Raw genomic sequence first — 57671 nt, forward strand, 5'->3', positions numbered from 1 at the left:
GAACCTGCTGCAGGTTCGAATCATCCAGATCGCAGATAGCAAAAAAGCGCCTTTAGGGCGCTTTTTTACATTGGTGGGTCGTGCAGGATTCGAACCTGCGACCAATTGATTAAAAGTCAACTGCTCTACCAACTGAGCTAACGACCCGAGTGGTGGGTGATGACGGGCTCGAACCGCCGACCCCCTCCGTGTAAAGGAGATGCTCTACCAACTGAGCTAATCACCCACTCTGTACTGCCGGAACTGCGTTAAGTGGTGGGTCGTGCAGGATGACTCGGCTTCGCCTCGCCCTACGGGCCGTTGCTGACGCAACGTTATCCTTCACGTTTTACTACTAATTCCACCTGACTTAGTGGTGGGTCGTGCAGGATTCGAACCTGCGACCAATTGATTAAAAGTCAACTGCTCTACCAACTGAGCTAACGACCCACTTTTATGCTGCTTTCACGTTGTTTGATATCCCGTGGCAACGGCGGCATATATTACTGATTTAAGAATTCTGTTGGTGGGTCGTGCAGGATTCGAACCTGCGACCAATTGATTAAAAGTCAACTGCTCTACCAACTGAGCTAACGACCCACTTTTATGCTGCTTTCACGTTGTTTGATATCCCGTGGCAACGGCGGCATATATTACTGATTTAAGAATTCTGCGCAACAAAAATTTCGATGAAGATCACTTAACTGCTTAGTAATCATGCTGCACGACCAGAAATAACGCGATTTCTGGTCATGCGATAATCATCCCATCGAATTCAGGCGTTTTTGCGCCTGCTTAGCACCTTCGGTGCCGGGGAATTTTGCGACCACCTGCTGATACACCGCTTTGGCTTTCGCCGTGTCGCCTTTGTCCTGCATGATCACGCCAACCTTAAACATCGCATCTGGCGCTTTCGGCGATTTCGGGTAATTTTTTACCACGGAGGCAAAATAAAACGCCGCATCGTCCTTTTTACCCTTGTTGTAATTCAACTGACCGAGCCAGTAATTCGCATTTGGCTGATAGGTTGAGTCAGGGTATTTCTTGATAAAGTTCTGAAACGCAGCGAGCGCGTCATCCTGACGAGATTTATCCTGCACCAGGGCAATGGCCGCATTGTAATCCGTATTCGCGTCACCGCTCTGTACAGGCGCTCCTGTTGAGGCTGAAGCATCAGCAGACGGCGCAGGCGCTGAGGTTGCCGCGCCGCTTTGATCGCCCGCTGCGGGTTGTGCTGCTGCACCGCCGCTGCTCAGGCTATCTATCTGCAATAAAATTTGCTTCTGACGTTCCACAACCTGGTTAAGCTGATACTGACTTTCCTGAATCTGACCACGGAGAGAGTCAATATCGTTTTGGTTATCGGAAAGTTGCTGCTGGAGTTGGGTTAAAAGCTGGCTGTGAGCGTTAGAAATACGCTCGAGCTGAGTGACCCGGTCTTCTACCGAGCCTGAGCCGACACTACTGATTGGTGCCTGAGCAAAAGCGGCCCAGGGGGCCGCTATTCCAACCAGTAACGACAGACTCAACAGATGATGTCTGAAGTTACTGCTCATGCAATTCTCTTAGTAAACCAGTACGGCACGACGGTTTTTGGAGTAAGCCGCTTCGTCGTGACCCAGTACTGCAGGTTTTTCTTTACCGTAAGAAACGATGGAGATCTGGTCAGCAGAAACGCCTTTACCCTGCAGGTACATCTTAACGGCGTTAGCACGACGTTCACCCAAGGAGATGTTGTACTCTGGAGTACCACGTTCGTCCGCGTGACCTTCTACGGTGACTTTGTAAGATGGGTTGCTACGCAGGAAGTTAGCGTGAGCATCCAGCATCGCAGCGAAGTCAGAACGGATGTCGTATTTATCCAGATCGAAGTAAACGATGTTGTTCTGCTGCAGCTGCTGCATCTGAAGACGCGCTTGCTCTTCAGAAGACATGTTGCCATTGCCGTTCGCGTCCATACCGGTACCGGCACCCATCATGCCTTCGCCGCTCTGGTCATTGCTGGCGTTCTTGTTAGAAGAACACGCTGCGATTGCCATTACAGGCAGAGCGATCATCAGCCCCTTCAGCACTTTGTTCAGTTGCATTTCTATGATTCCTTTAGTAATCAATTAATTATTATTTACAGATACGGCGACCAGGCAGGTGATTTTACCTGTCCATCAGTGGCCGGAATACGCGCTTTGAAACGCCCATCTGTAGAAACCAGATTCAGCACAGATCCCATCCCCTGAGAAGAGCTGTAGATTACCATAGTGCCGTTAGGTGCCAGACTTGGCGTTTCATCCAGGAACGTTGACGACAGAACTTGAACGCCACCCGCTACCAGATCTTGTTTGGCAATGTGCTGCTGCCCACCGTTGGAGCTGACCATTACCATGAATTTACCATCGCTGCTCACGTCTGCGTTCTGGTTCTGAGAGCCTTCCCAGGTGATACGCTGCGGAGCACCGCCGTTAATGTTCACTTTATAGATTTGTGGACGGCCAGCCTGGTCAGAGGTAAACGCCAGGTTTTGGCTGTCCGGGAACCATGATGGTTCAGTATTGTTGCTGCGACCGTCGGTCACCTGACGGATCTGGCCAGAGCCAATGTCCATCACGTACAGGTTCAGGCTACCGGTTTTAGACAGCGCAAACGCCAGTTTAGACCCATCTGGAGAGAAGGAAGGCGCACCGTTGTGACGTGGGAACGACGCTACCTGACGCACCGCACCGTTAGCCAGCGTCTGGATAACCAGCGCAGAACGACCACTTTCGAAGGTCACATACGCCAGTTTAGACCCGTCCGGAGACCAGGCTGGAGACATTAGCGGCTGTGAAGAGCGTTTCACCAGGAACTGGTTGTAACCGTCGTAGTCAGATACGCGCAGCTCGTACGGGAACTGACCGCCGTTGGTCTGTACCACATATGCGATACGGGTACGGAACGCACCTTTAATACCGGTCAGCTTTTCGAATACCGCGTCGCTGGCCGCGTGTGCCGCGTAGCGCAGGTACTGTTTAGTGACCTTGTAAGAGTTCTGTGCCAGAACGGTACCCGGTGCACCGCCGGTATCCACCAGCTGCCAGGCCACGTTGTAAGAACCGTCCGGGTTAGGCGTAACCTGCCCCACCACCACGGCATCAATACCCAGCGCAGACCATGCAGCAGGCTGGACTTCCTGCGCACTGCCCGGCTGCTGCGGCAGACGAGAACGATCTAACGGGTTGAATTTACCGCTGTTACGCAGGTCAGCCGCCACGATGCCACCGGCATCTTCAGGTGCAGCGCCAGGACCGGCCCACTGGAACGGAACAACACCGATTGGGCGTGCCGAGTCCACCCCCTGGGTGATCTCGATACGTACTTCTGCGTGCAGGACTGCTGCCCACAGCATTAAAAAACTAAATGCTACACGTAATGCCTGCTTCATCATATCTCCCTTATCCGGGTAACCTTACCCACGATAATTTAGCAGAATGTTAACAAACTCAAATAGACAAAACTACCCGAACCCTGTGACTAAACCTGGTCTATTTTTCCCCGTTTGCACGGGGAAAATGTAACTTAAGGTTTGAAGTACAGCGGCGCATTTTTGAAGACTTCGTAGACTGCCTGAGAAGGCGGTTTAGGCATCTTCGCCTGACGCGCTGCAGCCAGAGCCGCAGTACATAAAGCCGGGTCGCCACCTTCAGACTTAATATCAAGCAGCATGCCGTCCGGAGCCAGTTTTATACGCAGCGTACACGTTTTACCGGCATAGGAAGACGCATCGTAGAACCGGCTTTCAATCGCCGATTTAATCTGCGCGGCATAGCCGTTGATTTCAGCCCCTGTCGCACCGTTACTCTTAGTGTTACCACTTCCGGTCGGCGCTGCGTTGTTTCCTTTCGCGCCACCGCCCGTTTTCGGTGCATTCTTACCGGAGCTTAAATCCCCCAGCAGATCGTCAACCCCTGCAGCGGCCGCGGCTTTCTCAGCGGCAGCAGCCTTTTTAGCAGCCGCTTTTTCAGCAGCTGCTTTCTTATCGGCAGCGGCCTTCTCAGCTGCAGCTTTTTTATCAGCAGCGGCTTTTTCAGCGGCGGCAGCTTTTTCGGCAGCAGCCTTCTCAGCCGCAGCGGCTTTCTTCGCAGCCTCGGCAGCCGCTTTCTTCTCTGCGTCCTGAGCGGCTTTCTTCGCGGCTTCCGCTTCAGCTTTCTTCTGTGCGTCAGCAGCGGCTTTCTTCGCGGCTTCCGCTTCGGCTTTCTTCTGGGCATCCGCAGCGGCTTTCTTCGCGGCTTCGGCCTCAGCTTTCTTCTGGGCATCGGCAGCCGCTTTCTTCGCCGCTTCTGCTGCTAATTTTGCCTGGGCATCAGCCTGCGCTTTGGCATCCGCTGCGGCTTTTGCTGCCGCCTCTTCCGCCTGCTTTTGCTGTTCCTGCGCTTTCTTCGCGGCCTCTTCGGCTTGCTTCTGCTGTTCCGCCTGCGCTTTCGCGGCTTCCTGCGCCTGCAAACGTTCTTTCTCAAGCTGCTTCAAACGCTCCTGCTCGGCGGCCTGCTTTTCACGCAGCTCTTCCGCCTGCTGTTGCGCCTGTTTTTCACGCTGCTCTTCAGCCCGTTTGGCACTCGCCTTCTGCTGTTGTTCGCGATTATAGTTTTGCACTACCGCACCGGGATCCACCATTACGGCGTCAATGGAAGACCCTCCACCGCCGCCTGCTGATGCATCAATATGCTCGTCGAACGAACTCCAGATCAGCGCTGCAAAAAGAATAACGTGCAGCACTGCGGAGACGATTATCGCTCGCTTAAGCTTGTCGTTCTGTTCGGTTGCCTTTGACACTATCGGTTCCCAAAAACTACGCGGATGATCAAATAGGTTGAGTCATTAAGCCAACTGACTTAACACCCGCACTATGTAGCAAGTTCAGCGCTTTAATAATTTCATCGTAGGGTACGTCTTTCGCGCCACCGATTAAGAAGACCGTTTTCGGATTTGACTCCAGGCGACGCTGCGCTTCGGCAATAACCTGCTCAGGTGGCAGCTGATCCATACGATCTTTCTCTACCACCACGCTGTACTGCCCTACGCCGGAAACTTCAATGATGACCGGAGGATCGTCATTGGTGCTCACCGCCTGTGATTCTGTCGCATCCGGCAGATCGACTTCCACACTCTGGGTAATGATGGGCGCTGTTGCCATGAAGATCAGTAGCAGTACCAGCAGAACGTCCAGCAGTGGCACGATATTGATTTCGGACTTGAGCTCGCGACGACCTCGTCCACGCGATCTGGCCATGGTTTACCCCTTGTTGCTCTCGGTGCTGGTAAACGCCTGACGGTGCAGAATCGCAGTGAACTCTTCCATAAAGTTGTCGTAGTTCAGTTCCAGTTTGTTCACGCGCTGGTTCAGACGGTTGTAAGCCATTACCGCCGGAATTGCCGCAAACAGACCGATAGCGGTCGCAATCAGTGCTTCAGCGATACCCGGTGCAACCATCTGCAACGTCGCCTGCTTCACCGCGCCCAGCGCGATAAAGGCGTGCATGATCCCCCACACGGTACCAAACAGACCGATATACGGGCTGATAGAACCCACGGTGCCGAGGAAAGGAATGTGCGTTTCAAGATTTTCCAGCTCGCGGTTCATGGAGATACGCATCGCACGCGATGCCCCTTCCACGACGGCTTCCGGCGCATGATTGTTTGCCCGATGCAGACGAGCGAACTCTTTGAATCCGCTATAGAAAATTTGTTCGGAGCCGGTCAGGTTTTCACGGCGTCCCTGGCTCTCCTGATACAGGCGAGAAAGTTCAATACCCGACCAGAACTTATCTTCAAATGCTTCCGCTTCACGGCCAGCTGCATTGAGGATACGCGTTCTCTGGATAATGATGGCCCAGGATGCGATTGAAAAACCAATCAAAATCAACATGATAAGTTTAACCAGAAGGCTTGCCTTCAGGAACAAATCAAGGATATTCATGTCAGTCACTGCTTAAACTCCGCGACAATAGACTTAGGAAGCGCACGAGGCTTCATTATGGTTGGATCAACACAAACAATCAGTACTTCAGCTGAGTTCAGTACGGTGTTCTCTGCGTTGACTATCCGCTGCGTGAAAACCAGTGAGGTTCCGCGCATTGATGTAATTTCAGTTTGGACTTCGAGCATATCGTCGAGTCTGGCAGGCGCAAAATACTCAAGCGTCATCTTGCGTACCACGAAGGCAACTCGCTCAGCCAACAGCACCTGTTGACTAAAGTGATGATGGCGCAGCATCTCTGTGCGTGCCCGTTCATAAAAAGCAACGTAGCTGGCGTGGTAAACCACACCACCGGCATCGGTATCTTCGTAATAGACACGAACCGGCCATCGAAACAGCGTTGTATTCACTTTACATCCCAGTAATGCAACAAAAGTTAGAGCTTTTAAACTTCGCTACTATACGCGCGGGGAAGATGGTTTGGAATGGGGGAAAGTAAACGGAGAGTAAATTTTTATGGGCTCGGGTAAGCCCATAACGTTAACGGACATTTCTTATTCAGAAGAAAAAGAAAATCAAACCGGCGAGAAGCACCAGATCGGCAATCAGCGGGCAAAAAATTCCCTGCCAGTGAACGGCTTTCGGACGAAAACCCACGCCGTGGATCACCCCAGCGCACACCGCCCACATGATGAGGAAGCCGTGCCAGATCTCAAGCTCGCTGGTCTTTGCCGCAAAGCGCGACGGGTCCCAGAAGATACAGCCTGCCAGCAGTAATGCCATCACTAAAGAAAGCGCCCTTAACGGGCGCTTATCCATTACCGCGTAAAGCTTCGCGATAATATTCATCAGTGTTTTTCTTCACCCGCTTTGGTCGCTTCGACGTGCTCAAGCGCCAGGGCAGTGATGACACCAAAAGCACAGGCAAGAAGCGTCCCTAAAATCCATGCGAAATACCACATATTCAGCTCCTTACTTAGTACATAGAGTGGGTGTTGCTTTCGATATGTTCTTTGGTGATACGACCGAACATTTTCCAGTAACACCAGATGGTGTAGGCCAGAACAATCGGAACGAACACGCAAGCAACGTAAGTCATTAAGTTCAGCGTCATATGGCTGGAGGTTGCATCCCACATGGTCAGGCTAGCATTCAGCATGGTGCTGGATGGCATGACGAATGGGAACATGGCAATACCCGCCGTCAGGATGATGCACGCCAGCGTCAGTGAAGAGAACACGAACGCCAGAGCACCTTTCTCCAGACGAGACGTCATCACGGTCAGCAGCGGCAGCAGCACGCCCAGAGCCGGGATCGCCCACAGCGCAGGGGTATTGTTGAAGTTCACCAGCCATGCACCAGCCTGACGCGCCACTTCTTTGGTCAGCGGGTTAGACGGTGCCGAGTGGTTAATCGCAGACGTCACCACGTAGCCATCAATACCGTACACCACCCACACGCCTGCCAGAGCGAAGCAAACCAGCGTCACCAGTGCCGCCACCTGAGCAGTAGCACGGGAACGCAGGTGCAGTTCACCCACAGTACGCATCTGCAGGTAAGTTGCGCCCTGAGTGATGATCATCGCCACGCTCACCACACCGGCCAACAGGCCAAACGGATTCAGCAGCTGGAAGAAGTTACCGGTGTAGTAAAGACGCATGTATTCATCGAGGTGGAACGGTACGCCCTGCAGCAGGTTACCGAATGCCACACCAATCACCAGCGGTGGAACGAAGCTACCAATGAAGATGCCCCAGTCCCACATGTTGCGCCAGCGGGTATCTTCAATCTTGGAACGGTAGTCGAAACCGACCGGACGGAAGAATAAAGAGGCCAGCACCAGAATCATCGCCACATAGAAGCCGGAGAACGCAGCCGCGTAGACCATCGGCCAGGCAGCGAACAGCGCGCCGCCTGCGGTGATCAGCCACACCTGGTTACCGTCCCAGTGAGGGGCGATGGAGTTAATCATGATTCGACGCTCGGTGTCATTACGACCGAGGAAACGGGTGAGCATCCCCACCCCCATGTCGAAACCATCCGTGACGGCGAAACCGATCAGCAGAACGCCAACCAGCAGCCACCAGATAAAACGCAATACTTCATAATCGATCATTTGATGACTCCTGTCTTAGCGTGCCGGCTGAGTAGTCACAGTGGACTGCTCGTAGTGATAGCGACCGGTTTTCAGGCTGCTTGGGCCAAGGCGCGCGAACTTGAACATCAGGAACAGTTCAGCCACCAGGAACAGGGTGTACAGACCACAGATCAGCAGCATGGAGAAGATCAGGTCGCCTGCCGTCAGGGAAGAGTTCGCTACCGCCGTTGGCAGTACCTCACCAATCGCCCATGGCTGACGGCCATACTCCGCTACAAACCAGCCGGATTCAATCGCGATCCACGGCAGTGGAATACCGTACAGCGCGGTGCGCAGCAGCCATTTTTTCTCGCCGATGCGGTTACGAATCACGGACCAGAAGGACGCCGCAATGATCAGCAGCATGATGATGCCGCAGCCCACCATGATACGGAATGCGAAGTACAGTGGCGCAACGCGTGGAATCGAGTCTTTGGTCGCCATCTGAATCTGTGCTTCCGTCGCATCAGAAACGTTCGGGGTATAACGTTTCAGCAACAAACCGTAGCCCAGGTCTTTCTTCACGTCGTTAAATTGATCGCGAACGGCCTGATCGGTAGAGCCGGCACGCAGCTGTTCCAGCAGCGAGTAAGCCTTCATACCGTTACGGATACGCTCTTCGTGCTGAACCATCAGCTCCTTCAGACCCGTTACCTGCTTATCAACAGAACGGGTTGCAATGATACCCAGCGCGTAAGGAATTTGGATGGCGAAGCGGTTTTCCTGCGCGTCCTGATCGGGAATACCGAACAGCGTAAAGGCAGCAGGCGCCGGTTGGGTTTCCCATTCGGCTTCGATAGCGGCCAGTTTGGTTTTCTGCACGTCACCCATTTCGTAACCGGATTCATCACCCAGAACGATAACGGAGAGGATTGCAGCCATACCGAAGCTTGCAGCGATAGCAAAGGAGCGCTTGGCAAACGCGAAGTCACGACCGCGCAGCATATAGTAGGAGCTAATACCCAACACGAACATCGCGCCGCACACGTAGCCAGATGCCACGGTGTGAACAAATTTAACCTGAGCAACCGGGTTCAGGACCAGCTCGGCAAAGCTGACCATCTCCATACGCATGGTTTCGAAGTTGAAGTCAGACGCGATCGGGTTTTGCATCCAGCCGTTCGCCACCAGGATCCACAGCGCGGACAGGTTCGAACCTAATGCCACCAGCCAGGTTACGGCCATGTGCTGGACTTTACCCAGACGGTCCCAACCGAAGAAGAACAGACCTACAAAGGTGGATTCGAGGAAGAAGGCCATCAGGCCTTCAATGGCCAGCGGCGCACCGAAGATATCCCCTACATAGTGGGAATAGTAAGACCAGTTAGTCCCGAACTGGAACTCCATGGTCAAACCGGTTGCCACGCCCAGCGCGAAGTTGATACCGAACAACTTGCCCCAGAACTTGGTCATATCTTTATAAATCTGTTTGCCGGAGAGGACGTAAACCGTTTCCATAATTGCCAGCAGGAACGCCATACCGAGCGTCAGCGGCACAAACAGGAAGTGGTACATCGCGGTCAAGGCAAACTGTAAGCGCGACAGTTCGACTACGTCTAACATTATGACTCCTTGCTCATCGCATGAAGACTCCGAGAGTGAACCCCGTCAGAAAGAGATTCACACGCATGCCCCAATACAAATTATTCGCATCCTGGTCGTCGTTATTACCCTGGAGAAGGATAAAAACGATGACGACAGGTTACAAATAGGTTAATAAAAAACTCAAATTGATCCCGCAAATATAATACGCTGCAAAACCCTTACAATAAACAGGTTTTTATTGAATCACATTTACGTTTTTCGACGGCGATCAATTTATAGCAAAATTACCACTTTTCGGCCATTTTGATCGGGGACAATTTAGCGCTTTTCGGCATCTTTTTCCAAGGATTAAACTTTGATTTAAATCAAAAACTGGTCTTGATGTTAATCATGTTTAGCTGCGGTGAGAATGGTAAAAACCATGTTAATGATATGTGCATGCAAAGATGCGATTGGTTATCGAAGACCAAAAAAAATATAAACAGAAGTGATTTTAATTAACGCGAGAGAAAAATGCCCTGTCGAAGCGGGACAAACAATAAGCGTAGCTGGGCCAGTTTATTTTTCCATTCTGTTTTTGCAACTCTTAGAAATTACATTTAATTTACTTTTATTATCCCGGAAGTTAACACCGAAACGTGACTATTTAATGAAAAAGGCCGCAAACTCTGCGGCCTTTTGATCGTGTCAGCGGTTTTCAGGCAAGAAGAATGCTGAAGGTTCGTGACTGTCCCGGTCTGAACGCCCCGACGATGCCCTCTTCTTCACGATTGTCTATTATCCGTTCATTCATGTCCGTTTCGCAGTACCGTTTCACGGTCGGATCCACGGATAACGTCGCGTCACATGCGCTGGACTCGGAAGGGTTGAACAGACGAAGAATGAGTTCGTCTCGATCTTCAGCCTTTTTGAGCGTACTGAGCACGCATCCCGTGGGCGAAAGCGCCAGCAGGCTGTAACTTTCCGGCGTGGTAAACGACGAGCGATTGAGCTTCATCGCGTCCCAGGGAATTTTGTTATAGCACTGCACCGGCGTTAACCACGATTTAGCCTGCTGCGCGACGCCCGCGTTTTCCGGCGTACCACTGAAGCTGAAAAGGCTAAAGCGACAGCTTAACGAACCGCGCACCTGGGAGTCAGGAACAGGCATTTTGATTCCTGAAGGCCTACCGGGGCGCAACAGCAAATCTTCTTTCCCGAGTAACCCCACGCCGCGCAGCAGGGTCAGGGCAAAGGCTTTTTTATCCTCGCCTACTACTTCAAACTCGCGTAGTCCTTCGGTGAACAGCGCAAGCCCGTTTCGTTTTTCCTGCAGGACGGCATAGTTGAGTAAATTCCAGACAGGAACCGGCGCTTCTTTCCACCCCTCCTCCTGCCAGTTTTCCATCGCCGCGTCCTGCACCGGACGAGTGAGGGTGCCAAACTGCGTATCCGCTAACACGCCCTGGGTTGTAAACGGCGTTGGGATCAGCACGCGAACGCGGTGGTCGTCAGCCTGATTATCCAGACGCACCGTTACATCAATACGTCTGCTGTGGTGGCTAAGCGTGATTTCAACCTCAGCGCCGAGAGACCCGTTTCGCTGACCCGCCGCGCGTTCGGCCAGATTAGCCGGTACCGCGATCTGATGGCGAATCACCGCCCTGCTCTGCCAGCCTTCGTGTATAACCTCGACCTGATGCTCGCCCTGCGCTGAAGTGAGTCTCCACTCTTCCCGCGAAGGCGAGTAGTCGTACTCATCGCCATCATCCGAACTCTCTTCGATTTCCAGCACCCGGTCATAAATCAGCCCGGTTTCTTTGTCGCGCAGGCGCAGCGTACCGTCGTTATTTAAATCAATCTGCCAGAAGGCGTTTTCGAGCAAGGATTCGGTGTTTATCACCGGAGAGACCACCTTCCCGGCCACGTTTGGCTCGATAAACAGCGTACGGTAGCCCATCGACGGCAGTATCTGGCTGAGCTGAATATCAAACTCCATAAACGGCTCATAATTACCGTAATGGACAATCTGCCGGTCAATGAGACCTGGGTCCAGCTCGCGCGCGCTGCGAATGAAATACGGGATCTCGTTTCCTTTATCATCCAACAGACGGAACTGGCTGGCGCGCAGTCGAATCGTGGTGTTCATCACCTCTTCACGCGGCCAGGGCATCAGGTTGAACATCACCAGTTTGTCGGCGTCGCTTTGCGGCATGTTGTCGACAATCTTGCGCATATAGAAACGCACCAGGTTATCTGCCATGTCTTCAGCCAGTTCAAAACGAGAGACAATCTCACGATGCACCTTGTCGCTGCAGCAGCAGCCGATGCTGTCGTGAGCGTGGTTTTTAAGGATCTCTTTCCACATCTTCTCCAGCAGGCCGTGGTGATAATCGAAGCCCAGCGTCCATGCAAGCGTCGCCAACGGTTCGAGGATGTTGACAATTTTGTTCTCAATACGCGCATGGGCAATTTTGATATCCATGCGCGTGGAGCCGATTGTCCGGTGCACGCGCATGTATTTCCCATCGATAAACTCCCCTTTCAGGGTCGCCAGTTCATCGCGGCGTGCCTCAATGTGGTCAAACACCTCTTCAAAGCGGCTCATTACAAATTGACGCTGCGGATAGATTTCACGCAGCTTATCCATCACGGAGAAAATGTTCTGCTGCAGCGGCATCTGATCGTGACCGTTGGGCAGCAAAATCTCTTTGGTGACGGAGGCCTTTTCCAGAACGTCGAAATAGCTGTCGAGCCGTTTTCGCAGCCCGGCTTCGTCCTCCGGTAAGTACTTACCAATCGCGTAGCCCAGCGGCAGCACCTGCGCCGTGACTTCACTGCCGTCCTGGCTCTGCCAGAGAAATTCGGTTTTATCGGTCCCGTGTCGTTCCGAGCAGCCGCGCCAGAACATCGTCCGGGTAATGCCAAATCCGTTATAGATATGCGGAAGCTGGCCGGACATACCAAACGAATCCGGCAGATAGCCGATCTTCATCGGCTCGCCGAACGCCATACAGTCCCGGATGCCGTACATCAGGTTGCGGACAATCGACTCGCCGCTGACAATCGTGGTATCGGTCTGGGTATACCAGGGGCCGATAATCAGTTTTCCGCGCTCCACAAGCGCCTTTACCCGCGCGCGGTTTTCGGGCACGACGGCAAAATAATCTTCCAGCACCGCCGTCTGGCCATCAAGGACGTAATATTTATACTCGTCGTCCTGCTCCAGGCGGGTCAGGATCTCTTCCATATTATTGACCAGAAGAATGCGCGACTCTTCAGTGGTGAAGTACCACTCACGGTCCCAGTGCATATGCGGCGTGATATGAACGCGAGATACAGCTTTCATCTTCGTTTCCTGTTTTGTGAGTTTTTACGGTATGGCGTCTTCTGTGAGGTACTTGCCCTTTTTTACCGCCTGACGTCGCCAGAGCAGCAGAACAAACGTGGAGACAGCGGTCCCCGCCAGCGCCGCGCCAAACCAGCCCGCCGCCGCAACCACACCGCCCAACCCGGCATCGTGAAGTAAAAAGAGAGAGAAAATCCCGGCCCCCGGGGTAGACAACCCGATCCCCATCGCACCGACAGCCGCGCCTGTTACCATGGAGCCGAGCACAAATGAGCCAATGACGCGAAGCGGATCTTCAATCGCCATCGGGATCGCCCCTTCGGTAATGCCCGCCAGGCCGAGCAGCCACGTTGATTTACCGGTTTCAATTTCAAACGGTTTAAACAGCTTCGGCGCCAGCATCGTCGACGCCGTGACGGTGAAGGCTGAGACCATTTTGACGGAGGCAAAGATTGCGTAAGGACCATAAACGCCGTTCGCCATCGCCCCCAGGCAAAACGCGTAAGAGGCTTTGTTGACCGGGCCACCCAAATCGAATGAGCACATAAACCCGAGGATTGCCCCCAGAAGCAGCGCATTCGCGCCGGAGAGACCATTAAGCCAGACGGTGAGCGTGTTATTGAGCCAGGCCACCGGTTCGCCAATCACAAACAGCATCAGGCTGCCCGCGCCCAGCACGCCAATCACCGGATAGAGATAAAAGGTCAGAAAGCCGTTGTAGCGGCTACTGAGCCGGATGTGGTTTTTCACCCAGCGCATCAGATAGCCCGCGATCAGCCCACCGACGATAGCGCCCAGAAAACCGGAGCCGATCATATTGGCAGCAAGACCGGCCGCAAAGCCCGGCGTCAGCGCAGGTTTATCCGCCAGCGAATACGCGGTATAGGCCGCCAGAACAGGTACCATCAGAATGCCGAGCATGCCGCCGCCAAGCTTGCGGTACATCCACAGCCACGAGTTTTCCTGGTCAAACAGGTGCTGCAGGCCCAGTATTTGCGCCAGCAGTACCGACACGGCCAGCACCGTACCGCCAGCGACGATCAGCGGCACCGCAAAAGAGATACCGCTGAGAAGTGCCTGCTTGAGTTCAGTTTTAACGCTCTTTTTCGTTTCGGTATCGACATGCGCAGGACGCGCATCGGATGCAGGCTGCAGCGCCAGCGCGCGCTCAATAAGCGCTTCAGCATGGCGCAGAGGCTCCGCGACGGGCACGGAGATGGCGGGGATCCCCTGAAAACGCTCGCTCTCTTTGATCGCCACTTCTGCGGCAAAAATGCACGCTTTGGCCTCACGAAGCTGCTGCGCGGTGATGCGCCCCTCAATGCCGTTCGCCCCCTGCTTTTCGACCACCACGTTGACGCCAAGCTTGCGTCCCGCTTTTTCCAGGTACTCTGCGGCCATATAGGTATGCGCGATCCCGGCCGGACAGGCGGTCACACAGACGATTGTCGGGGCATTCAGCGCGACGGCTGTCTCTTCCGTGTCAGGGGCAGCTTCAAGCGCAGCAAGCACGTCTTCCGCCGTGGTAGCAGCCATCACGCGCGCCCTGAGATCGTCATCCGCCAGGCGAGACGTCAGCTCCGTCAGCACCTGAATATGGGTCGAACCCGCTTCTGCTGGCGGAATGGCGAGTAGAAAAACCAGCTCAACCTCTTCCGGCCCGTCCACGCCTTCCCATGCAAGCGGTTCTCGCAGAGTTGCCACGGCAAAAGCCGCCTCCTTCACGACGGCTGATTTACCGTGAGGAACGGCCAGTCCTTCACCCAGCGCGGTCGGCCCAAGCGATTCCCGATGAAACACCTCCTCCAGAAACGCATCGGCATCAGCGATTTTGCCCAGCGCCACCAGCCGCGCCGTAAGCTGACGGATTGCCTCATCCCGGCGGGTAAACTGCGCCTGAACGCAAACAGCACGCGGATCGGTCAGAGTCGTCAGGTTCATAAAGATCCTCACCTATACAGAGTTATTGTCTGGGGAGGATTCTGGCAGACCTGATAATACATTTATGTGATCACTTTCACTAAAAGCCAAATTTGTATTTTAATTGTATTATTTACAAATCATCAGTTGAATGCATAATTCCCTGAAAAGGTATTAAGCAGGCGCGATAAAATGGGCAACAAACCGATGTACCGGCAGATAGCCGATGCGTTCCGCGAGAAAATCAACGCCGGGGAATTAAAACCCGGAGACGCGCTGCCGACGGAGTCCAGTCTTCAGGAAGCGTTTCGCGTCAGCCGCGTCACCGTGCGGCAGGCCCTGAAACTGCTCGCCGACGAGCAGATCATCGAAAGTATTCAGGGCAGCGGCTCTTATGTAAAAAAAGAGGAGCGCGTCAATTACGATATTTATCAGCTCACCGGCTTTTACGAAAAGCTGGCGGATCGTCATGTCGATACGCACAGTGATGTCAAAATATTTGAAGTGGTGAAAGCCGATGCGCGGCTGGCGGCAACATTAGCGGTTGGCGTGGAAGATAAGGTCTGGCACGTTAAGCGCGTGCGTTTCATCAAGCAGAAGCCGGTGAACCTGGAGGAGACATGGATGCCGCTGGCCATGTTTCCCGACCTCACCTGGGAAGTGATGGAGAATTCGAAATACCACTACGTTGAGCAGATCAAAAAGCTGATTATCGATCGCAGCGAGCAGGAGCTGATGCCGATCATGCCGTCAGAGGAGGCGATCGCCGCGCTGTCGCTCGATCCGGCAAAGCCGATCCTGGAAAAAGTCTCCCGCGGGTTCCTGAAGGACGGACGGGTGTTTGAATACAGCCGCAACGTGTTCAATACCGACGACTACAAGTTCACTCTCGTCGCCAGACGCAGGCAATAAAAAAGGCCGCTTTACAGCGGCCAACCATGTCGAAACGGACATTTTTATACTTCATCGCTCCCCGTTCGGGGAGCAGAGAGGACTTACTTAATGATGGATTTCAGTGCTTCGCCGATATCCGCCAGGCTGCGAACGGTCTTCACGCCTGCGGCTTCCAGCGCAGCAAACTTCTCATCAGCCGTACCTTTACCGCCGGCGATGATCGCGCCCGCGTGGCCCATACGCTTGCCTTTCGGCGCAGTCACACCCGCGATGTAGCCCACGACTGGCTTGGTCACGTGTTCTTTGATATAAGCAGCCGCTTCTTCTTCCGCGCTACCACCGATCTCACCGATCATCACGATCGCTTCGGTCTGCGGATCTTCCTGGAACAGCTTCAGGATGTCGATGAAGTTAGATCCCGGGATTGGGTCACCGCCGATGCCCACGCAGGTGGACTGGCCGAAGCCGTAGTCGGTGGTCTGCTTAACCGCTTCATAGGTCAGGGTACCGGAACGGGAAACGATGCCCACTTTGCCCGGCTTGTGAATGTGGCCAGGCATGATGCCGATTTTGCATTCGCCCGGAGTGATCACGCCTGGGCAGTTCGGGCCGATCATGCGCACGCCTGCTTCGTCCAGCTTCACCTTCACGGTCAGCATATCCAGGGTCGGGATGCCTTCGGTGATAGTGATGATCAGCTTGATGCCTGCGTCGATCGCTTCCAGAATGGAGTCTTTGCAGAACGGTGCCGGAACGTAGATCACGGTCGCGGTTGCGCCCGTCGCTTCTACCGCTTCACGCACGGTGTTGAACACCGGCAGGCCCAGGTGCGTGGTGCCGCCTTTACCTGGCGTTACGCCGCCAACCATCTGCGTGCCGTAGGCAATCGCCTGTTCGGAGTGGAAAGTCCCCTGGCTACCGGTGAAGCCCTGGCAGATAACCTTGGTATCTTTATTAATTAAAACTGACATTATTTCCCCTCCACTGCGGCAACAACCTGCTGAGCTGCATCCGTCAGACTTTTCGCTGCAATAATATTCAGGCCGCTGTCAGCCAGTTTTTTCGCGCCGAGTTCAGCGTTGTTACCTTCCAGACGCACAACCACCGGAACGTTAACACCCACTTCTTCTACCGCACCGATGATGCCGTCAGCAATCAGGTCGCAACGGACGATGCCGCCGAAGATGTTAACCAGTACCGCTTTAACGTTGTCGTCAGAGAGGATGATTTTGAACGCTTCGGTTACGCGCTCTTTGGTTGCGCCACCGCCCACGTCGAGGAAGTTTGCCGGCTCACCGCCGTGCAGCTTAACGATGTCCATGGTGCCCATCGCCAGGCCCGCACCGTTAACCATGCAGCCGATGTTGCCATCCAGCGCCACGTAGTTCAGCTCCCACTGAGCAGCCTGTGCTTCACGCGGATCTTCCTGAGACTGGTCGCGCATTTCGCGCAGATCCGGCTGGCGGAACAGCGCGTTGCCGTCAGCGCCCAGCTTGCCGTCGAGGCAGATCAGGTCGCCCTGGGTGGTGATCACCAGCGGGTTGATCTCGATCAGCGCCAGATCGCGCTCAAGGAAGATAGTCGCCAGGCCCATGAAGATCTTGGTGAACTGCTGAACCAGTTTGCCTTCCAGACCCAGCTTGAACGCCAGCTCGCGACCCTGATAAGGCATTGGGCCCGCCAGCGGATCGATAGCCACTTTGTGGATCAGGTGTGGGGTCTCTTCCGCCACTTTTTCAATTTCCACGCCGCCTTCGGTAGACGCCATGAACACCACGCGACGGGAGCTACGGTCAACCACCGCGCCCAGGTACAGCTCTTTCGCGATGTCGGTCGCCGCTTCGACCAGGATCTGGTTAACCGGCTGGCCGTTCGCATCTGTCTGGTAGGTCACCAGACGCTTGCCGAGCCAATGTTCAGCAAACGCACGAATCTCTTCTTTGCTCTTAACAACCTTCACACCGCCCGCTTTACCACGGCCACCAGCGTGAACCTGACATTTAACTACCCACGGGCCGGAACCGATTTTAGATGCGGCTTCTTCTGCTTCACGCGGGGTAGTACAGGCATAACCCACCGGAGCCGGTAAGCCATACCGGGCAAACAGCTGTTTGGCCTGATATTCATGTAAGTTCATGTGTTCTATCCATCCTTCAGGGTAATCGTTATCTTCAAACCTGTAGACCGGCGCAGCGTGTGCCGGTCCACGGGGCAGGTGATGCTAAATCGTTACTAGACGTCCAGCAGCAGACGCGTTGGATCTTCCAGCAGCTCTTTAATAGCTACCAGGAAGCCCACGGACTCGCGGCCGTCGATCAGGCGGTGGTCGTAAGAGAGCGCCAGGTACATCATCGGCAGGATCTCAACTTTACCGTCAACTGCCATCGGGCGATCTTTAATGGCATGCATACCCAGGATCGCGCTCTGCGGCGGGTTAATGATCGGGGTAGACATCAGCGAGCCGAATACGCCGCCGTTGGTAATGGTGAAGTTACCGCCGGTCAGATCGTCTACGGTCAGCTTGCCGTCACGGCCTTTCACGGCCAGCTCTTTAATGTTCTTCTCGATGTCAGCCATACCCAGGGTATCCACATCACGCAGAACCGGGGTCACCAGGCCGCGTGGGGTAGAAACCGCCATGCTGACGTCGAAGTAGTTGTGGTAAACCACGTCATCGCCATCGATAGACGCGTTCACTTCCGGGTAGCGTTTCAGCGCTTCAACCACCGCCTTCACGTAGAAGGACATGAAGCCCAGACGGATACCGTGACGTTTTTCAAACGCGTCACCGTACTGCTTACGCAGATCCATGATTGGCTTCATGTTCACTTCGTTGAAGGTGGTCAGCATCGCGGTGGAGTTTTTCGCTTCCAGCAGACGCTCGGCGACGCGCTTGCGCAGGCGGGTCATCGGTACGCGTTTTTCGCTGCGGGCCCCCAGAGCAGGCTGAGCTGCCGGCGCGGCCACAGGGGCTTTCGCTTCCGCCTGAGCAGGCGCTTTCGCCAGGTGCTTGTCGATGTCTTCGCGGGTCAGGCGGCCACCCACACCGGTGCCTTTGATGGCTGCCGGGTCAAGGCTGTGTTCAGCCAGCAGGCGACGGATCGCCGGGCTGAGGGCGTCGTTAGACTGTTCTTCCAGAGAAGCCTGCTGGCGCTGAGCCGGCGTAGAGGCTTTCTCTTCAGACTTCGCGCTGGACTCTTTGCCCGCGCTGTTGCCTTCACGCAGGCGCCCCAGGATCTGACGAGAGGTGACGGTGGTGCCTTCATCTTCCAGCACCGCGTCCAGAACGCCATCCGCCGAAGCCGGTACTTCCAGTACCACTTTGTCAGTTTCGATTTCTACCAGCACTTCATCGCGCTTAACGGCATCGCCTGGTTTTTTGTGCCAGGTAGCGACGGTCGCATCTGCTACGGATTCAGGCAGGTCGGGAACAAGAATATCTACGCTACTCATTATGTATCCTTTAATTAATCGACGTTCAGCGCGTCATTGACCAGATCTTGTTGCTGCTTCTGGTGAACGGACATATACCCTACCGCCGGAGAGGCGGAGGCCGGGCGACCTGCATAGCGCAGGGCTGACCCAAATGGAATCACTTCACGGAAATGATGCTGGCTGCAGTACCATGCGCCCTGGTTGAGCGGCTCTTCCTGGCACCAGACAAAATCATGTACGTGAGCGTACTGTTTCAGCACTTCCTGCATCGCCTGATGCGGGAACGGATAAAGCTGTTCGATACGCACGATGGCGACATCTTTCTGATCGTTCTTACGGCGCTGTTCCAGCAGGTCGTAATAAACCTTACCAGAACACATTACGACACGCTTAACGGCCTGCGGATCCAGCTCGTCAATTTCACCGATGGCCGGCAGGAAGGTGCCGTTCGCCAGCTCTTCCAGGCTGGAAACCGCCAGCGGATGACGCAGCAGGGATTTCGGCGACATCACCACCAGCGGACGGCGCATACCGCGCAGCGCCTGACGACGCAGCATGTGGTACACCTGCGCCGGGGTGGACGGTACGCAGACCTGCATGTTCTGCTCGGCGCAGAGCTGCAGATAACGTTCCAGACGCGCGGAGGAGTGCTCCGGACCCTGGCCTTCATAACCGTGCGGCAGGAGCATCACCAGGCCACACATGCGGCCCCACTTCTGCTCGCCGGAGGAGATGAACTGGTCGATAACGACCTGCGCACCGTTGGCGAAGTCGCCGAACTGCGCTTCCCAGATGGTCAGGGTGCGCGGTTCCGCCGTGGCGTAGCCGTATTCGAATGCCAGGACCGCTTCTTCAGACAGCACGGAGTCCCAGACCTTGAACTGGCCTTGACCGTTATGCACGTGCTGCAGCGGAGTGTAGGTTGAACCGTTAGACTGGTTGTGAACCACTGCGTGACGGTGGAAGAAGGTCCCACGGCCCGCGTCCTCACCGGACAGACGAACAGGAATGCCTTCGTCAACCAGCGTTGCGTAAGCCAGCGTTTCCGCCCCGCCCCAGTCGAACAGCTTCTCGCCTGCCGCCATGGACTGACGGTCGGCGTAGATTTTCGCCACGCGAGACTGCATCTCGATAGCGTCCGGCACGGTGCTGATGCGTTTAGCCAGCTCCTGCAGGCGCTTCATCTCAACCTTGTTCGGGTAGCTCTCATCCCACTCGTGGTTGAGGTACGGCGACCAGGTAAAGGAGTGCATGTTCATCGGACGCAGCTCTTTCACCACGCATTCACCCGCGTCCAGCGCGTCGCGGTAGAGGTTGACCATTTCGGTCGCATCTTCCAGCGTCGCCACCTTGTCGCTCTCCAGCTTGTCAGCATAGATTTTGCGCGGGGTCGGGTGTTTTTTGATTTTCTGGTACATCAGCGGCTGGGTTGCACTTGGCTCATCCGCTTCGTTGTGGCCGTGACGGCGGTAGCAGAAGAGGTCAATGAACACATCGCGCTTAAAGGTATTACGGAAGTCCAGCGCCAGACGGGTAACGAAAGCAACGGCTTCCGGGTCATCCGCATTAACGTGGAAGATTGGCGCCTGTACCATCTTACCGATGTCGGTGCAGTACGGGGTAGAACGGGCATCCAGCGGGTTAGAGGTGGTGAAGCCCACCTGGTTGTTGATCACGATGCGAACGGTACCGCCCACTTCATAACCACGCGCTTTCGACATGTTCAGGGTTTCCTGAACCACGCCCTGCCCTGTGACCGCCGCATCACCGTGGATGGTGATTGGCAGCACTTTATTGCTGCTCGGCTCGTCCAGACGATCCAGACGCGCGCGCACGGAACCGATAACCACCGGGCTGACGATTTCCAGGTGTGACGGGTTAAACGCCAGCGCCAGGTGAACCAGACCGCCTTCGGTTTCGATATCTGACGAGAAGCCCATGTGGTACTTCACGTCGCCGGTGCCGAGGTGTTCTTTATGTTTGCCCGCGAATTCGTCGAACAGGTCCTGCGGTTTTTTACCCAGCACGTTGACCAGCACGTTCAGACGACCACGGTGCGCCATGCCGAGCACCACTTCACGGGTGCCGCTCTTGCCTGCGTGGCGAATCAGCTCTTTCAGCATCGGCACCAGCGCGTCGCCGCCTTCCAGCGAGAAGCGTTTTGCGCCCGGGAACTTCGCGCCCAGATAGCGCTCAAGCCCTTCCGCTGCGGTCAGTTCGCTGAGGAAGCGTTTCTTCTCGTCGGCCGAGAAGGTCGCGTGGCCCGCTACGGATTCGATGCGCTGCTGGATCCAGCGTTTCTCTTCGGTAGAGGTAATGTGCATATATTCCGCGCCGATGGAGCCGCAGTAGGTTTGCTTGAGCGCGTCAATCAGATCGCCCAGCTTCATCGTGTCTTTGCCGATGGCAAAGGAACCTACGTTAAAGCTTTCCTGGAAATCGGCCTCGGTCAGATCGTGATACGCCGGATCGAGATCGGCCACACGGTCTTGTTTCCACAGTCCCAGCGGATCGAGATTCGCATGCTGGTGACCGCGGAAGCGATAAGCGTTGATAAGCTGCAGGACTTTAACCTGCTTCGCATTGGTGTCAGGGTCGGAAATCGCAGAAGAGTAACGTGAGGCATCCTTCGCCAGACGACGGAAATAATCACGTGTTTTGGAATGGAATTGATCCGGTTTGACCCCTGTACCAGGCAACTGCTGGAACATGGAACGCCAGTTTGCGTCCACTGAGTCAGGATCGGTTAAGAAGTCTTCATAGAGCTGTTCTATCCAGCTCTGGTTGGCACCAGAGAGGTAAGAAGAGTCCAGCCAGGCTTTCATTGCGCCGTTCTGCATCGTGATCCCTTAAGCATTTTTATGCTTACTTTCGCCGTAGAAACTACCACGCACACCGCGTGTACGTGCCGGGGTTCACCTGCGAGCTCTTTTCATTTGGCCCGCGAAGGAACCTTTAGAAACTGTCTAGACTTCAGGGCAGTTTTTAAAGGTTTCTGCAATTTATTCCCTCTCCCTTTGGGAGAGGGTTAGGGTGAGGGGAACAGCGCTCCCCTCTCACTACTTACGCACTGCGCTGCAGCAGCATCGACTTAATATGGCCGATGGCGCGCGTCGGGTTCAGCCCCTTCGGACACACACTGACGCAGTTCATGATGCTATGGCAGCGGAATACGCTGAAAGCGTCACTTAATCCTTCCAGACGGCTGTCGGTTTCGGTGTCGCGGCTGTCGATAAGGAAGCGATAGGCAGCCAGCAGACCCGCAGGGCCGATAAACTTGTCCGGGTTCCACCAGAACGACGGGCAGGACGTTGAACAGCATGCGCAGAGAATACACTCGTACAGACCATCGAGTTTTTCACGCTGCTCAGGAGACTGTAAGTGCTCGCGAGCGGGTGGATTTTGCCCATTATTCAATAAGTAAGGCTTAATCTTCTCATATTGTGCATAGAATTGCCCCATGTCTACCACCAAATCACGCACGACCGGCAGGCCTGGCAGAGGACGGATAACAATTTTCTGACCAGGACGCTGCAGCGCTGAAATTGGCGTGATGCAGGCCAGGCCGTTTTTGCCGTTCATGTTCACACCGTCAGAGCCACATACCCCTTCACGGCAGGAGCGGCGGAACGACAGCGTAGGATCTTTCTCTTTCAGCTGGATTAAGGCATCCAGCAGCATCATGTCACGACCTTCTTCCGCTTCGAGGGTGTAGTCCTGCATGCGCGGAGCGTCATCAACATCCGGGTTATAACGATAAACTGAGAATTCGAGTTTCATTATCCTGTCTCCGCATTAGTAAGTACGAATCTTCGGCGGGAACGCCGGACGCAGTTTCGGTTCCATGTTGACGTTACGACGCGTCATGGTTTCCGACTCTGGCAGATACAGGGAATGGCACAGCCAGTTTTCATCGTCACGATCCGGGAAGTCGAAGCGGCTATGGGCGCCACGGCTTTCGGTACGGAAGTTTGCCGACATCGCGGTTGCGAATGCGGTTTCCATCAGGTTATCCAGCTCCAGGCACTCAACGCGCTGGGTGTTGAACTCGCTGGAGGTGTCGTCCAGACGGGCATTTTTCAGACGCTCGCGGATCGCCTTCAGCTGCTCAAGGCCTTTGGCCATCGCATCGCCTTCGCGGAATACCGAGAAGTTGTGCTGCATGCACTCCTGCAGCGCTTTACGGATTTCCACCGGATCTTCGCCGTTACGGTTACCGTTCCAGCGGTTGAGGCGTTCAAGAGAGGCGTCGATTTCGTCGTCGGTTGCATCACGCAGCGCGCCCTGCTCGGCAATGGACTCCTGCAGATGCAGACCCACCGCACGACCAAATACCACCAGGTCCAGCAGCGAGTTACCGCCCAGACGGTTGGCGCCGTGTACGGATACGCAGGCGATTTCGCCTACCGCGAACAGGCCAGGAATGACCACGTCTTCGCCCTGCTCGTTCACGGTCAGCGCCTGACCGGTCACTTTGGTCGGAATACCGCCCATCATATAGTGGCAGGTTGGGATAACCGGGATCGGCTCTTTCACCGGATCGACGTGCGCGAAAGTACGGGACAGTTCCAGGATGCCCGGCAGACGGGATTCCAGCACTTCTTTACCCAGATGGTCGAGCTTCAGCTTCGCGTGTGGACCCCATGGGCCATCGCAGCCGCGGCCTTCACGGATTTCGATCATGATGGAACGCGCCACCACGTCACGACCCGCCAGGTCTTTCGCATTCGGGGCATAACGCTCCATGAAGCGCTCGCCGTGTTTGTTCAGCAGGTAGCCACCTTCACCGCGGCAGCCTTCGGTGACCAGCACGCCCGCACCGGCGATACCGGTTGGGTGGAACTGCCACATCTCCATGTCCTGCACCGGCACGCCCGCGCGGATAGCCATACCGACGCCGTCACCGGTGTTGATGTGGGCGTTGGTGGTGGATTGGTAAATACGGCCTGCACCGCCGGTCGCCAGCACGGTCGCGCGGGCTTTGAAGTAAACCACTTCACCGGTTTCGATGCACAGCGCGGTACAGCCAACAATTGCGCCATCGGCGTTTTTCACCAGATCCAGCGCATACCACTCGGAGAAGATGGTGGTATGGTTTTTCAGGTTCTGCTGATACAGGGTGTGCAGCAGCGCGTGACCAGTACGGTCAGCCGCCGCCGCGGTGCGTGCCGCCTGCTCGCCGCCGAAGTTTTTCGACTGGCCGCCAAACGGACGCTGATAGATGGTGCCATTTTCCAGACGGGAGAACGGCAGACCCATGTGATCCAGCTCCAGAATCGCTTCCGGGCCGGTTTTACACATATATTCGATGGCATCCTGGTCGCCGATGTAATCGGAACCTTTTACCGTGTCGTACATGTGCCATTCCCAGTTATCTTCATGGGAGTTACCCAGCGCAACGGTAATACCGCCCTGCGCGGACACAGTGTGGGAACGGGTCGGGAACACTTTAGAGAGCAGCGCACAGGTCTGGCCGCTCTGGGAAATTTGCAGTGCGGCGCGCATACCTGCGCCACCCGCACCAATCACAACAGCATCAAATTCTCTGACTGGCAGTTTCATTACACACCCCACACCACAACAAATCCATAAATGACGTAAACCAGCAGCGCAACAACAATAATCAGTTGCAGCGGAAGGCGAATCGCCAGCGGTTTAACGTAATCGGTCAACACCTGCCACATGCCGATCCAGGCATGAATAAGGATGGAGAACAGGGCCAGCAGGGTGAACACTTTGGTGAAGGCCGATCCGAAGAAACCACTCCAGATTTCCCACGTCAGCGTGCCGCTGGTCGCGAAGAAACCGATCATATAGATGATGTAAAGCGTGAGGACGATGGCGGTAGCGCGGACCAGAATGAAGTCATGTACGCCGTTGCGTCCTAATGCGGAGGCGTTGCTTACCATACGAGAACTCCTGCGAGAAGTGAAAGCACGACAGTGATCACAAATGAAATGTTCGCGGTACGTTTCCCGGCCTCGAACGTCTCTTCCAGATAGCCAAAGTCCATCAGCATGTGGCGTACGCCGCCAACAACGTGATAGGCCAGCGCGGTGAGAATGCCCCACATGATAAATTTCACGAAGAAGCTATTCATGATGGCCGAGGCCTGGAGGAATCCTTCAGGGGAAGAGAGGCTGGTGCCCAGTAACCACAGCAAAATACCGACCGCCACAAACGTAATCACACCAGAAACACGGTGCAGAATGGACGCTATTGCTGTTACGGGGAACCGGATCGTTTTGAGATCCAGATTGACAGGTCTTTGTTTTTTCACATTTCTTATCATGAATAACGCCCACATGCTGTTCTTATTGTTTCCTTCCTCCGGACTGCGATGCGGGTCAAGCAGCGTTCCTTTTCTATAACTGCGCGTCATGCAAAACATTGCTTCCAAATGCTAAAACGACACGTTACAACGCTGGGTGGCTCGGGATTGCAGGGTGTTCCGGAGACCTGGCGGCAGTATAGGCCGTTCACAAAATCATTACAATTAACCTACATACAGTTTGTTGGGTTTTCTCTGGAACAGTGATCAGGGTCACGATAACAACATCTTTTTAATTTTTAATCATCTGATTTGACAAATGTTAAACATTATTGTTACAAACGTCATCAGAAAAGGCATATAATGCGCAAAAGTTATGAGGTCTCTCTTTCACCTGACAAATAGTTATGTAACAGTGTGATGGTATTGACCGAAGTTATCAGGACAGTTATTAGTGATATACAGGTTTGAATAATTCGGACTGCAAAAACGCTGATTTGCTGTTGTTTCACTGATATTTCATTCGTTTACCTGCAAGGCGCCATAGCTCTGTACCCTGGTTACTCCTCGTGAGCTGAGCGGTAAGCCAAATAACAATCTGGTAACGGTGATTAACAGCTGAAGGCAAATCCGGTAAAAGCAGTCTTAAGCATAAGGCGCTAAGGAGACCGTAAATGGCTGATACAAAGGCAAAACTCACCCTAAATGGTGATGATGCTATTGAACTGGATGTGCTAAAAGGCACGCTCGGTCAGGATGTTATTGATATCCGTACGCTGGGTTCCAAAGGAGTATTTACCTTTGACCCTGGATTTACCTCTACCGCATCTTGCGAATCCAAAATCACCTACATTGACGGTGACGAAGGTATCCTGCTCCATCGCGGCTTCCCCATCGATCAGTTAGCCACCGAATCCAACTACCTGGAAGTGTGCTACATCCTGCTGAACGGCGAAAAGCCGACGCAGGCACAGTACGATGAATTCAAAACCACCGTAACCCGTCACACCATGATCCATGAGCAGATTACCCGTCTGTTCCATGCGTTCCGTCGTGACTCTCACCCAATGGCGGTGATGTGCGGGATTACCGGTGCGCTGGCGGCGTTCTACCACGACTCACTTGACGTGAATAACCCGCGTCACCGTGATATCGCGGCGTTCCGCCTGCTGTCCAAAATGCCGACCATGGCGGCGATGTGCTACAAATACTCCATCGGCCAGCCGTTTGTGTACCCACGTAACGACCTCTCCTACGCCGGCAACTTCCTGCGCATGATGTTCTCCACGCCGTGCGAAGAGTATGAAGTGAATCCGGTGCTGGAACGCGCGATGGACCGTATTTTGATCCTGCACGCTGACCACGAGCAGAACGCCTCTACCTCTACCGTCCGTACCGCAGGCTCTTCAGGCGCGAACCCGTTCGCCTGTATCGCTGCGGGCATCGCCTCCCTGTGGGGACCGGCGCACGGCGGCGCGAACGAAGCGGCGCTGAAGATGCTGGAAGAGATCAGCACCGTTGAGCACATTCCAGAGTTCGTGCGTCGCGCGAAAGACAAGAATGACTCCTTCCGCCTGATGGGCTTCGGTCACCGTGTTTACAAAAACTACGACCCGCGCGCAACCGTTATGCGTGAGACCTGCCATGAAGTGCTGAAAGAGCTGGGCACCAAAGACGATCTGCTGGAAGTGGCGATGGAGCTGGAACACATCGCGCTGAACGACCCGTACTTCATCGAGAAGAAACTCTACCCGAACGTCGATTTCTACTCTGGCATTATCCTGAAAGCGATGGGCATTCCGTCTTCCATGTTCACCGTGATCTTCGCCATGGCGCGTACCGTGGGCTGGATTGCGCACTGGAACGAAATGCACAGCGAAGGCATGAAAATCGCCCGTCCTCGTCAGCTGTACACCGGCTACGAGCAGCGTGATTTTAAGTCTGACCTGAAGCGCTAAAAAACGTTGGGTGCGGCCTGATGCCCTCTCCCACAGGGAGAGGGTGAAATATTAAAAACGGCAACTTTCGTTGCCGTTTTGCTTTTACCTCCGCCACCCGGCTTTTTTACATCTGGCACCGAGGGCACCAGTAAAACGGTCTGGAAGAGATCGTAGCCTTCTCAATCACTCCGCCGCACCGCTCGCACTTTTTCCCCGCCCGATGGAATACCTTAAAGCGGAACAGTGCCCCGTGATGTTTGTTCTCATCCACCAGGCCGCGCGTGTTGTACGACAGCCGCGGAATGTCCAGCAGCGCGTGCGACAGCGCCTCCAGCTTTTCATCGCTAAGCTGAGAGGCCTTGCGCTGCGGCGCCAGCCCCACTTGCCAAAGGATTTCCACCCGCAGATAGTTGCCTAATCCCGCCAGAAAAGCCTGATCGAGCAACAATCCGGAAAACTGGCGGTTGCGGAATTTGGGCGATAACAGTCGGGCCTTCACGTCGCTCGCCGTCAGGCGCATGTCCAGCACGTCCGGTCCGACGCGCTGTAAGAACGGATGCGTCAGCAGCTGCTCCGGCGTTAACATTTCGATATCAGAGGCGCTATAGAGCAGGATCGCCTTATCCGCCGTTTGTAACCGGACGCGCAGCACGCGCGTCGTTTGCGGCTGCTCGTCCGCATCGACGACGCGCCACACACCGTAGAGCTGGTTATGGCTATATAACGTCAGGTTATGGGAAAAATGCGTGAGCAACGCTTTGCCGCGCGTTTCAATATGGGTCACCGTCTGTCCCACCAGCTCTGTTTCAAACGGCTTAAGTTGAGGAAAGGCAAACCAGACATCGGTCAGGGGTTTGCCCTTTATCGCCGCCTCCAGGCTATCCGCCGCGCGGCGGATCTCCGGACCTTCAGGCATGTCATTGTCCTTTTATAATCAATCTGCGCTGACGAGAATGCCCTCTTCAGAGAACGCCGCCCGCAGGCGTCGCGCAAACTGGAGCGCATGCTCCCCGTCGCCGTGTAAACACACCGTATCGGCCTGAACATTTGCGGATGTTCCATCCACGGCGGTCACCCGCCCGAAGCGCACCATCGCCAGCGTCTGCGCCAGCGCTTTATTTTCGTCTGTGATCAGCGCACCGGCCTGCGTGCGCGGCACCAGGCTGCCGTCCGGCATGTATCCCCGATCGGCAAAGACTTCCTGCCGCGTCGTCAGCCCCAGCCGTTCTCCGGCACGAATAAGCTCGCTACCCGCCAGGCCAACCAGAATCAGCTGCGGATTGCAGTCCCGCACCGCGCGGGCAATCGCCTCCGCCAGCGCCGGATCTTTCGCTGCCTGGTTATAGAGCATGCCGTGCGGTTTGACGTGACGCAGCACGCCATGCTCAGCGCGCACTATCGCCTCCAGCGCGCCGATCTGGTAGAGCACCTGAGCGTAGACCGTCTCAGGGGGCAGATCCATCGCCGTACGGCCAAAGTTGTCCCGATCCGGGAAGCTCGGGTGAGCGCCAATCGCCACGCCGTTTTTCATGGCATTGCGCACGCTCTCCAGCATGGTTTGCGCATCGCCCGCGTGAAAACCGCAGGCGATATTGACCGAGGAGACCAGGGTCATCAGTTCCGCATCGGCGCTGCTGCCCTCCCCCAGATCGGCGTTTAAATCAATCTTTACCATCAAGCCTCCACGCCAGCTGTTCGAGATAGCGCTGCCGATCCTGCCGCGCCTTTAGCGCCTCCTCCAGCGTACACTGCACGAAATGAATCGGCTGGCCGAGAGGGATTTGCGCCAGATGGTAGCGATCCGCTTCGATAATGCAGGCAATACGCGGATAGCCGCCGGTAGTTTGCGCGTCGTTCATCAGTACGATGGGCTGCCCGTTGCCCGGCACCTGAATCACCCCCGGCAGCAGCCCGTGGGAAAGCAGCTCCCGGTCAGTCGTGCGGGTCAGCGGCTGCCCCTGAAGCCGGTAACCCATACGGTTACTCTGCGGGCTGATTTTCCACGGCGAACGCCAGAAAGACTCTTTTGAGGCTTCATCAAACTCCTGATATTCCGGTCCCGGCAAGGCGCGGATCACGTTCCCCCACAGCAGTTGCTTCACGCCCTGCGTAGTGGTGAAATGGCGCGCTGATGGCTTAATCGCAAGACGATCGCCGTCGCGCAGCAGTCGTCCCTCATGGCCGCCCATTCCCGCTTTCTGGTCGGTGCTGGACGACCCCAACACCTCCGGCACGTCGATGCCCCCCGCCACGGCAAGATAGCTGCGCACGCCGTGCAGAGGACGCTTAAGCGTCAGACGCTGCCCGGCTTTCGCCCGCAATCGCCAGCCGGTCCACACCGCTTTGCCGTCCAGCGTCGCGTCACAGCCCGCGCCGGTTAAGGCGAACCAGGTCTCCTCACCAAATTCAATAACGCACTGACCCAGCGTAATTTCTAACGCCGCCGTGCTGCCCGCGTTGCCTACCAGCAGGTTGGCAATCTCCAGCGAAGGACGATCGAGCGCACCGCAGTAGCTCACGCCGGACTGGCGCATGCCAAAGCGTCCGGCATCCTGAACGGAGGTATAAAGCCCCGCGCGAATAAGCGTTAACATACCCCCTCCTTCTGCGGGATAAAGCGCAGGGTATCACCCGGACGCAGGAGTATTGGCGCGTCATGGCCGGGTTCAAATAACGGCGTGGATGTGTGCCCGATAAGCTGCCAGCCGCCCGGTGAAGTAAGCGGATAAATTCCGGTTTGTTCACCGCCAATCGCCACCGTTCCTGCGGGAACGCTCAGGCGCGGCTCAGCCCGACGCGGGGTATGCAGCCGGGGAGATAATCCGCCCAGATACGGAAAGCCCGGCTGAAAACCCAGAAACCAGACGACGTAATCCACCGAGCTGTGCAGCTCCACAACCTGCTTTGCTGTTAATCCACAGTGTTCGGCCACCACGCCAAGGTCAGGGCCACCTTTGCCGCCATAGACAACCGGGATCTCAATCGCCCGCGATTCTGGCTCCAGCGCCTCGCTCTCTTCCCACCAGCGCTGCAGACGCTCAATGGCATCCAGCGCCCCGGTGTGCGGATCGCGTAGCACCACGGTGATATTATTCATACCCGGAATAGCTTCAACCACGCCGGGTAGCTCGGGCAGCCGCTGAGCCAGGCGCCAGATACGCTTTTGCGTGGCAAGCGTCACGGGAGGCTCAAGCTCCAGAACTACCGCGGTTTCACCCAGAAGATAACAACGCGCTCGCTGCACTTAACTACCTCTCATCAGGCCGGATTAGGAATATCAATAAAGGTCACATCCAGATCGGTATTTTCCGTCAGCCACTCGCTGAGGGCGCGAATACCGCCGCGCTCGGTAGCGTGGTGGCCTGCCGCGTAAAAATGCAGCCCCTGCTCGCGGGCAGAGTGAACCGTCTGCTCGGAGACTTCGCCGGTAATAAACGCATCAACACCAAAGCGCGCGGCGCTGTCGATAAAGCCCTGGCCGCCGCCGGTACACCAGGCCACGCGTTTTACCAGGTCAGGTCCCGTATCGCCACACCACAGCGGACGGCGCCCCAGGCGCGCTTCAATCCACGATGCCAGCTCCAGCCCCGGTACCGGCATCGACAGTTCGCCCCACGGCACCAGCGGCTCGATTTCACCCATCACGGTAATTCCTAACAGCTGTGCCAGCTGGACGTTATTTCCCAGTTCAGGATGCGCATCCAGCGGCAGATGGTAACCGTACAGGTTGATATCATTCGACAGCAGCGTTTTGAGGCGGTTGCGCTTCATGCCGCGGATAATCGGCGATTCGTTTTTCCAGAAGTAACCGTGATGGACAATCACCGCGTCGGCTTCCTGACGCACCGCCTCATCCAGCAGCGCCTGGCTTGCCGTCACGCCGGTGATGATTTTCTGCACCGTTTCGCGCCCTTCGACCTGCAGGCCATTCGGGCCATAGTCGCTAAAGGAGGCGGTATTAAGTTTTTCGTTAATCAGACGTTCCAGTTCACTGTTTTTCATCATCATTCTCTCAAACTTTTCGGGCGGCTTCGTACGCCGCCAGCGTGGCGACGCGCGCCTGTTTATGGTCGACAATCGGGCGGGGATAATTGAGCTTTACGCCCTGTTTATCCGCCCATGCCCACGGGTCATGGATCGCTTTTTCAGGAACGTTCCTGAGCGCGGGCAACCAGCGGCGAATAAAGTCGCCGTTGGCATCAAATTTTTGCCCCTGAGTGGTCGGATTAAAAATCCTGAAATAGGGAGCCGCATCGGTGCCGGTAGAGGCCGCCCACTGCCAGCCACCGTTATTCGCAGCCAGATCGCCATCGATCAGCTGAGAAATAAAATAGCGCTCTCCGATTCGCCAGTCGATAAGCAGATCTTTCACCAGGAAGCTCGCGGTAATCATTCGCAGACGATTGTGCATCCACCCGGTTTCATTTAGCTGGCGCATAGCGGCGTCCACAATCGGATAGCCCGTCTCCCCTTTTTGCCAGGCCTGTAAAAGTGCCTCATCGTGCTGCCATTTTACGCTGTCGGTCCACGGAATGAACGGACGATGCTTGCAGAGATTGGGATGGTACGTCATCAGATGGCGGTAGAATTCACGCCAGATAAGTTCGTTCAGCCACACCGAGCCCGCACCACCGTCCAGCGCCTGCGGCTGTTCGGCCAGAAGACGATGCAAACACTGGCGAGGAGAGAGCACGCCCAGCGCCAGGCAGGCCGATAACCGGCTTGTCCCTTCAATTGCCGGGAAATCCCTGCGCGCGTCATATTCTCCCGCGCCCTGCTTGCAAAACTGGCGCAGCTTCGCAATAGCGGCCTTCTCACTGGCAGGGAACAGAAGTTCATCAAATGCCCGTTGGGGATAGTTGAACGTTAATTCGGGGAGATCGGTTATAGCCTCTCCTCTGGCGGCGGGCGCGGGTACGCACTCCGGCAGCGCCTCTTTCAGGCGCTTAACAAAAGCATTTTTAAACGGCGTAAACACTTTATACATTTCGTGACCGCCGGTCATAACGCTGCCCGGTGCCAGCATCACGCTGTCATCAAATCCCTCACATACCACCTCTCCCAGCATTTTCTCCAGCTGGCGGTCCCGCTGCTGTTCGTTCAGTTCGTACTGGTAGTTATAAAAAAGATGCGTGACGCCGTTCTGCTGGCATATCTCCTGCAGCATATGAAGCTGCGCGGTAAAATCGCTGACCTCTTTGTAGATCAGCGGAATGCCTTTCTCGGCAAGCGCGTGCTGCAGTTCGTTCAGGTGTGATTTGAGGTAAGCCGCCTGCCGTGGAGCCATATCATGCTGCTGCCACTGCTCAGGCGTGGCGATAAATAGCGCCAGTACGCTGGCGTCATCAGAGCGGCAGGCTGCCGCGAGAGCGATGTTGTCATGTACGCGCAAATCCGCGCGAAACCAAACCAGATGGGTGGGCATAAAACTCCAGGCTATTGTCCATTATGTCCATAAGGGCATGCCATACAAGGAAAATGCATGCATTGAACTACTTTGCCATGAAGTGTAGACGGGATGAAATAAAAAAGGCCGCCCGGGGCGGCCTTAACGCTACTTGTCCTGCGCTATCGTGGTTAAAGCGACAAACGCATTAGGTTCATCACTCTTTACAACGAGTACGCTGGCGACAATGAACGCGATGCATATATAGCGTTTCACTATGCGGTCCCTGCTGCTAACCGCTCCACCGTTCACCACCGGTGATAAATCGGTGGACACAAGCTCTGTGTGGAGCCTGACTTACGGTTGTTGTAACACCTCTCCCGGGACCGGTGCCCATTTGCGAGATGGCGGAAAGGGACGCAGCATGGTAAACATCACGTGAGCAAAACGTAACCCATTGAACCTGATATTAAGAATATATTTAGGATTGAGGCAGTTGCTTATTCAACCAGCAAACGTATGCTTATAAGCCTCTGTGTGAGAGCTTGAAAAAACCACCCAACGGACCGCGAATCCCGAGGGACAAAAAAACCGCCATATTGCTATTGGCGGTTTTTTTATGGCTACGCGTCAGCGTTGTATCAATAGAAATCGCAGGTCGCTTTCTCTGCCTGATCCATCCACACCGGCTTCTCGCTGGTTTTCGCCCAGACGCGGTGCAGATAACTGTAAAAACGCGCGCGATCTTTCCAGAACAGCATCACCGGCAGGGCCAGCACGCCAGCCACTACGGCGAAAGTGCGACGCATGAACACGATATGAGCCGGATACTCTTTATAAAGATCCATATTTTTCTCCCCTGTAGTTGGCCGGAAACCTTCTCCGGAAAATGTGAAATCTGTGACCTGGATAAAATAATATCGCTTTGTTTGTAATTTTACTACTCATCCGACCACTTATTTTTATCCATTTAGTGAATATTTACATTCGCGTCGTAATTAAGTTACAAAAAAGTTAACGATTTACTTATCAATAGTTAAATTGTGGGCTTTCCATTTTTATACTTTTTTTACACCCACCCTTCTGATTTTTGCGAAATCTTTGCGCCATAAATCCTACCGTTAGCACAACAACAAAAGTCACCCGGAGGTGGATTGTGAGTGCAGGTCTTATTGCCGGCATCGTGCTGGTGTTCCTGTTATTGGGTTATCTGGTCTATGCCCTGATTAACGCGGAGGCATTCTGATGGCTGCTCAGGCGTTTTTGCTTATTGCCAGCTTCTTAGTGGTATTGTTCGTTCTGGCAAGGCCGCTGGGAACGGGACTGGCGCGATTGATCAACAACGTCCCCCTGCCCGGCACGGGAGGCGTTGAAAAAGGGATCTGGCGCGTGCTGGGAATCGACGATCGGGAGATGAACTGGCGTGAATATCTGATCGCCATTCTGCTGCTGAATATCGTTGGGCTCATTGCGCTTTTTGCCATGCTGATGCTGCAGGGCATCCTGCCGCTGAATCCGCAACAGTTACCGGGCCTGTCCTGGCATCTTGCGCTGAACACGGCGGTCAGTTTTGTCACTAACACCAACTGGCAGTCCTATGCCGGTGAAACCACGCTCAGCTATTTCAGCCAGATGGCTGGATTAACCGTGCAGAACTTCCTCTCTGCCGCCAGCGGTATCGCAGTAATTTTCGCGCTGACGCGCGCGTTTGCACGTCAGAAAATCGGTACCCTGGGTAACGCCTGGGTGGATCTGACGCGCATTACGCTGTGGATCCTGCTGCCGATTGCGCTGCTTATCGCGCTGTTCTTTATTCAGCAGGGCACCCTGCAAAACCTGCTGCCTTACGCCCCGTATACTTCGCTTGAAGGAGCAAAACAGATCCTGCCGATGGGGCCAGTGGCGTCGCAGGAAGCCATCAAGATGCTCGGCACCAACGGCGGCGGCTTCTTCAACGCCAACTCGTCGCATCCGTTTGAAAACCCTACCGCCCTGACCAATTTTGTGCAGATGCTGGCGATCTTCCTGATCCCCGCCGCGCTCTGTTTCGCCTTTGGTGATGTGGTCAACGATCGCCGTCAGGGCCGCACTCTGCTCTGGACGATGTCGCTTATCTTTGTGGTCTGCGTAGCGCTGGTGATGTGGGCTGAATGGAGCGGCAACCCCCATTTCATGCAGCTGGGGGCTGACAACAATATCAACATGGAAGGTAAAGAGAGCCGCTTTGGCATTCTCGCCAGCAGCCTGTATGCGGTGGTCACCACGGCGGCCTCGTGCGGGGCGGTCAACGCCATGCACGATTCCTTTACGGCGCTGGGTGGCATGATCCCGATGTGGCTGATGCAGATTGGCGAGGTGGTGTTTGGCGGCGTGGGCTCCGGTCTTTACGGCATGCTGCTGTTCGTACTGCTGGCGGTATTTATTGCCGGTCTGATGATTGGCCGCACCCCGGAATACCTCGGTAAAAAAATCGACGTTCGCGAGATGAAATTAACCGCGCTGGCGATTCTGGTCACCCCGGCGCTTGTGCTGCTCGGCACCGCGCTGGCGCTGATGACCGAAGCAGGACGTAGCGGCATCTTTAACCCGGGCATTCACGGCTTTAGCGAAGTGCTGTATGCCGTCTCCTCGGCCGCCAACAACAACGGTAGCGCCTTTGCAGGCTTAAGCGCCAACTCTCCGTTCTGGAACTGTCTGCTGGCGTTCTGCATGTTCGTGGGCCGCTTCGGGATCATTGTGCCGGTTATGGCGATTGCCGGATCGCTGGTGAATAAAAAAATCCAACCGACCACCACCGGGACGTTACCGACCCACGGCGCGCTGTTTATCGGCCTGCTGACGGGCACCGTGTTGCTGGTCGGCGCCCTGACCTTTATCCCCGCCCTCGCGTTAGGCCCGGTCGCGGAAACTCTCTCTTTACGCTGATTTTGCGGAGTATTTGTCATGAGTCGTAAACAACTGGCCCTGCTCGAACCGACGTTAGTTCGTCAGGCGCTTATGGATGCGGTCAAAAAGCTGAGCCCGCGCGTGCAATGGCACAACCCGGTGATGTTTATCGTCTGGGCCGGCAGCGTCCTGACCACCGCACTGGCGATTGCCATGGGGACGGGTCACATGCCGGGAAACGCGATGTTTACCGGGGCCATCAGCCTGTGGCTGTGGTTTACCGTGCTATTCGCCAACTTTGCCGAAGCGCTGGCGGAAGGCCGGAGTAAAGCGCAGGCCAACAGCCTGAAAGGGGTGAAAAAAACGGCGTTTGCGCGGAAATTACGTGAACCGAAATACGGCGCGCAGATGGACCACGTTCCGGCGGATGAACTACGTAAAGGTGATGTGGTGCTGGTGGAAGCTGGCGACATCATCCCGTGCGACGGAGAAGTCATTGAAGGTGGCGCATCGGTAGATGAAAGCGCCATTACCGGGGAATCCGCACCTGTGATCCGTGAATCCGGCGGTGATTTTGCATCCGTAACGGGTGGGACGCGCATTCTTTCCGACTGGCTGGTGATCCAGTGCAGCGTCAACCCGGGCGAAACCTTCCTCGACCGGATGATCGCCATGGTGGAAGGCGCTCAACGCCGTAAAACACCGAACGAAATTGCCCTGACCATCCTGCTGATAGCCTTGACCATCGTCTTCCTGCTGGCAACCGCGACGCTGTGGCCATTTTCCGCCTATGGCGGCACTCCAGTCACCATCACCGTACTGGTTGCGCTGCTGGTCTGCCTGATCCCCACCACCATTGGCGGCCTGCTGTCGGCCATCGGCGTGGCCGGCATGAGCCGTATGCTCGGTGCCAACGTTATCGCCACCAGCGGGCGTGCGGTTGAAGCCGCCGGTGACGTGGATGTCTTGCTGCTGGATAAAACCGGGACCATTACCCTCGGTAACCGCCAGGCGTCCGAATTCTTACCCGCCCCGGGCGTGGATGAAAAAACGCTGGCGGATGCGGCACAGCTCTCCTCGCTTGCCGATGAAACCCCGGAAGGCCGAAGCATTGTTGTTCTCGCCAAGCAGCGCTTTAACCTGCGCCAGCGCGACGTTCAGAGCCTGCATGCCACCTTCGTGCCGTTTACGGCGCAAACCCGAATGAGCGGGATTAACATTCAGGATCGCATGATCCGTAAAGGCTCTGTTGATGCCATCCGTCGCCACATTGAGGCCAACAATGGCCACTTCCCGCCTGAAGTGGACAACCTGGTCGAAAGCGTAGCCCGTCAGGGGGCCACGCCGCTGGTGGTGGCAGAAGGCGCGAATGTGCTGGGCGTAATTGCCCTGAAAGATATCGTCAAAGGCGGCATTAAAGAGCGCTTTGCCCAGCTGCGTAAAATGGGCATTAAAACGGTGATGATCACCGGGGATAACCGTCTTACCGCCGCGGCGATTGCCGCCGAAGCGGGCGTGGATGATTTCCTTTCCGAAGCCACGCCGGAAGCGAAACTGGCGTTGATTCGTCAGTATCAGGCGGAAGGCCGTCTGGTGGCGATGACGGGCGACGGTACCAACGATGCCCCTGCCCTGGCGCAAGCCGACGTGGCGGTGGCGATGAACTCCGGTACCCAGGCAGCAAAAGAGGCGGGCAACATGGTCGACCTCGACTCTAACCCGACCAAACTGATTGAGGTGGTGCACATCGGCAAACAGATGCTGATGACGCGCGGTTCGCTGACCACCTTCAGTATCGCCAACGACGTGGCGAAGTATTTCGCCATTATCCCGGCGGCCTTTGCGGCCACCTATCCGCAGCTCAATGCGCTGAACGTGATGCACCTGCACTCTCCGGCATCGGCCATTCTGAGCGCGGTGATTTTCAACGCCCTGATCATCGTCTTTCTTATTCCGCTGGCGCTGAAGGGCGTGAGCTATAAGCCGCTGACCGCAGCTGCCATGCTGCGCCGCAACCTGTGGATATACGGCCTGGGGGGGCTGGTGGTGCCTTTCATCGGTATCAAGGCTATCGACCTGCTGTTGACCCTGTTCGGGCTGGTTTAAAAGGTGAATCAAATGACGATGTTACGCCCCGCTATACTTTTGTTTATTCTGCTGTCTCTCATTACCGGCGGGCTGTACCCGCTGGTAACCACCGCGCTGGGCCAGTGGTGGTTTAAGGATCAGGCCAACGGCTCGCTGATTATACAAAACGGCGAAAACCGCGGTTCACGCCTGATTGGTCAGAACTTTACGGATGCTCGCTACTTCCAGGGACGCCCTTCCGCCACTGCCGAAAGCCCGTATAATCCGATGGCATCCGGCGGCAGTAACCTGGCGGGCAGCAACCCGGAGCTGGACAAAGCCGTCGCTGAACGCGTGGCAACCCTGCGTGCCGCCAATCCTCAGGCCAGCCGCGAGGTGCCCGTAGAGCTGGTGACCGCCTCGGCCAGCGGGCTGGACTACAGCCTGACGCCGGCAGCGGTGGCCTGGCAGATCCCGCGCGTCGCCGCCGCCCGTCAGTTGACCGTGGAACAGGTGAGCAAGCTGGTGGCAGAGCACACGCAAAAGCCGCTGGTCAGCTTCATCGGCATGCCCGTGGTAAATATTGTTGAGCTGAATCTGGCGCTGGACGCGCTAAGGAAAAACTAAATGACCGACGAGCCCATGCGCCCGGATCCGGACAGGCTGCTTGAACAGACGGCTGAAGCCCATCGCGGCAAACTGAAAATTTTCTTTGGCGCCTGCGCGGGCGTCGGGAAAACCTTCGCCATGCTGACGGAAGCCCAGCGGCTTCGGGCGCAGGGGCTCGATATTCTGATCGGCGTGGTTGAAACCCACGGACGCAAAGAGACGGCGTCGCTGCTGAAGGGGCTGGCTACCCAGCCGCCCCGCCGCATCAGCCACCGTGGTCGTTTAGTTACGGAGTTTGATATTGATGCCGCCCTCGCCCGCCGTCCCGCCCTTATCCTGATGGACGAACTGGCGCACAGCAATGCGCCAGGCTCACGCCATCCCAAACGCTGGCAGGATGTTGAAGAGCTGCTCGAGGCCGGCATTGATGTGTTCACAACAGTTAACGTTCAGCATCTTGAAAGCCTGAACGACGTAGTCAGCGGCGTGACCGGCATTCAGGTGCGCGAGACGGTGCCCGACCCGTTCTTTGATTCTGCCGATGAGGTGGTGCTGGTTGACCTGCCTCCTGACGATTTGCGCCAGCGCCTGCACGAAGGCAAGGTTTATATTGCCGGCCAGGCCGAGCGCGCCATCGAACATTTCTTCCGCAAAGGTAACCTGATTGCCCTGCGCGAGCTGGCCCTGCGTCGTACTGCCGATCGCGTTGACGATCAGATGCGCGCCTGGCGCGACCTGCAGGGACAGGAGCGCGTCTGGCATACGCGGGATGCCATTCTGCTGTGCGTGGGGCACGGCAGCGGCAATGAAAAACTGGTCCGCACCGCCGCGCGCCTGGCGGCCAAATTTGGCAGCGTCTGGCATGCGGTGTATGTCGAAACGCCGCAGCTGCACGCTCTGCCCGAAAACCAGCGCCGCGCGATCCTGAGCTCGCTGCGCCTTGCGCAGGAGCTGGGTGCCGAAACCGCTACCCTTTCCGATCCGCAGGAAGATAAGGCCATTCTGCGCTACGCGCGGGAGCATAACCTGGGGAAAATTGTCATTGGCCGCCGCCAGCATCGCCGCTGGTTTAGCCGCGAATCCTTTGCCGACAAACTGGCCCGCCGCGCGCCGGATCTGGACCTGGTGATCGTGGCGCTGGATGATAAACCTGCTCCCCTCCCCAGCCGCGCGCCGGACAGCCGGGCCTTCAGCGATAAATGGCGCATTCAGCTCCGCGGCTGTTTTGTCGCCGTCGTGCTCTGCGCCCTGATCACTATAATCGCCAGCAAATGGCTGATTGCCTTCGACGCGGCCAACCTGGTGATGATCTACCTGCTGGGCGTGGTAGTGGTGGCGCTCTTTTACGGACGCTGGCCGTCGGTACTGGCGACGGTTATTAACGTCATCAGCTTCGATCTGTTCTTTATTGCCCCCCGCGGGACGCTCGCCGTCTCGGACGTACAGTACATCCTCACCTTCGCCGTGATGCTCACTGTCGGGCTGGTGATAGGGAACTTAACGGCTGGCGTGCGCTACCAGGCGCGTATCGCCCGCTATCGCGAACAGCGCACGCGGCATCTTTATGAGATGTCGAAATCGCTGGCGGTAGGCCGCACGCCGCTGGATATTGTGCAGACCAGCGAGCAGTTTATTCGCTCGACCTTTCATGCCAGCAACCTGATTTTACTCCCGGACGATCACGGCAAGCTGCGCCCGCTGACGTCGGCCTCGGGCATGACGCCCTGGGACGAAGCCATCGCCCGCTGGAGCTTTGATAAAGGGCTACCGGCGGGTGCAGGGACCGACACCCTGCCCGGCGTGCCCTATCAAATTCTGCCCCTGCGCAGCGCCGACAAAAACCTGGGGCTGGTTATCGTGGAGCCCTCTAATCTGCGCCAGCTGATGATCCCCGAACAGCAGCGACTGCTAGAGACCTTTACGCTGCTGGTTGCCAGCGCGCTGGAACGGCTGGCCCTCACCGCCAGCGAAGAGCAGGCCCGGCTGGCAAGCGAGCGCGAAAGCATTCGTAACTCGCTGCTGGCGGCGCTGTCTCACGACCTGCGCACACCTCTTACTGTCCTGTTTGGCCAGTCGGAAATCCTGACGCTGGACCTGGCAGCGGAAGGTTCAAAACACGCCATGCAGGCCAGCGAAATCCGTCAGCACGTGCTCAATACCACGCGTCTGGTGAATAACCTGCTCGATATGGCGCGGATCCAGTCAGGCGGTTTTAACCTCAAAAAAGAGTGGCTCACGCTTGAAGAGGTGGTGGGCAGCGCGCTGAAAATGCTCGAACCCGGCCTCGGTGGGCGGCATATTGCGCTGAACATGCCCGAGCCCCTGACGTTAATTCACGTTGACGGTCCGCTGTTTGAACGAGTGTTGATTAACCTGCTGGAAAACGCCGGCAAATATGCGGGTGCCAGCGCCCGGATTGGGGTGGATGCGACGGTGGACGACGACACGCTTCGTCTTGACGTCTGGGATACCGGGCCGGGCATTCCTGCCGGACAGGAGATGGCTATTTTCGAAAAATTCGCACGCGGCAATAAGGAGTCTGCCATCCCGGGCGTGGGGCTGGGGCTGGCGATTTGTCAGGCAATAATTGATGTTCATGGCGGAACCATTTTCGCGGAAAATCGTCCGGAAGGCGGCGCGCGTTTTTGTGTTACACTTCCTCTGGAAACCCCGCCGGAACTGAATGAATTACCAGAGGATTTGTGATCAACGTTCTGATTGTTGAAGATGAGATCGCCATTAGCCGGTTTCTGCGCGCAGCGCTGGAAGGTGATGGTCTGCGCGTTCATGATGCGGGTACGCTTCAGCGGGGGCTAATTGAAGCCGCGACCCGCAAGCCGGACCTGGTGATCCTCGATCTTGGCCTGCCGGACGGTGACGGCATCGATTTTATCCGCGAGGTACGTCAGTGGAGCCAGATGCCGATTCTGGTGCTCTCCGCCCGTACTGAAGAGACGGATAAAATCGCCGCGCTGGATGCCGGGGCGGACGACTATCTGATAAAACCTTTTGGTATCGGCGAGCTACAGGCCCGCCTTCGCGTGGCCCTGCGTCGCCACAGCGCAACCACGCCTGCTGACCCAACCTACACGTTTGGGGATATCCGGGTTGATCTGGCCGCGCGACGTATTGTGCGCGGTGAAGAAGAAATCCATCTCACGCCAATCGAGTTTCGCCTGCTCGCCGTGCTGCTTAATAATCACGGTAAAGTACTCACCCAGCGCCAGCTGTTAAGTCAGGTGTGGGGACCCAACGCGGTGGAGCATAGTCACTATTTACGCATATATATGGGACATCTTCGCCAGAAACTTGAAGTTGACCCCGCGCGCCCCCGTCATTTATTAACTGAAACCGGTATCGGTTATCGGTTTATGCTTTGAATAACTATTCAATTTATTTTTAAATAAAAACGAAACCTCTCAGAAAATATTTCACAAATATCCCAACCGTTATTTTTTTGATTATTTACGCTCACATCAAACATTCACAACACAATCTATTAACGTGACACTAACAATTCAGAATTTTGATCTGCATTATTCATCAAAAGCGACTAATTATTTCTGAAATGATCGGTTAATGGTGATCTGCTTCACGGTTAATCGCCTTTGCCTGGATAAAATGACCATGCTTTCAATTACTGAAAGGAATATGAAACATGGAAAACAACAATCGCTTAATGCCCCATATAAGGCGGACAACGCATATTATGATGTTTGCCCACCGAAACTGCTTTGACTTTCATCTCTTTAATGCCCGGTAGTCCTTCGACTTCTGGCGCACTCGCTTACAGGTTATTCTGAAAAACCTTAACTTACAGGCAATTGCCTGTGAACTCGTGCGCTCATTCATCTTGATTCAGACTCATCCGCACCGGGCGGACTGAATTTCAATCATCAAAAAAGCAATTCACTGATTTTAATCAGCGGCTACCCATTGCTTTTTTTCCGGAAAATTATCGATTTCTTTCTTGCAAGAAATCGAGGGACGCTTATTACCAAAATAAAGAGAGAAAGATGAAAAATTTAAAAATCGCAGCCAGCCGTGCATGTCCGGACTGCTTTACTACCCAGCGTGAAGTGGTGGATGTCCGCGCTTCTGATTATATTGATGTTGCCGCCATTGTTCTGGCGGTCACGGATATTGCCAGCGGTATCCTGGAAGAAATAGAAGCTACCGGTTTTGGCATTCCCGTATTTGTGGCGACGCACAAAGAAGAGATCATCCCGGCAGATTATTTATCGCGCATTCACGGCGTATTTGAGCATTCAGACACCAGCAAAGACTTTTATGGACGCCAGCTGGAAGCGGCCGCGCAGAAGTATGAAACCCAGCTGCGCCCGCCGTTTTTCCGGGCCCTTGTCGACTACGTGAAGCAGGGCAACAGCGCGTTTGACTGCCCGGGGCATCAGGGCGGGCAGTTTTTCCGCCGTCATCCTGCCGGCAATCAGTTTGTCGATTTCTTTGGCGAGACGTTGTTCCGCTCCGATCTGTGCAACGCCGACGTGGCGATGGGGGATCTGCTGATCCACGAAGGCGCACCGTGCATTGCCCAGCAGCATGCGGCAAAAGTCTTTAACGCCGATAAGACCTACTTCGTGCTGAATGGCACCTCGTCGTCCAACAAAGTGGTGCTTAACGCCCTGCTCACCCCAGGCGACCTGGTGCTGTTTGACCGTAATAACCACAAGTCTAACCACCACGGTGCCCTCCTCCAGGCTGGCGCAACGCCGGTCTATCTGGAAACCGCGCGCAACCCGTACGGCTTTATCGGCGGCATTGACGCGCACTGCTTTGAGGAGAGTTACCTGCGTGAACGGGTGGCAGAGGTGGCGCCTGGCCGTGCACGCGATGCGCGTCCGTTCCGTCTGGCGGTGATCCAGCTGGGCACCTACGATGGCACCATCTACAACGCCCGTCAGGTGGTGGATAAGATTGGGCACCTGTGTGATTACATCCTGTTTGACTCGGCCTGGGTGGGTTACGAGCAGTTTATTCCGATGATGGCCGACTGCTCGCCGCTGCTGCTGGAGCTGAACGAAAACGATCCGGGGATCCTGGTCACCCAGTCCGTGCATAAACAGCAGGCTGGCTTCTCGCAGACCTCGCAAATTCACAAGAAGGACAGCCACATCAAAGGCCAGCAGCGCTATGTCCCACATAAGCGGCTCAACAATGCCTTTATGATGCACGCCTCCACCAGCCCGTTTTATCCGCTGTTTGCCGCGCTGGACATTAACGCCCGCATGCATGAGGGGCAAAGCGGCCGCAACATGTGGATGGACTGCGTGGTGACGGGCATTGAGGCGCGCAAGCTGATCCTGGAGAACTGCCGATTTATTCGTCCATTTGTGCCCGAGACGGTGGATGGCCGCGCGTGGGAAAGCTGGGACACGGCAGAGATTGCAACCGATCTGCGCTTCTTCCATTTCGTACCGGGTGAACGCTGGCACGCTTTTGAAGGCTACGCTGAGCATCAGTATTTTATCGACCCGTGCAAGCTGCTGCTGACCACGCCGGGCATTAACGCCCGCACCGGGGAGTATGACGACTTCGGTGTGCCTGCCACCATTCTCGCCAACTTCCTGCGTGAAAACGGCATCGTGCCGGAAAAATGCGATCTCAACTCGATCCTGTTCCTGCTCACCCCTGCGGAGGACATGGGCAAGCTGCAGCAGCTGGTCGCCCAGCTGGTGCGCTTCGAAAAACTGCTTGAGAGCGATGTGCCGCTGAAAGACGTCCTGCCCTCCCTCTACAAACAGCATCCGGAACGTTACGCGGATTACACTCTGCGCCAGATCTGCCAGGAAATGCACGACCTGTACGCCCGCCATAACGTGAAGCAGCTGCAAAAAGAGATGTTCCGCAAGTCTCACTTCCCGCGGGTGATGATGAACCCGCAGGACGCGAACTACGCCTACCTGCGCGGTGAGGTCGAGCTGGTCTCCCTGCGCGACGCGGAAGGCCGCATCGCCGCCGAAGGCGCTCTCCCCTACCCACCGGGGGTACTGTGCGTGGTTCCAGGGGAAGTCTGGGGCGGTTCCGTGCTGCGCTACTTTGCCGCGCTGGAAGAAGGCATCAACCTGCTGCCGGGCTTCGCGCCGGAGCTGCAGGGCGTGTACGTCGAGGAGTGTGAGGGTCGCAAACAGGTTCGCTGCTACGTCATCAAACAATCCGCTGCTCAGCCATCGCTGCTGAAAGGAGAAAAATTATGAGCAAGTCCAATAAGATGGGCGTGGTGCAGCTGACTATCCTCACCATGGTTAACATGATGGGCTCCGGGATTATCATGCTGCCCACCAAGCTTGCCGAGGTGGGGACCATCTCTATCATCTCCTGGCTGGTGACGGCTGTCGGATCGATGGCGCTGGCGTGGGCGTTTGCCAAGTGCGGGATGTTCAGCCGCAAGTCAGGCGGCATGGGCGGCTATGCCGAGTACGCCTTCGGCAAGTCCGGCAACTTTATGGCGAACTATACCTATGGGGTGTCGCTGCTGATCGCCAACGTGGCGATTGCCATCTCCGCCGTGGGCTACGGTACGGAGCTGTTTGGCGCGACGCTCAGCCCGGTGCAAATTGGGCTGGCGACCATCGGCGTGCTGTGGATCTGTACCGTCGCCAACTTTGGCGGCGCGCGCATCACCGGACAGCTCAGCAGCATTACCGTCTGGGGCGTGATCATCCCGGTGGTCGGTCTGTGCATCATCGGCTGGTTCTGGTTCAGCCCGACGCTGTACGCCAACTCCTGGAACCCGCACCATGTGCCGTTCTTCACCGCCGTGGGCTCGTCTATCGCCATGACGCTCTGGGCTTTCCTGGGCCTGGAATCCGCCTGCGCAAATGCGGAAGTGGTGGAAAATCCGGAGAAGAACGTGCCGATTGCGGTTCTCGGCGGGACGCTGGGCGCGGCGGTGATCTATATCGTTTCAACCAACGTGATAGCGGGGATCGTGCCAAACATGGATCTGGCTAACTCCACGGCACCGTTCGGACTGGCCTTTGCGCAGATGTTCACCCCGGAAGTCGGGAAAGTGATCATGGGGTTGATGGTGATGTCCTGCTGCGGATCGCTGCTTGGCTGGCAGTTCACCATTGCACAGGTTTTTAAATCTTCGGCAGATGAAGGCTATTTCCCGAAAATCTTCTCCCGCGTGACCAAAGCCGATGCGCCGATGCAGGGTATGCTGGCAATTGTCATCTTCCAGAGCGGATTATCGCTAATGACCATCAGCCCGTCGCTGAACAGCCAGTTCAACGTGCTGGTCAACCTGGCGGTGGTGACGAACATCATCCCGTATATTCTGTCGATGGCGGCGCTGGCGATCATTCAGAAGGTGGCGAAGGTGGATCCGCACAAAGCGCGAGTAGCGAATATCGTGGCGCTGGTTGGGGCGATATACAGCTTCTATGCGCTCTACTCGTCCGGCCAGGAAGCGATGCTGTACGGGGCGATAGTGACCTTTATGGGCTGGACGCTGTACGGTCTGGTGTCGCCGAGATTTGAATTGAAGAACAAACACAGTTAGGTAAAAGCAAAACGGCAACCCTGAGGTTGCCGTTTTTAGTGTTTTCTCCCTCTCCCCGTGGGAGAGGGCCGGGGTGAGGGCATCAGCCCGCACCAGAACACGACTTATGCGTTTTTCAGCACTTCGCTGACAATCTCTACCGCTTCTTTCTCAATCTGCTGGCGATGCTCAGCGCCGAGGAAGCTTTCGCAATAGATCTTGTACGCATCTTCCGTACCGGACGGACGCGCGGCGAACCAGCCATTTTCGGTCATCACTTTCAGGCCGCCGATAGACGCACCGTTACCGGGTGCCGCCGTCAGACGCGCGGTGATCGGATCGCCTGCCAGGGTGCTTGCGCTGACCATCTCCGGAGAGAGTTTGGACAGAGCCGCTTTCTGGGCAGAGGTCGCGCCAGCCTGAATACGGTTATAGCTTGGCGCACCAAAGCGTGCAGCCAGCTCGTTGTAATGTTCCTGCGGGTTTTTACCGGTAACCGCGGTAATCTCCGCCGCCAGCAGGCACATGATGATGCCGTCTTTATCGGTTGACCACGGGGTGCCATCGAAACGCAGGAAGGACGCGCCTGCGCTCTCTTCGCCGCCGAAGCCAAAGCTGCCGTCGTGCAGACCGTCAACGAACCACTTGAAGCCTACCGGCACTTCCACCAGCTTGCGGCCCAGCGCGTCCACCACGCGGTCGATCATCGCAGAAGAGACCAGCGTTTTACCGACAGCCACCTCTTTGCCCCACTGCGGACGGTGCTGGAACAGGTAGTTGATTGCAACAGCCAGATAGTGGTTCGGATTCATCAGCCCGGCAGGGGTGACGATGCCGTGACGATCATAGTCCGGGTCGTTAGCAAACGCCAGGTCGAATTTATCGCGCAGCGCCAGCAGGCCCGCCATCGCGCATTCGGAGGAGCAGTCCATACGGATCGCGCCGTCTTTGTCCAGGTGCATAAAGCGGAAGGTCTGATCGACGTGATCGTTCACGATGGTCAGATCCAGCTTGTAGTGCTCGGCGATGCGCTTCCAGTACTCAATACCGGAGCCGCCCAGCGGATCCACGCCCAGCTTCAGGCCGGCTTTCTGAATCGCCGCCATATCGACGATATCCGCCAGCCCTTCCACAAACGGCTGAACCAGATCCTGCTCTTTCACGTGGCCGGAGGCCATCGCCTCATCAAGAGAAATACGTTTAACGCCTTTCAGACCGTCGGCCAGCAGCGCGTTTGCACGATCTTCCACCACTTTGGTGACGTTAGTGTCAGCCGGGCCGCCGTTAGGCGGGTTGTATTTGATACCACCGTCTTCCGGCGGGTTGTGGGATGGCGTGATGACGATACCGTCAGCCTGCGCGCCACCTTTTTTGTTGTGCACAAGGATCGCGTTTGATACCGCCGGTGTTGGAGTAAACCCATTATTCTCCTGAACAATCACGTCCACACCGTTCGCCGCCAGCACTTCCAGCACGGAAATAAACGCCGGTTCAGACAGCGCATGGGTATCTTTGCCCACGTAGCACGGACCGGTAACGCCGTTTTTAGCGCGCTCTTCCGCAATGGCCTGAGCAATGGCCAGAATGTGCGGTTCGTTAAAGCTGTGGCGCGCCGCGCTGCCGCGGTGACCAGATGTACCAAACTTCACTGCGTGTTCTGCGTTGCCCACGACCGGTTTCAGCACGTAATACTGCGCGGTCAGCTGAGCGACGTTAATCAAATCGCTTTGTTGTGCAGGTTGGCCTGCACGGCTGTGATTTGCCATTACCGGGTCCTTATGATGCAAGGGTTAAATTGTACCGCAAACCTTTTCAATCAATTCCGCCGGGAACTGCATGGACTGCATGATGTGTTCAATCATGCTGCACTTGCGGCCCGTATTGGTATTGGTGATCACCCAGTACGGAGTGCCAGGGACATGTTTAGGTTTGGTTTGATTGCCATTTTGCAGCAGCGTCTGCTCGTCGCCCGCGAAATAGACGCGGGTACGGCCGTGCAGCGACTCGGTCGCTTCAGCAAACGCTTTGTTATCCAGGGAGTAAAGTGTAGACAGCACCAGCATAAAACGGTTAACCGCCTTTTTCTGCTCCGCATATTCGTCGGAGAGCAGCAGTTCGCGCATCGCGCGCACTTTATCTTTTACCGGCGTCACGGCAGGTTTTGCTTGTGCAGCAACGCTCGGCTGAGACACGACATCTTTGGTAACTGGGGTGGCAGGCTGTGAAGCGGCGGAAATTTTAAGCATGCGCCGTAAAATGTCGGACGCGCTCTCCCCGATATGCCGCGTCTGGCTGGCAATATACTGATAGAGTTCGTCATCAACTTCGATTGTTTTCATCTTAATCCAGTGCGATATCTTATCTGAATACAAGTCATTGGGATTATAAGGTCAAATCCCAACAGCGGATAGCGTCAAACCAGGTTGGCGGCAAAAGTCAGATTAAACTGGAACCTTGCAGCCGGGCGGCAGAATGGTCAACATGATACCCTAACCTGACATACGTAAAAAAAGAACTTTGCCATGAAATTGAATACCCGAGCGCAAACTGCACAATCGCCGAACAATAATTCCCCCATCGTGCTGGTTCATGGACTTTTTGGCAGCCTGGATAACCTGGGCGTGCTGGCCCGCGATTTGGTTACCGATCACGATATTTTACAGGTCGATATGCGCAACCACGGGCTTTCCGGCCGCTCAGACGAAATGACCTATGCGGCAATGGCACAGGATCTGCTGGATACGCTGGACGCGCACAACCTGCAGAAGGTGACCCTCATCGGGCATTCAATGGGCGGTAAAGCGGTTATGGCGCTCACCGCGCTGGCGCCAGAGCGAATTTCCGGGCTTGTGGTGATTGACGTTGCGCCTGTGGATTACGACGTTCGCCGTCACGATGAGATTTTCGCGGCGATCAATGCCGTAACCGAAGCTGGCGTTTCCACTCGTCAGCAGGCGGCAGCGGTTATGCGTGAGCATCTTGATGAAGAAGGCGTGGTGCAGTTCCTTTTGAAGTCGTTTGTTGACGGGCAGTGGCGTTTTAACGTGCCGGTGCTGTGGGACCAGTACAACAACATCGTGGGCTGGGAAACCGTTCCCGCCTGGCCGCACCCTGCCCTCTTTATTCGCGGCGGTAACTCTCCTTATATTACCGACGCGTACCGCGACACGCTGCTGGCACAATTCCCGCAGGCGCGCGCCCACGTCATTGCCGGTGCCGGACACTGGGTGCATGCGGAAAAACCTGATGCTGTACTGCGCGCCATTCGCCGCTATCTCGCTGATACTGCAAATTGATTAAAAAGAGAGCGACTGGAAGATGACGGGCTTCCAGTCGTTGGCGTGCCGTTTTTGGTGATGTATGATGGCGCGCTTATCGCCCGGGCTTTAGCAGGGCGGCGTGTTTCCCCCGAAGTCTCATAATCATGGCCAAAGAACAAACGGACCGTACGACACTAGATCTGTTCGCGAATGAGCGTCGACCGGGACGACCGAAAACGAATCCGCTTTCGCGCGATGAACAGCTGCGTATCAATAAACGCAATCAGCTTAAACGCGATAAAAATCGTGGGCTTAAGCGTGTCGAACTGAAGCTCAACGCCGACGCGGTCGATGCGCTTAACGAACTGGCAGAGGCGCGTAACATCAGCCGCAGCGAGCTTATTGAAGAGATGCTCATCGCCCAACTTGAGACGCTGCGCAGCCAGGCATAAGTCTGAAAAACCCCTTTATCGCCCTTTTCATGTAGCACAGAGTGCAGTCCTGCGCGATAGCGGTTTCCGCACGGTTGCCAGTTCTGCTATTATTGCCCTTATCCGTGGCCGAATTGCGCCACCATACCATTAAGTTTCAAGAGGTTATTTTACTCATGGCAATCATCGGCATTTTCTTCGGCAGTGATACCGGCAATACCGAAAATATCGCAAAAAACATTCAGAAACAGCTCGGTAAAGACGTTGCTGATGTGCATGACATCGCCAAGAGCAGCAAAGAAGATCTCGAGGGCTATGACATTCTGCTGCTGGGTATTCCAACCTGGTACTATGGTGAAGCCCAATGCGACTGGGACGATTTCTTCCCGACGCTTGAAGAGGTGGACTTCAACGGCAAGCTGGTTGCCCTGTTCGGTTGTGGCGATCAGGAAGATTACGCCGAGTACTTCTGTGATGCGCTGGGGACGATTCGCGACATCATTGAGCCTAATGGCGCGGTTATTGTGGGCCACTGGCCGACTGCCGGTTACCACTTCGAAGCTTCTAAAGGCCTGGCCGATGACGATCATTTTGTCGGACTTGCCATTGACGAAGACCGTCAGCCAGAACTGACCGCAGAGCGTGTAGAGAAGTGGGTTAAACAGATCCGCGAAGAACTGCATCTGGACGATATTCTCAACGCCTGATTTTTTACGGCGCAACGCGGGTTGCGCCCCTTTTCCAGGTAAAACCGATTAAATTAATTGCTACAAACTTTTAACTTTTTCGTCCAGACCTGTACAATGTCTCCCTGGCAAAATGTGGTTTCCATTGAGCAAGTTTGTAGGTGATACCACGTTTTTATAAGCATACTTTGCCTGAGACTTGCAGTTTTCATTTAGGCATGGCAGTTCTATAATGAGACGCATTATCCCAGGTGCATTTTCTGTCACTTCCCAGAGAAGTGAATCGTTTAGCAACAGGACAGATTCCGCATGACTGACAACAATACCGCATTAAAGAAGGCTGGCCTGAAAGTAACGCTTCCTCGGTTAAAAATCCTGGAAGTGCTTCAGGGTCCAGACAATCACCATGTCAGTGCGGAAGACCTTTATAAACGTCTTATCGACATGGGTGAAGAGATTGGGCTGGCTACCGTATATCGCGTGCTGAACCAGTTTGATGACGCGGGCATTGTTACCCGTCATAATTTCGAAGGCGGTAAATCTGTATTCGAACTGACCCAGCAGCATCACCACGATCACCTGATCTGCCTCGATTGCGGCAAGGTCATTGAATTTAGCGATGATTCCATCGAAGCGCGTCAGCGTGAAATCGCAGCTCGTCATGGCATTCGCCTGACCAACCACAGCCTGTACCTTTACGGTCACTGCGCTGAAGGGGATTGCCGCGAGAATGAACACGCTCACGACACAAAATAAGTTAGCGTTCATACTCTGAGCCAGCCGTAAGGTTGGCTTTTTTTTGCATTAAAAAAGCCCGGTCAGCAAAGTGCCACCGGGCGTAGATCAACTCATTTGTTGTTATTGCGTATCTCGTTCCAGATTTTATCGCAACGCTTCGCCACTTCCTGATCGTTACCGGTTTTACGTGCCTGGATGCAGGCCTGATAATCCATCACGCGAACATTCTCCTGCGTCGCGAACGCCTCATGCGCTTTCTCTTTCTTTAACACATTTAGCACGCTCTGGCAGGCTTCAATCTTCTCAGGCGATCCTTCCGCGGTATTAATACAGGCGCTATACGCCTCCTTCAGACGGGCGTCCTCTTTCGGCGCCTGAGTCTGAACACACGCCACCAGCCCTGATGCCATCAGCGCGACGATTACGATTTTTTTCATCATATGCAGTCTCCAGACCGGCGGGACTCAGCCCGCCGGTGTGCTCATCAGAAGATGGTGAATGGGGCGATAACCATGAATTTGACGTCACGTTCATCCTGGAAGATGTTGCCGTAACCGCCCGCATAGCTTGGGATATCGGAGTGGTTGTCATACTGCGTAAAGTGCAGCTTGAACATCGTGCCTTTCGCGCGGCCATCCTGCAGGGTGTAGATAGCATCCAGGCTGTAGGAGGACTCTTTCAGGCGATAGTTTGGATCGTAGTACGCATCCGGCGTCGCCATGTCTGCTGGTTTTGCATCCCAGGCGTAAGCGTAAGAAGCGCCCACCGCCCAGCCCGGCAGGTTCCAGTTTTTCAGGTCATACATGGCGCCGAAGAAGACCGCTTTCTCGCCGTCGGCGTTGAAGTCTGAGCGGTTATCCCACCAGATATCCAGACGACCGTTGGATGAGGCATAGGTCGGCGTCATACGCTGCAGGAAGTAGCCCTGCTGCCCTTCAGCCTTCACCCATGTGCCTTCCAGACGCAAATCAACCTGACCGACCTTGTAGCCGAAGGTTAACGCCTGCAGCCACGCGGTACCGTTATAAATGTCATTTACGCTGCCATCGCTGACCTTATCGCGCGTACCGTAGAACTGGTAGCTGGTGCTCAGCGGACTACCGGCGATATCAAATTTGTAGCTGGCTTTAGCAAAATACTGATCGATATAGCCTTCCGCCTGACCAAATGCAGCTTCCAGAACCAGATCGTTTTTAAAATCGTACTTCGCGCCCAGCGAGTGGAGGTAATCGACTTTGGTTTTCTTATCGTTCTGGTAGAACTTGTCCATCTCAATGTGCCACGGCGCTTTGTACTCGTTGGTCCACATATAGGAGAAGCTCAACGCACCTGCATCACCATAGTCAAAGTTAGCCCCGGCCTCTGCCCCCTGATAGGTACCAGGCATAAAGCTCCAGTGCGGCGCTAACAGCGTCTGGCCGGTTGGCTGAATATAGCCCCCACGCGCCCATACCGGGCCGTATTTGAATTTCGCTGCGGCCTTATAAAGGCTGATACCGCTTTTATCCCCCGACCAGTCTTCGTCATAGGCTTTATTACTGGAGGAGAAGGCAATTTCGTTCGGGTGGCCGCTGTCGCCATTTTCAGCCATTTCAATCGCCGTAAACGCGGCAATATCCAGACCGAACATATCGGCGGCGTAGCCTGACTGGAAGTCCAGGTTGGCGTTCCAGGTGGAGTGAGAGAGGTTGGTTTTGTATTTATCTTCTGTGACATCTTTACGGTCACGTTCACGCTGCCAGTAATAAATACCGCCAGTGAGGGTAGAATCTTCGATGAAACCTGCTGCTTTTGCCTCTGGTGTCACCACCAGGCCCGACATTGCTGTCACACCGGCAATAGCCAGCGCCAGCGCACTACGTTTGCCACTGAACGTACGCATAGATTATTCCTCTTTGACGAATTAAAACGCCTTAAACGGCGAAAATATAAAAGACCAAAAGGCCAGGGGTAGTTATAAATACCCTCGAATTAACTACCGTCTTTAGGTTATTTTTCGCGACGCGAATTATCAATGCTTTTCAGTGGGCAAAAGTCAGGATTATGACGAAGTGCACATAATTGGTAGTGCTTTGTAACATTTGGCCGGATGCGAGGTGTGACGGGGGTAGAGCAGGTAATTTCGGCGTATAAGATCGTAATAAAACCCGTATTTGTCTTTATTCTCCATTTTATGAAACAGACAAACTTTTTTCAGAAAAATAAGTAGCACCGCATTGACCAAAAATTTTAGCTGGCCTAATTACGGGCCTACTTTAACAATATGATCATTAAATAAAAAAACGCCGCTATAAGCGGCGTTTGTTTCTCATTGACCAGTGCAGCGTTATTATTCGCCGATCTTGGTCCAGGTATCACGCAGACCTACGGTACGGTTAAATACCGGTTTTTCTGCCGTGCTGTAACGGCTGTCCAGGCAGAAGTAACCTTCACGCTCGAACTGGAACGCTTTGCCCGCTTCAGCGGCTTTCAGCGATGGCTCCGCATAACCTTGCTTGATCACCAAAGATTCCGGGTTGATGGTCGCCAGGAAGTCTTCAGCCGCACCCGGGTTAGGTACGCTAAACAGACGATCGTACAGACGAATTTCTACCGGCAGCGCGTGGGAAGCGCTCACCCAGTGGATCACGCCTTTCACCTTGCGGCCGTCTGCCGGATCTTTGCTCAGCGTCTCAGCATCGTACGAACAGAAGATGGTGGTAATGTTACCTTCAGCATCCTTCTCTACGCGCTCGGCTTTGATGACGTAGGCGTTACGCAGACGAACTTCTTTACCCAACACCAGACGCTTGTACTGCTTATTGGCTTCTTCACGGAAGTCAGCACGGTCGATCCAGATCTCACCGCTGAACGGCACGTCGCGGCTTCCCATTTCCGGTTTATTCGGATGGTTAGGCATAGAGACCAGCTCGCTTCCACCCTGCGGGTAATTTTCAATCACCAGTTTCACCGGATCGATAACGGCCATCGCGCGCGGGGCGTTTTCGTTAAGATCTTCACGAATGCAGGATTCCAGAGACGCCATTTCGATGGTGTTGTCCTGCTTGGTCACGCCGATGCGTTTGCAGAACTCACGAATAGAAGCGGCAGTGTAACCACGACGACGCAGGCCGGAGATGGTCGGCATGCGCGGGTCGTCCCAGCCCTCAACGTGCTTGTCGGTCACCAGCAGGTTCAGCTTACGCTTGGACATCACGGTGTATTCCAGATTCAGACGAGAGAACTCATACTGACGCGGATGCACAGGAATGGTGATGTTATCCAGCACCCAGTCGTACAGACGACGGTTATCCTGGAACTCCAGCGTACACAGCGAGTGCGTAATCCCTTCCAGCGCATCGCTGATGCAGTGGGTGAAGTCGTACATCGGGTAGATGCACCACTTGTTGCCGGTCTGGTGGTGTTCTGCGAACTTAATGCGGTACAGCACCGGATCGCGCATCACGATAAACGGCGACGCCATATCGATTTTGGCACGCAGGCACGCTTTACCTTCTTCGAAGCCACCGGCACGCATTTTTTCAAACAGCGCCAGGTTCTCTTCCACGCTGCGATCGCGGAACGGGCTGTTTTTGCCTGGTGCAGTCAGCGTACCGCGATACTCGCGGATTTCGTCCGCAGACAGCTCATCAACGTAGGCCAGACCTTTGTTGATCAGCTCCACCGCGTAGGCATACAGCTGATCAAAATAGTCAGAGGAGTAGCAGATATCGCCAGACCAGTTGAAGCCCAGCCATTGCACGTCGTTTTTAATGGACTCAACGTATTCGATGTCTTCTTTTACTGGGTTGGTGTCATCGAAACGCAGGTTGCACTGCCCCTGGTAGTCTTGCGCAATGCCAAAGTTCAGGCAGATCGATTTCGCGTGACCAATGTGCAGGTAGCCGTTCGGCTCCGGCGGGAAACGCGTATGTACCGTGGTGTGCTTACCACTGGCCAGATCTTCATCGATGATCTGACGAATAAAGTTACTCGGGCGGGCTTCTGCCTCACTCATCGTGGATTCCTCAAAGCGTAAACAACGTATAACGACATATGATCTTATAAGCCGGACGAAGAGACAACCTTTATGTCACGGAAAAAACGTTACCCATAAAAAAAGCGGCGGAGGATATCCCCCGCCGCTTAAGGCATGACTCTACTCAGGAGCGATTACTTGCCTTTAATCTCATACAGCGGTGTCTGACCCGCAACCACCTGACCTTTCGCCTGGAGTACCAGACCGCTAAAGTCGTCGATGTTGCTGCACACGACCGGACTAATCATCGAGCGCGCGTTGGCGTTCAGGAAGTCCAGATCCATTTCCAGAATCGGCTGACCTGCCACCACTTCGGCCCCCTCTTCCACCAGGCGAGTAAAGCCCTGACCGTTCAGCGCTACGGTATCGATGCCCATATGGACAACGATCTCCGCGCCTTTTTCGGTTTCGAGGCAGAACGCATGGTTGGTGTTGAAGATTTTCACGATGGTGCCTGCCGCCGGAGACACAACGGTTTTGTCCGTTGGTTTCACCGCCACGCCGTCACCGACCGCTTTGCTGGCGAACGCTTCGTCAGGCACCTGCTCAAGGTCAACCACGTCACCCGTTACCGGAGAGACCAGCGCGGCCACCGTCACGGCGTTAGGCACGGCCTGCGGCTTCGCTACCGGGGCAGCCGTCGACGCAGGTGCGCTGTCGGCTGATGCCGCCGCGACCGGGCCACGGGCAACCACTTTCTTCATTTCGTCGCCAATGGATTCCGCTTTGGCGCCTACGATAACCTGGATAGTTTGTTTGTTCAGTTTAACCACGCCCGATGCACCAAGGCGTTTACACATTGCGTCGCTTACGCGCGCCGAGTCACCCACCGTCAGACGCAGACGGGTGATACAGGCATCAATCGCTTTCAGGTTGTCAGTCCCACCGACGGCAGCGATATAGCTGGTCGCCAGCTGAGTCAGCCCCTCTTCGGTATTGCTGTTGGCTTCGTTGGTGACCACTTCGTCTTTGGTATCTTCGCGGCCTGGTGTTTTGAGGTTAAACATACGAATAACCGCAGTGAACAGCACGAAGTAGATGACGAAGAAGACCAGACCCATTACCACCAGCATCCAGACGTTTTTGCTTGCCGCTGGCAGGTTGTACATCAACACGTAGTCGATCGCGCCTGCAGAGAAGGAGAAGCCAGCATGGATGCCCAGCAGGGTCGCCACAAACAGGCTGATACCGGTCAGGACCGCATGCATGAGGTACAGCACCGGCGCCAGGAACATGAACAGGAATTCCAGCGGCTCGGTTACACCGGTCAGGAACGCGGTAATCGCAACGGACAGCAGCATGCCGCCAACCATTGGGCGACGCGCTTTTGGCGCAGCCAGGTACATTGCCAGTGCAGCGCCCGGCAGACCAAACATCATGATTGGGAAGAAGCCAGACATGAACATACCCGCGGTGCCGTCACCCGCATAGAAGCGGTTGATGTCGCCATGGAATACGGTGCCCGCAGCATTGGTGAACTCACCAATCTGGAACCAGGCGATGGTGTTCAGCACCTGATGCAGACCGGTTGGGATCAGCAGACGGTTGATAAAGCCAAAGATACCTGAGCCCACTGCACCCGCAGAAACAATCCACTCGCCGCCCGCATGGATAGCATGCTGCACCGGCGGCCAGACGTAGCCAAAGATAGCTGCCAGGATCAGGCAGAAAAAGCCCGTCGCAATTGGCACAAAACGTTTACCGCCGAAGAAGCTCAGGAAGTCAGGCAGTTTGATACCCGCCCAGCGGTTGTACACGGCACCACCGACCAGACCGGTAATGATACCCGCCAGTACACCCATGTTGATTTCCGGGTTGATGGTTACCATCGCTTTCGTGAGGATGAAGTAACCTACCGCCCCTGCCAGTGCCGCAGCACCGGCGCTGTCTTTTGACCAGCTTGACGCCACGCCGATGGCGAAGATCAGCGCAAGGTTGTCAAAAATGGCGCCGCCAGCCTGGGCAATAAACGGCACGTTAAGAAGATCGGGTTGCCCGAATCGCAGCAGCAACGCTGCAACCGGTAGCACGGCGATAGGGAGCTGCAAAGCCCTACCGAGGCGCTGGAAAAAACCTAAAATATTCATCCTATTCCCCCTACGAGACCCATTATTAAGACTCGCGCATAAACTATGTTTTTATTGTGTCACGAACGATAGATACAGTTGATGATTCACTGGCAGTCTGAGTGTGTGAAAAATTAATTCGTATCGCAAATTAAACACCTATTTTTTGTGATTATTGTCACCAAATATCGTATTCCCTCCTCCCTTTCACTGGCTAACAGCCAAAACTTATTTTATCATTCAAAAAATCAAGACGGATTGATCCGACCTGAAAGGTTCCAGGTTACGCTTAAGCATCAGGTTCCGATACCCATCCGCCCACTCTTCTACTTAAACTTTGAGGTGAACAATGAGACTGATTCCCCTGGCAACTGCTGAACAAGTCGGTAAATGGGCCGCTCGCCATATCGTTAACCGTATTAATGCCTTCAAGCCTACTGCCGATCGTCCCTTCGTTCTTGGCCTTCCAACGGGTGGTACCCCACTGACCGCGTACAAAGCGCTGGTTGAAATGCATAAAGCGGGCCAGGTTAGCTTTAAACACGTTGTGACCTTCAACATGGACGAATATGTCGGCCTGCCAAAGGAGCATCCTGAAAGCTACCATAGCTTCATGCACCGCAA

50 protein-coding genes and 4 tRNA genes (1 of these 54 running past the window's edge) are annotated in these 57671 nt (G+C 55.2%); 16 read left to right on the plus strand and 38 right to left on the minus strand.

Translation table 11 applies throughout. The annotated features are described in order from the left end of the window. Window positions 1-71: 71 nt before the first annotated feature. The 17 genes from A6013_RS18825 to mngA all read right to left on the minus strand — a co-directional run bounded on the left by A6013_RS18825 (window position 72) and on the right by mngA (window position 14877). Window positions 72-147: transfer RNA gene (locus A6013_RS18825), tRNA-Lys, on the minus strand. A 3-nt stretch (window positions 148-150) separates the two neighbouring features. Then, window positions 151-226, minus strand: a tRNA-Val gene (locus A6013_RS18830). A gap of 127 nt (window positions 227-353) precedes the next feature. Next, window positions 354-429: transfer RNA gene (locus A6013_RS18840), tRNA-Lys, on the minus strand. Window positions 430-503: 74 nt separating this feature from the next. Next, window positions 504-579: transfer RNA gene (locus tag A6013_RS18845), tRNA-Lys, on the minus strand. A 161-nt stretch (window positions 580-740) separates the two neighbouring features. Beyond that, window positions 741-1535: a cell division protein CpoB gene (cpoB, locus tag A6013_RS18850; RefSeq protein ID WP_028012389.1), complete on the minus strand. Its 795-nt coding sequence runs from the start codon at window positions 1533-1535 to the stop codon at window positions 741-743. Window positions 1536-1544: 9 nt separating this feature from the next. Next, window positions 1545-2066, minus strand: a complete 522-nt coding sequence (gene pal, locus A6013_RS18855) for a peptidoglycan-associated lipoprotein Pal (RefSeq protein WP_003858578.1) — start codon at window positions 2064-2066, stop codon at window positions 1545-1547. 35 nt (window positions 2067-2101) lie between these two features. After that, window positions 2102-3394 (minus strand): Tol-Pal system beta propeller repeat protein TolB, encoded by a 1293-nt coding sequence (gene tolB, locus A6013_RS18860; protein WP_013097529.1) that lies wholly within the window; start codon window positions 3392-3394, stop codon window positions 2102-2104. A gap of 134 nt (window positions 3395-3528) precedes the next feature. Next, window positions 3529-4782: a cell envelope integrity protein TolA gene (gene tolA, locus A6013_RS18865; protein WP_069733569.1), complete on the minus strand. Its 1254-nt coding sequence runs from the start codon at window positions 4780-4782 to the stop codon at window positions 3529-3531. A 28-nt stretch (window positions 4783-4810) separates the two neighbouring features. Continuing rightward, window positions 4811-5239 carry a colicin uptake protein TolR gene (gene tolR, locus A6013_RS18870; protein ID WP_003858589.1) on the minus strand — a complete coding sequence of 143 codons (429 nt, stop codon included), beginning with the start codon at window positions 5237-5239 and terminating at the stop codon, window positions 4811-4813. 3 nt (window positions 5240-5242) lie between these two features. Beyond that, window positions 5243-5935, minus strand: a complete 693-nt coding sequence (gene tolQ / locus A6013_RS18875; protein ID WP_008501101.1) for a Tol-Pal system protein TolQ — start codon at window positions 5933-5935, stop codon at window positions 5243-5245. After that, on the minus strand, window positions 5932-6336 hold the full coding sequence (gene ybgC, locus A6013_RS18880) for a tol-pal system-associated acyl-CoA thioesterase (RefSeq protein WP_003858593.1): 405 nt from the start codon (window positions 6334-6336) through the stop codon (window positions 5932-5934). Before ybgC ends, tolQ begins: the two co-directional genes overlap by 4 nt. Window positions 6337-6484: 148 nt before the next feature. Beyond that, a complete protein-coding gene (ybgE, locus tag A6013_RS18885) occupies window positions 6485-6775 on the minus strand; it encodes a cyd operon protein YbgE (protein WP_008501100.1) in 291 nt (96 codons plus the stop codon). Then, window positions 6775-6888: a cytochrome bd-I oxidase subunit CydX gene (gene cydX / locus A6013_RS18890; RefSeq protein ID WP_003858598.1), complete on the minus strand. Its 114-nt coding sequence runs from the start codon at window positions 6886-6888 to the stop codon at window positions 6775-6777. The genes ybgE and cydX overlap by 1 nt, the downstream gene beginning before the upstream one ends. Before the next feature lie 14 nt (window positions 6889-6902). Further along, window positions 6903-8042: a cytochrome d ubiquinol oxidase subunit II gene (gene cydB / locus A6013_RS18895; RefSeq protein ID WP_069733570.1), complete on the minus strand. Its 1140-nt coding sequence runs from the start codon at window positions 8040-8042 to the stop codon at window positions 6903-6905. 15 nt (window positions 8043-8057) lie between these two features. Continuing rightward, a complete protein-coding gene (gene cydA / locus A6013_RS18900; RefSeq protein ID WP_028012385.1) occupies window positions 8058-9626 on the minus strand; it encodes a cytochrome ubiquinol oxidase subunit I in 1569 nt (522 codons plus the stop codon). Between the two features lie 679 nt (window positions 9627-10305). Next, the gene (gene mngB, locus A6013_RS18905; RefSeq protein ID WP_069733571.1) at window positions 10306-12936 is read right to left on the minus strand and encodes a mannosylglycerate hydrolase; all 2631 of its coding nucleotides are present in this window, start codon (window positions 12934-12936) and stop codon (window positions 10306-10308) included. A 24-nt stretch (window positions 12937-12960) separates the two neighbouring features. Beyond that, window positions 12961-14877, minus strand: a complete 1917-nt coding sequence (gene mngA, locus A6013_RS18910; protein ID WP_069733572.1) for a PTS 2-O-a-mannosyl-D-glycerate transporter subunit IIABC — start codon at window positions 14875-14877, stop codon at window positions 12961-12963. A 171-nt stretch (window positions 14878-15048) separates the two neighbouring features. On the opposite strand from mngA, the gene A6013_RS18915 reads away from it, so the two are divergent. After that, window positions 15049-15768, plus strand: coding sequence for a GntR family transcriptional regulator (locus A6013_RS18915; protein ID WP_069733573.1), 720 nt, complete (start codon window positions 15049-15051; stop codon window positions 15766-15768). A gap of 83 nt (window positions 15769-15851) precedes the next feature. On the opposite strand, the gene sucD is transcribed toward A6013_RS18915, so the two are convergent. From sucD to sdhC, 8 genes are all read right to left on the minus strand, one after another. Next, complete coding sequence (gene sucD / locus A6013_RS18920) at window positions 15852-16721, minus strand: succinate--CoA ligase subunit alpha (RefSeq protein ID WP_008501094.1); 870 nt, start codon at window positions 16719-16721, stop codon at window positions 15852-15854. Beyond that, window positions 16721-17887: an ADP-forming succinate--CoA ligase subunit beta gene (gene sucC / locus A6013_RS18925; protein WP_006809579.1), complete on the minus strand. Its 1167-nt coding sequence runs from the start codon at window positions 17885-17887 to the stop codon at window positions 16721-16723. Before sucC ends, sucD begins: the two co-directional genes overlap by 1 nt. A 95-nt stretch (window positions 17888-17982) precedes the next feature. Next, a complete protein-coding gene (odhB, locus tag A6013_RS18930) occupies window positions 17983-19203 on the minus strand; it encodes a 2-oxoglutarate dehydrogenase complex dihydrolipoyllysine-residue succinyltransferase (RefSeq protein WP_041910762.1) in 1221 nt (406 codons plus the stop codon). A 14-nt stretch (window positions 19204-19217) separates the two neighbouring features. Continuing rightward, entirely contained in the window at window positions 19218-22025 is a 2808-nt protein-coding gene (gene sucA / locus A6013_RS18935; RefSeq protein WP_028012380.1) for a 2-oxoglutarate dehydrogenase E1 component, read from the minus strand. A 223-nt stretch (window positions 22026-22248) separates the two neighbouring features. Further along, window positions 22249-22965: a succinate dehydrogenase iron-sulfur subunit SdhB gene (gene sdhB / locus A6013_RS18940; RefSeq protein WP_008501090.1), complete on the minus strand. Its 717-nt coding sequence runs from the start codon at window positions 22963-22965 to the stop codon at window positions 22249-22251. A 15-nt stretch (window positions 22966-22980) separates the two neighbouring features. Next, complete coding sequence (gene sdhA, locus A6013_RS18945) at window positions 22981-24747, minus strand: succinate dehydrogenase flavoprotein subunit (RefSeq protein WP_041910764.1); 1767 nt, start codon at window positions 24745-24747, stop codon at window positions 22981-22983. Continuing rightward, a complete protein-coding gene (gene sdhD / locus A6013_RS18950) occupies window positions 24747-25094 on the minus strand; it encodes a succinate dehydrogenase membrane anchor subunit (RefSeq protein WP_003858621.1) in 348 nt (115 codons plus the stop codon). Before sdhD ends, sdhA begins: the two co-directional genes overlap by 1 nt. Beyond that, window positions 25088-25492 carry a succinate dehydrogenase cytochrome b556 subunit gene (sdhC, locus tag A6013_RS18955; RefSeq protein WP_026080740.1) on the minus strand — a complete coding sequence of 135 codons (405 nt, stop codon included), beginning with the start codon at window positions 25490-25492 and terminating at the stop codon, window positions 25088-25090. Before sdhC ends, sdhD begins: the two co-directional genes overlap by 7 nt. A gap of 638 nt (window positions 25493-26130) precedes the next feature. Between sdhC and A6013_RS18960 the strand changes: the two genes are divergently transcribed. Beyond that, complete coding sequence (locus A6013_RS18960) at window positions 26131-27414, plus strand: citrate synthase (RefSeq protein WP_028012378.1); 1284 nt, start codon at window positions 26131-26133, stop codon at window positions 27412-27414. A gap of 106 nt (window positions 27415-27520) precedes the next feature. On the opposite strand, the gene nei is transcribed toward A6013_RS18960, so the two are convergent. The 7 genes from nei to A6013_RS18995 all read right to left on the minus strand — a co-directional run bounded on the left by nei (window position 27521) and on the right by A6013_RS18995 (window position 33630). After that, a complete protein-coding gene (gene nei, locus A6013_RS18965) occupies window positions 27521-28312 on the minus strand; it encodes an endonuclease VIII (protein ID WP_069733574.1) in 792 nt (263 codons plus the stop codon). A gap of 18 nt (window positions 28313-28330) precedes the next feature. Next, complete coding sequence (gene pxpA, locus A6013_RS18970) at window positions 28331-29071, minus strand: 5-oxoprolinase subunit PxpA (RefSeq protein WP_069733575.1); 741 nt, start codon at window positions 29069-29071, stop codon at window positions 28331-28333. Next, a complete protein-coding gene (gene pxpC, locus A6013_RS18975; RefSeq protein ID WP_028012375.1) occupies window positions 29058-29990 on the minus strand; it encodes a 5-oxoprolinase subunit PxpC in 933 nt (310 codons plus the stop codon). The genes pxpA and pxpC overlap by 14 nt, the downstream gene beginning before the upstream one ends. Next, window positions 29984-30640, minus strand: coding sequence for a 5-oxoprolinase subunit PxpB (pxpB, locus tag A6013_RS18980; protein ID WP_063942827.1), 657 nt, complete (start codon window positions 30638-30640; stop codon window positions 29984-29986). The genes pxpC and pxpB overlap by 7 nt, the downstream gene beginning before the upstream one ends. Before the next feature lie 14 nt (window positions 30641-30654). Further along, window positions 30655-31398 (minus strand): type 2 GTP cyclohydrolase I, encoded by a 744-nt coding sequence (locus tag A6013_RS18985; RefSeq protein ID WP_069733624.1) that lies wholly within the window; start codon window positions 31396-31398, stop codon window positions 30655-30657. Window positions 31399-31408: 10 nt separating this feature from the next. After that, entirely contained in the window at window positions 31409-32821 is a 1413-nt protein-coding gene (gene phrB / locus A6013_RS18990; protein ID WP_069733576.1) for a deoxyribodipyrimidine photo-lyase, read from the minus strand. A 602-nt stretch (window positions 32822-33423) separates the two neighbouring features. Further along, window positions 33424-33630, minus strand: coding sequence for a YbfA family protein (locus A6013_RS18995; protein WP_014069366.1), 207 nt, complete (start codon window positions 33628-33630; stop codon window positions 33424-33426). Between the two features lie 308 nt (window positions 33631-33938). Between A6013_RS18995 and kdpF the strand changes: the two genes are divergently transcribed. The 9 genes from kdpF to potE all read left to right on the plus strand — a co-directional run bounded on the left by kdpF (window position 33939) and on the right by potE (window position 45869). Next, window positions 33939-34028, plus strand: a complete 90-nt coding sequence (gene kdpF / locus A6013_RS19000; protein ID WP_014069365.1) for a K(+)-transporting ATPase subunit F — start codon at window positions 33939-33941, stop codon at window positions 34026-34028. Further along, window positions 34028-35707 carry a potassium-transporting ATPase subunit KdpA gene (gene kdpA, locus A6013_RS19005; RefSeq protein WP_069733577.1) on the plus strand — a complete coding sequence of 560 codons (1680 nt, stop codon included), beginning with the start codon at window positions 34028-34030 and terminating at the stop codon, window positions 35705-35707. The genes kdpF and kdpA overlap by 1 nt, the downstream gene beginning before the upstream one ends. 18 nt (window positions 35708-35725) lie before the next feature. Then, on the plus strand, window positions 35726-37774 hold the full coding sequence (kdpB, locus tag A6013_RS19010) for a potassium-transporting ATPase subunit KdpB (RefSeq protein WP_028012370.1): 2049 nt from the start codon (window positions 35726-35728) through the stop codon (window positions 37772-37774). A gap of 12 nt (window positions 37775-37786) precedes the next feature. Beyond that, window positions 37787-38362, plus strand: coding sequence for a potassium-transporting ATPase subunit KdpC (gene kdpC / locus A6013_RS19015; RefSeq protein WP_045261086.1), 576 nt, complete (start codon window positions 37787-37789; stop codon window positions 38360-38362). After that, a complete protein-coding gene (gene kdpD / locus A6013_RS19020; protein ID WP_069733578.1) occupies window positions 38363-41050 on the plus strand; it encodes a two-component system sensor histidine kinase KdpD in 2688 nt (895 codons plus the stop codon). After that, complete coding sequence (gene kdpE / locus A6013_RS19025) at window positions 41047-41724, plus strand: two-component system response regulator KdpE (protein ID WP_008501074.1); 678 nt, start codon at window positions 41047-41049, stop codon at window positions 41722-41724. The genes kdpD and kdpE overlap by 4 nt, the downstream gene beginning before the upstream one ends. Window positions 41725-42002: 278 nt before the next feature. Next, window positions 42003-42107, plus strand: a complete 105-nt coding sequence (speFL, locus tag A6013_RS25415) for a leader peptide SpeFL (protein WP_003858645.1) — start codon at window positions 42003-42005, stop codon at window positions 42105-42107. A gap of 253 nt (window positions 42108-42360) precedes the next feature. Next, entirely contained in the window at window positions 42361-44559 is a 2199-nt protein-coding gene (gene speF, locus A6013_RS19030; RefSeq protein ID WP_069733579.1) for an ornithine decarboxylase SpeF, read from the plus strand. After that, window positions 44556-45869 (plus strand): putrescine-ornithine antiporter, encoded by a 1314-nt coding sequence (gene potE / locus A6013_RS19035; RefSeq protein WP_069733580.1) that lies wholly within the window; start codon window positions 44556-44558, stop codon window positions 45867-45869. Before speF ends, potE begins: the two co-directional genes overlap by 4 nt. Window positions 45870-45973: 104 nt before the next feature. Here the strand turns inward: potE and pgm are convergent, their stop codons facing one another. Both pgm and seqA read right to left on the minus strand, forming a co-directional pair. Further along, the gene (gene pgm / locus A6013_RS19040) at window positions 45974-47614 is read right to left on the minus strand and encodes a phosphoglucomutase (alpha-D-glucose-1,6-bisphosphate-dependent) (protein ID WP_028012364.1); all 1641 of its coding nucleotides are present in this window, start codon (window positions 47612-47614) and stop codon (window positions 45974-45976) included. Window positions 47615-47638: 24 nt separating this feature from the next. Further along, window positions 47639-48187 carry a replication initiation negative regulator SeqA gene (gene seqA / locus A6013_RS26930; RefSeq protein WP_028012363.1) on the minus strand — a complete coding sequence of 183 codons (549 nt, stop codon included), beginning with the start codon at window positions 48185-48187 and terminating at the stop codon, window positions 47639-47641. Between the two features lie 183 nt (window positions 48188-48370). Between seqA and ybfF the strand changes: the two genes are divergently transcribed. The 4 genes from ybfF (at window position 48371) to fur (ending at window position 50981) form a co-directional block, all read left to right on the plus strand. Continuing rightward, window positions 48371-49144, plus strand: a complete 774-nt coding sequence (ybfF, locus tag A6013_RS19050; protein ID WP_045630861.1) for an esterase — start codon at window positions 48371-48373, stop codon at window positions 49142-49144. A gap of 128 nt (window positions 49145-49272) precedes the next feature. Beyond that, window positions 49273-49560, plus strand: a complete 288-nt coding sequence (ybfE, locus tag A6013_RS19055; protein WP_014883017.1) for a LexA regulated protein — start codon at window positions 49273-49275, stop codon at window positions 49558-49560. 155 nt (window positions 49561-49715) lie between these two features. After that, the gene (gene fldA / locus A6013_RS19060) at window positions 49716-50246 is read left to right on the plus strand and encodes a flavodoxin FldA (protein ID WP_008501067.1); all 531 of its coding nucleotides are present in this window, start codon (window positions 49716-49718) and stop codon (window positions 50244-50246) included. Window positions 50247-50534: 288 nt separating this feature from the next. Further along, on the plus strand, window positions 50535-50981 hold the full coding sequence (fur, locus tag A6013_RS19065; RefSeq protein ID WP_028012361.1) for a ferric iron uptake transcriptional regulator: 447 nt from the start codon (window positions 50535-50537) through the stop codon (window positions 50979-50981). 92 nt (window positions 50982-51073) lie between these two features. Here the strand turns inward: fur and chiQ are convergent, their stop codons facing one another. From chiQ to nagE, 4 genes are all read right to left on the minus strand, one after another. After that, entirely contained in the window at window positions 51074-51400 is a 327-nt protein-coding gene (gene chiQ / locus A6013_RS19070; protein ID WP_028012360.1) for a ChiQ/YbfN family lipoprotein, read from the minus strand. A 47-nt stretch (window positions 51401-51447) separates the two neighbouring features. Beyond that, window positions 51448-52845: a chitoporin gene (gene chiP / locus A6013_RS19075; protein WP_028012359.1), complete on the minus strand. Its 1398-nt coding sequence runs from the start codon at window positions 52843-52845 to the stop codon at window positions 51448-51450. A 447-nt stretch (window positions 52846-53292) separates the two neighbouring features. Beyond that, window positions 53293-54960, minus strand: a complete 1668-nt coding sequence (gene glnS / locus A6013_RS19080) for a glutamine--tRNA ligase (protein WP_041910779.1) — start codon at window positions 54958-54960, stop codon at window positions 53293-53295. 155 nt (window positions 54961-55115) lie between these two features. Continuing rightward, window positions 55116-57068: a PTS N-acetyl glucosamine transporter subunit IIABC gene (gene nagE / locus A6013_RS19085; RefSeq protein ID WP_028012357.1), complete on the minus strand. Its 1953-nt coding sequence runs from the start codon at window positions 57066-57068 to the stop codon at window positions 55116-55118. Window positions 57069-57396: 328 nt separating this feature from the next. Between nagE and nagB the strand changes: the two genes are divergently transcribed. Then, window positions 57397-57671: the beginning of a glucosamine-6-phosphate deaminase gene (nagB, locus tag A6013_RS19090; RefSeq protein WP_028012356.1), read on the plus strand. 526 nt of this gene lie beyond the right edge of the window; 275 of the gene's 801 nt are visible here — the first part of the coding sequence; its start codon is at window positions 57397-57399; its stop codon lies off the right edge, out of view.

The sequence above is a fragment of the Enterobacter sp. IF2SW-B1 genome (genome assembly GCF_001743375.1).
Classification (GTDB): domain Bacteria; phylum Pseudomonadota; class Gammaproteobacteria; order Enterobacterales; family Enterobacteriaceae; genus Enterobacter; species Enterobacter bugandensis.

Bases quoted from the DNA above. Each gene is read 5' to 3' on its own strand.
- cpoB (WP_028012389.1), bottom strand. From the start codon at position 1,535: ATGAGCAGTAACTTCAGACATCATCTGTTGAGTCTGTCGTTACTGGTT.
- pal (WP_003858578.1), bottom strand. From the start codon at position 2,066: ATGCAACTGAACAAAGTGCTGAAGGGGCTGATGATCGCTCTGCCTGTA.
- tolB (WP_013097529.1), bottom strand. From the start codon at position 3,394: ATGAAGCAGGCATTACGTGTAGCATTTAGTTTTTTAATGCTGTGGGCA.
- tolR (WP_003858589.1), bottom strand. From the start codon at position 5,239: ATGGCCAGATCGCGTGGACGAGGTCGTCGCGAGCTCAAGTCCGAAATC.
- ybgE (WP_008501100.1), bottom strand. From the start codon at position 6,775: ATGAATATTATCGCGAAGCTTTACGCGGTAATGGATAAGCGCCCGTTA.
- cydX (WP_003858598.1), bottom strand. From the start codon at position 6,888: ATGTGGTATTTCGCATGGATTTTAGGGACGCTTCTTGCCTGTGCTTTT.
- cydB (WP_069733570.1), bottom strand. From the start codon at position 8,042: ATGATCGATTATGAAGTATTGCGTTTTATCTGGTGGCTGCTGGTTGGC.
- cydA (WP_028012385.1), bottom strand. From the start codon at position 9,626: ATGTTAGACGTAGTCGAACTGTCGCGCTTACAGTTTGCCTTGACCGCG.
- mngB (WP_069733571.1), bottom strand. From the start codon at position 12,936: ATGAAAGCTGTATCTCGCGTTCATATCACGCCGCATATGCACTGGGAC.
- mngA (WP_069733572.1), bottom strand. From the start codon at position 14,877: ATGAACCTGACGACTCTGACCGATCCGCGTGCTGTTTGCGTTCAGGCG.
- A6013_RS18915 (WP_069733573.1), top strand. From the start codon at position 15,049: ATGGGCAACAAACCGATGTACCGGCAGATAGCCGATGCGTTCCGCGAG.
- sucD (WP_008501094.1), bottom strand. From the start codon at position 16,721: ATGTCAGTTTTAATTAATAAAGATACCAAGGTTATCTGCCAGGGCTTC.
- sucC (WP_006809579.1), bottom strand. From the start codon at position 17,887: ATGAACTTACATGAATATCAGGCCAAACAGCTGTTTGCCCGGTATGGC.
- odhB (WP_041910762.1), bottom strand. From the start codon at position 19,203: ATGAGTAGCGTAGATATTCTTGTTCCCGACCTGCCTGAATCCGTAGCA.
- sucA (WP_028012380.1), bottom strand. From the start codon at position 22,025: ATGCAGAACGGCGCAATGAAAGCCTGGCTGGACTCTTCTTACCTCTCT.
- sdhB (WP_008501090.1), bottom strand. From the start codon at position 22,965: ATGAAACTCGAATTCTCAGTTTATCGTTATAACCCGGATGTTGATGAC.
- sdhA (WP_041910764.1), bottom strand. From the start codon at position 24,747: ATGAAACTGCCAGTCAGAGAATTTGATGCTGTTGTGATTGGTGCGGGT.
- sdhD (WP_003858621.1), bottom strand. From the start codon at position 25,094: ATGGTAAGCAACGCCTCCGCATTAGGACGCAACGGCGTACATGACTTC.
- sdhC (WP_026080740.1), bottom strand. From the start codon at position 25,492: ATGTGGGCGTTATTCATGATAAGAAATGTGAAAAAACAAAGACCTGTC.
- A6013_RS18960 (WP_028012378.1), top strand. From the start codon at position 26,131: ATGGCTGATACAAAGGCAAAACTCACCCTAAATGGTGATGATGCTATT.
- nei (WP_069733574.1), bottom strand. From the start codon at position 28,312: ATGCCTGAAGGTCCGGAGATCCGCCGCGCGGCGGATAGCCTGGAGGCG.
- pxpA (WP_069733575.1), bottom strand. From the start codon at position 29,071: ATGGTAAAGATTGATTTAAACGCCGATCTGGGGGAGGGCAGCAGCGCC.
- pxpC (WP_028012375.1), bottom strand. From the start codon at position 29,990: ATGTTAACGCTTATTCGCGCGGGGCTTTATACCTCCGTTCAGGATGCC.
- A6013_RS18985 (WP_069733624.1), bottom strand. From the start codon at position 31,398: ATGAAAAACAGTGAACTGGAACGTCTGATTAACGAAAAACTTAATACC.
- phrB (WP_069733576.1), bottom strand. From the start codon at position 32,821: ATGCCCACCCATCTGGTTTGGTTTCGCGCGGATTTGCGCGTACATGAC.
- A6013_RS18995 (WP_014069366.1), bottom strand. From the start codon at position 33,630: ATGGATCTTTATAAAGAGTATCCGGCTCATATCGTGTTCATGCGTCGC.
- kdpA (WP_069733577.1), top strand. From the start codon at position 34,028: ATGGCTGCTCAGGCGTTTTTGCTTATTGCCAGCTTCTTAGTGGTATTG.
- kdpB (WP_028012370.1), top strand. From the start codon at position 35,726: ATGAGTCGTAAACAACTGGCCCTGCTCGAACCGACGTTAGTTCGTCAG.
- kdpC (WP_045261086.1), top strand. From the start codon at position 37,787: ATGACGATGTTACGCCCCGCTATACTTTTGTTTATTCTGCTGTCTCTC.
- kdpD (WP_069733578.1), top strand. From the start codon at position 38,363: ATGACCGACGAGCCCATGCGCCCGGATCCGGACAGGCTGCTTGAACAG.
- speFL (WP_003858645.1), top strand. From the start codon at position 42,003: ATGGAAAACAACAATCGCTTAATGCCCCATATAAGGCGGACAACGCAT.
- speF (WP_069733579.1), top strand. From the start codon at position 42,361: ATGAAAAATTTAAAAATCGCAGCCAGCCGTGCATGTCCGGACTGCTTT.
- potE (WP_069733580.1), top strand. From the start codon at position 44,556: ATGAGCAAGTCCAATAAGATGGGCGTGGTGCAGCTGACTATCCTCACC.
- pgm (WP_028012364.1), bottom strand. From the start codon at position 47,614: ATGGCAAATCACAGCCGTGCAGGCCAACCTGCACAACAAAGCGATTTG.
- seqA (WP_028012363.1), bottom strand. From the start codon at position 48,187: ATGAAAACAATCGAAGTTGATGACGAACTCTATCAGTATATTGCCAGC.
- ybfF (WP_045630861.1), top strand. From the start codon at position 48,371: ATGAAATTGAATACCCGAGCGCAAACTGCACAATCGCCGAACAATAAT.
- ybfE (WP_014883017.1), top strand. From the start codon at position 49,273: ATGGCCAAAGAACAAACGGACCGTACGACACTAGATCTGTTCGCGAAT.
- fldA (WP_008501067.1), top strand. From the start codon at position 49,716: ATGGCAATCATCGGCATTTTCTTCGGCAGTGATACCGGCAATACCGAA.
- fur (WP_028012361.1), top strand. From the start codon at position 50,535: ATGACTGACAACAATACCGCATTAAAGAAGGCTGGCCTGAAAGTAACG.
- chiQ (WP_028012360.1), bottom strand. From the start codon at position 51,400: ATGAAAAAAATCGTAATCGTCGCGCTGATGGCATCAGGGCTGGTGGCG.
- chiP (WP_028012359.1), bottom strand. From the start codon at position 52,845: ATGCGTACGTTCAGTGGCAAACGTAGTGCGCTGGCGCTGGCTATTGCC.
- glnS (WP_041910779.1), bottom strand. From the start codon at position 54,960: ATGAGTGAGGCAGAAGCCCGCCCGAGTAACTTTATTCGTCAGATCATC.
- nagE (WP_028012357.1), bottom strand. From the start codon at position 57,068: ATGAATATTTTAGGTTTTTTCCAGCGCCTCGGTAGGGCTTTGCAGCTC.